The organism is Mycobacterium sp. IS-1496, from assembly GCF_001499995.1.
Lineage (GTDB): Bacteria > Actinomycetota > Actinomycetes > Mycobacteriales > Mycobacteriaceae > Mycobacterium.
The window spans coordinates 1-54,993 of record NZ_LQIU01000030.1 but is presented as its reverse complement, the minus strand read 5'-3'; the positions used below and the strand labels follow the sequence as shown (position 1 = coordinate 54,993).

The 54,993-nt window shown below is 69.5% G+C and carries 45 protein-coding genes and 2 pseudogenes; 33 read left to right on the top strand and 14 right to left on the bottom strand.

The genetic code is table 11. The annotated features are described in order from the left end of the window. Positions 1–76 precede the first annotated feature (76 nt). The 8 genes and pseudogenes from AU195_RS16360 to AU195_RS16330 all read left to right on the top strand — a co-directional run. A pseudogene (locus AU195_RS16360) lies at positions 77–832 on the top strand (MFS transporter); the annotation flags it as partial. 32 nt (positions 833–864) lie between these two features. Then, positions 865–2,583 carry a thiamine pyrophosphate-requiring protein gene (locus AU195_RS16355; RefSeq protein ID WP_059160110.1) on the top strand — a complete coding sequence of 573 codons (1,719 nt, stop codon included), beginning with the start codon at positions 865–867 and terminating at the stop codon, positions 2,581–2,583. A 50-nt stretch (positions 2,584–2,633) separates the two neighbouring features. Then, on the top strand, positions 2,634–3,686 hold the full coding sequence (locus AU195_RS16350) for a YihY/virulence factor BrkB family protein (protein ID WP_059160109.1): 1,053 nt from the start codon (positions 2,634–2,636) through the stop codon (positions 3,684–3,686). Between the two features lie 27 nt (positions 3,687–3,713). Next, positions 3,714–4,451: a precorrin-6A synthase (deacetylating) gene (gene cobF / locus AU195_RS16345; RefSeq protein WP_059160108.1), complete on the top strand. Its 738-nt coding sequence runs from the start codon at positions 3,714–3,716 to the stop codon at positions 4,449–4,451. An 18-nt stretch (positions 4,452–4,469) separates the two neighbouring features. Further along, positions 4,470–4,865, top strand: a complete 396-nt coding sequence (locus AU195_RS16340; protein WP_059160107.1) for a phage holin family protein — start codon at positions 4,470–4,472, stop codon at positions 4,863–4,865. A 16-nt stretch (positions 4,866–4,881) separates the two neighbouring features. Continuing rightward, positions 4,882–5,124 (top strand): annotated as a pseudogene (locus AU195_RS26225) (DNA-formamidopyrimidine glycosylase family protein); the annotation flags it as partial. Between the two features lie 153 nt (positions 5,125–5,277). Next, on the top strand, positions 5,278–5,745 hold the full coding sequence (locus AU195_RS26220; RefSeq protein ID WP_286149291.1) for a zinc finger domain-containing protein: 468 nt from the start codon (positions 5,278–5,280) through the stop codon (positions 5,743–5,745). A 222-nt stretch (positions 5,746–5,967) separates the two neighbouring features. Then, positions 5,968–6,708: an SDR family oxidoreductase gene (locus tag AU195_RS16330; protein ID WP_059160105.1), complete on the top strand. Its 741-nt coding sequence runs from the start codon at positions 5,968–5,970 to the stop codon at positions 6,706–6,708. Positions 6,709–6,757: 49 nt separating this feature from the next. On the opposite strand, the gene pgi is transcribed toward AU195_RS16330, so the two are convergent. Continuing rightward, the gene (gene pgi / locus AU195_RS16325; RefSeq protein WP_059160104.1) at positions 6,758–8,422 is read right to left on the bottom strand and encodes a glucose-6-phosphate isomerase; all 1,665 of its coding nucleotides are present in this window, start codon (positions 8,420–8,422) and stop codon (positions 6,758–6,760) included. A 50-nt stretch (positions 8,423–8,472) separates the two neighbouring features. On the opposite strand from pgi, the gene AU195_RS16320 reads away from it, so the two are divergent. Together AU195_RS16320 and AU195_RS16315 are read left to right on the top strand one after the other, a co-directional pair. Continuing rightward, positions 8,473–9,921, top strand: coding sequence for an NAD-dependent succinate-semialdehyde dehydrogenase (locus AU195_RS16320; RefSeq protein WP_059160103.1), 1,449 nt, complete (start codon positions 8,473–8,475; stop codon positions 9,919–9,921). A gap of 82 nt (positions 9,922–10,003) precedes the next feature. Next, a complete protein-coding gene (locus AU195_RS16315) occupies positions 10,004–12,049 on the top strand; it encodes an SGNH/GDSL hydrolase family protein (protein ID WP_059160112.1) in 2,046 nt (681 codons plus the stop codon). A gap of 88 nt (positions 12,050–12,137) precedes the next feature. On the opposite strand, the gene AU195_RS16310 is transcribed toward AU195_RS16315, so the two are convergent. Next, on the bottom strand, positions 12,138–12,434 hold the full coding sequence (locus AU195_RS16310) for a chorismate mutase (protein ID WP_059160102.1): 297 nt from the start codon (positions 12,432–12,434) through the stop codon (positions 12,138–12,140). Between the two features lie 198 nt (positions 12,435–12,632). Between AU195_RS16310 and pcrA the strand changes: the two genes are divergently transcribed. Continuing rightward, a complete protein-coding gene (gene pcrA, locus AU195_RS16305) occupies positions 12,633–14,981 on the top strand; it encodes a DNA helicase PcrA (RefSeq protein WP_059160101.1) in 2,349 nt (782 codons plus the stop codon). On the opposite strand, the gene AU195_RS16300 is transcribed toward pcrA, so the two are convergent. Both AU195_RS16300 and AU195_RS16295 read right to left on the bottom strand, forming a co-directional pair. Continuing rightward, the gene (locus AU195_RS16300; RefSeq protein WP_059160100.1) at positions 14,978–15,634 is read right to left on the bottom strand and encodes a hypothetical protein; all 657 of its coding nucleotides are present in this window, start codon (positions 15,632–15,634) and stop codon (positions 14,978–14,980) included. The genes pcrA and AU195_RS16300 overlap by 4 nt on opposite strands. After that, entirely contained in the window at positions 15,635–16,717 is a 1,083-nt protein-coding gene (locus tag AU195_RS16295) for a M23 family metallopeptidase (protein ID WP_059160099.1), read from the bottom strand. A 263-nt stretch (positions 16,718–16,980) separates the two neighbouring features. On the opposite strand from AU195_RS16295, the gene sucC reads away from it, so the two are divergent. The 3 genes from sucC (at position 16,981) to AU195_RS16280 (ending at position 20,710) form a co-directional block, all read left to right on the top strand. After that, the gene (gene sucC, locus AU195_RS16290; RefSeq protein ID WP_059160098.1) at positions 16,981–18,144 is read left to right on the top strand and encodes an ADP-forming succinate--CoA ligase subunit beta; all 1,164 of its coding nucleotides are present in this window, start codon (positions 16,981–16,983) and stop codon (positions 18,142–18,144) included. A 12-nt stretch (positions 18,145–18,156) separates the two neighbouring features. Then, positions 18,157–19,059: a succinate--CoA ligase subunit alpha gene (sucD, locus tag AU195_RS16285; RefSeq protein WP_059160097.1), complete on the top strand. Its 903-nt coding sequence runs from the start codon at positions 18,157–18,159 to the stop codon at positions 19,057–19,059. Between the two features lie 121 nt (positions 19,060–19,180). Next, positions 19,181–20,710: an acetyl-CoA acetyltransferase gene (locus AU195_RS16280; protein WP_059160096.1), complete on the top strand. Its 1,530-nt coding sequence runs from the start codon at positions 19,181–19,183 to the stop codon at positions 20,708–20,710. A 104-nt stretch (positions 20,711–20,814) separates the two neighbouring features. Here AU195_RS16280 and AU195_RS16275 read toward each other — a convergent pair whose 3' ends face one another. Beyond that, entirely contained in the window at positions 20,815–21,663 is an 849-nt protein-coding gene (locus AU195_RS16275) for an LLM class F420-dependent oxidoreductase (protein WP_059160095.1), read from the bottom strand. 110 nt (positions 21,664–21,773) lie between these two features. Between AU195_RS16275 and sfnG the strand changes: the two genes are divergently transcribed. From sfnG to purH, 5 genes are all read left to right on the top strand, one after another. Then, positions 21,774–22,904, top strand: coding sequence for a dimethylsulfone monooxygenase SfnG (gene sfnG / locus AU195_RS16270; protein ID WP_059160094.1), 1,131 nt, complete (start codon positions 21,774–21,776; stop codon positions 22,902–22,904). A gap of 145 nt (positions 22,905–23,049) precedes the next feature. After that, complete coding sequence (locus AU195_RS16265; protein WP_059160093.1) at positions 23,050–23,934, top strand: DUF5336 domain-containing protein; 885 nt, start codon at positions 23,050–23,052, stop codon at positions 23,932–23,934. A 56-nt stretch (positions 23,935–23,990) separates the two neighbouring features. Beyond that, positions 23,991–25,406, top strand: coding sequence for a cell division protein PerM (locus AU195_RS16260; protein ID WP_059160092.1), 1,416 nt, complete (start codon positions 23,991–23,993; stop codon positions 25,404–25,406). A gap of 10 nt (positions 25,407–25,416) precedes the next feature. Beyond that, positions 25,417–26,046: a phosphoribosylglycinamide formyltransferase gene (gene purN, locus AU195_RS16255; RefSeq protein ID WP_059160111.1), complete on the top strand. Its 630-nt coding sequence runs from the start codon at positions 25,417–25,419 to the stop codon at positions 26,044–26,046. After that, complete coding sequence (gene purH / locus AU195_RS16250) at positions 26,043–27,614, top strand: bifunctional phosphoribosylaminoimidazolecarboxamide formyltransferase/IMP cyclohydrolase (RefSeq protein WP_059160091.1); 1,572 nt, start codon at positions 26,043–26,045, stop codon at positions 27,612–27,614. The genes purN and purH overlap by 4 nt, the downstream gene beginning before the upstream one ends. A 10-nt stretch (positions 27,615–27,624) precedes the next feature. Here the strand turns inward: purH and AU195_RS16245 are convergent, their stop codons facing one another. Continuing rightward, positions 27,625–28,743 carry a GGDEF domain-containing protein gene (locus AU195_RS16245; protein WP_059160090.1) on the bottom strand — a complete coding sequence of 373 codons (1,119 nt, stop codon included), beginning with the start codon at positions 28,741–28,743 and terminating at the stop codon, positions 27,625–27,627. Positions 28,744–28,844: 101 nt separating this feature from the next. Then, entirely contained in the window at positions 28,845–30,605 is a 1,761-nt protein-coding gene (locus tag AU195_RS16240; protein WP_059160089.1) for an LpqN/LpqT family lipoprotein, read from the bottom strand. A gap of 145 nt (positions 30,606–30,750) precedes the next feature. Between AU195_RS16240 and AU195_RS16235 the strand changes: the two genes are divergently transcribed. The 6 genes from AU195_RS16235 to AU195_RS16210 all read left to right on the top strand — a co-directional run bounded on the left by AU195_RS16235 (position 30,751) and on the right by AU195_RS16210 (position 39,225). Then, entirely contained in the window at positions 30,751–31,128 is a 378-nt protein-coding gene (locus AU195_RS16235; protein WP_059160088.1) for an ArsR/SmtB family transcription factor, read from the top strand. Beyond that, complete coding sequence (locus tag AU195_RS16230; RefSeq protein WP_059160087.1) at positions 31,125–32,762, top strand: SulP family inorganic anion transporter; 1,638 nt, start codon at positions 31,125–31,127, stop codon at positions 32,760–32,762. The genes AU195_RS16235 and AU195_RS16230 overlap by 4 nt, the downstream gene beginning before the upstream one ends. Positions 32,763–32,850: 88 nt before the next feature. Further along, the gene (locus tag AU195_RS16225; protein WP_059160086.1) at positions 32,851–34,233 is read left to right on the top strand and encodes a sigma 54-interacting transcriptional regulator; all 1,383 of its coding nucleotides are present in this window, start codon (positions 32,851–32,853) and stop codon (positions 34,231–34,233) included. After that, on the top strand, positions 34,226–36,214 hold the full coding sequence (locus AU195_RS16220) for a VWA domain-containing protein (protein WP_059160085.1): 1,989 nt from the start codon (positions 34,226–34,228) through the stop codon (positions 36,212–36,214). The genes AU195_RS16225 and AU195_RS16220 overlap by 8 nt, the downstream gene beginning before the upstream one ends. A gap of 102 nt (positions 36,215–36,316) precedes the next feature. After that, positions 36,317–37,645 carry a PE-PPE domain-containing protein gene (locus AU195_RS16215; protein WP_059160084.1) on the top strand — a complete coding sequence of 443 codons (1,329 nt, stop codon included), beginning with the start codon at positions 36,317–36,319 and terminating at the stop codon, positions 37,643–37,645. A 185-nt stretch (positions 37,646–37,830) separates the two neighbouring features. Next, positions 37,831–39,225, top strand: a complete 1,395-nt coding sequence (locus tag AU195_RS16210) for a PE-PPE domain-containing protein (protein ID WP_059160083.1) — start codon at positions 37,831–37,833, stop codon at positions 39,223–39,225. Here the strand turns inward: AU195_RS16210 and AU195_RS16205 are convergent. The 7 genes from AU195_RS16205 to AU195_RS16175 all read right to left on the bottom strand — a co-directional run bounded on the left by AU195_RS16205 (position 39,222) and on the right by AU195_RS16175 (position 48,603). Then, on the bottom strand, positions 39,222–39,815 hold the full coding sequence (locus tag AU195_RS16205) for a DUF1707 SHOCT-like domain-containing protein (RefSeq protein ID WP_059160082.1): 594 nt from the start codon (positions 39,813–39,815) through the stop codon (positions 39,222–39,224). The two genes, AU195_RS16210 and AU195_RS16205, sit on opposite strands and share 4 nt — an antisense overlap. A gap of 252 nt (positions 39,816–40,067) precedes the next feature. Then, positions 40,068–40,835, bottom strand: a complete 768-nt coding sequence (locus tag AU195_RS16200; protein WP_059160081.1) for an enoyl-CoA hydratase family protein — start codon at positions 40,833–40,835, stop codon at positions 40,068–40,070. A 13-nt stretch (positions 40,836–40,848) separates the two neighbouring features. Further along, on the bottom strand, positions 40,849–42,009 hold the full coding sequence (locus AU195_RS16195) for an acyl-CoA dehydrogenase family protein (RefSeq protein ID WP_059160080.1): 1,161 nt from the start codon (positions 42,007–42,009) through the stop codon (positions 40,849–40,851). Next, complete coding sequence (locus AU195_RS16190; protein WP_059160079.1) at positions 42,006–43,973, bottom strand: acetyl/propionyl/methylcrotonyl-CoA carboxylase subunit alpha; 1,968 nt, start codon at positions 43,971–43,973, stop codon at positions 42,006–42,008. The genes AU195_RS16195 and AU195_RS16190 overlap by 4 nt, the downstream gene beginning before the upstream one ends. Before the next feature lie 82 nt (positions 43,974–44,055). Next, positions 44,056–45,648: an acyl-CoA carboxylase subunit beta gene (locus AU195_RS16185; RefSeq protein WP_059160078.1), complete on the bottom strand. Its 1,593-nt coding sequence runs from the start codon at positions 45,646–45,648 to the stop codon at positions 44,056–44,058. 91 nt (positions 45,649–45,739) lie between these two features. Continuing rightward, positions 45,740–46,918: an acyl-CoA dehydrogenase family protein gene (locus tag AU195_RS16180; RefSeq protein WP_059160077.1), complete on the bottom strand. Its 1,179-nt coding sequence runs from the start codon at positions 46,916–46,918 to the stop codon at positions 45,740–45,742. Continuing rightward, a complete protein-coding gene (locus tag AU195_RS16175) occupies positions 46,915–48,603 on the bottom strand; it encodes an acyclic terpene utilization AtuA family protein (protein WP_157531155.1) in 1,689 nt (562 codons plus the stop codon). The genes AU195_RS16180 and AU195_RS16175 overlap by 4 nt, the downstream gene beginning before the upstream one ends. Positions 48,604–48,753: 150 nt before the next feature. Between AU195_RS16175 and AU195_RS16170 the strand changes: the two genes are divergently transcribed. The 8 genes from AU195_RS16170 to mspA all read left to right on the top strand — a co-directional run. Continuing rightward, positions 48,754–49,173: a hypothetical protein gene (locus AU195_RS16170; RefSeq protein WP_059160075.1), complete on the top strand. Its 420-nt coding sequence runs from the start codon at positions 48,754–48,756 to the stop codon at positions 49,171–49,173. 117 nt (positions 49,174–49,290) lie between these two features. Further along, positions 49,291–49,464: a 50S ribosomal protein L32 gene (gene rpmF / locus AU195_RS16165; RefSeq protein ID WP_011561680.1), complete on the top strand. Its 174-nt coding sequence runs from the start codon at positions 49,291–49,293 to the stop codon at positions 49,462–49,464. Between the two features lie 67 nt (positions 49,465–49,531). After that, entirely contained in the window at positions 49,532–50,218 is a 687-nt protein-coding gene (locus tag AU195_RS16160; protein WP_059160074.1) for a response regulator transcription factor, read from the top strand. Continuing rightward, positions 50,218–51,744 carry a HAMP domain-containing sensor histidine kinase gene (locus tag AU195_RS16155; RefSeq protein WP_059160073.1) on the top strand — a complete coding sequence of 509 codons (1,527 nt, stop codon included), beginning with the start codon at positions 50,218–50,220 and terminating at the stop codon, positions 51,742–51,744. Before AU195_RS16160 ends, AU195_RS16155 begins: the two co-directional genes overlap by 1 nt. A 90-nt stretch (positions 51,745–51,834) precedes the next feature. Next, positions 51,835–53,145 carry a S1C family serine protease gene (locus AU195_RS16150; protein WP_059160072.1) on the top strand — a complete coding sequence of 437 codons (1,311 nt, stop codon included), beginning with the start codon at positions 51,835–51,837 and terminating at the stop codon, positions 53,143–53,145. Positions 53,146–53,168: 23 nt separating this feature from the next. Next, the gene (locus AU195_RS16145; protein ID WP_172800610.1) at positions 53,169–53,714 is read left to right on the top strand and encodes a MogA/MoaB family molybdenum cofactor biosynthesis protein; all 546 of its coding nucleotides are present in this window, start codon (positions 53,169–53,171) and stop codon (positions 53,712–53,714) included. Between the two features lie 156 nt (positions 53,715–53,870). After that, entirely contained in the window at positions 53,871–54,029 is a 159-nt protein-coding gene (locus AU195_RS25960; protein ID WP_172800609.1) for a hypothetical protein, read from the top strand. A gap of 386 nt (positions 54,030–54,415) precedes the next feature. Further along, positions 54,416–54,993: porin MspA (gene mspA, locus AU195_RS16140; RefSeq protein ID WP_059160071.1), on the top strand; the 578-nt coding region annotated here is incomplete at its 3' end.

Here is a 54,993-nt window from a genome sequence, read left to right as displayed (position 1 = left end):
CTCGACCGCAACACACGATTCGAACCCACAACACTCCTCAATCAGAAGGGTGTTGCATCGACCGCTTGAAACCGCCGGATTCCACCGCGCCATGGACACACTCGGCGCCGTGGTGGGCCCGTTGCTCGGTCTGGCCGCCTACGAACTGCTCGACCATCAGATCGCACCGCTGCTATGGGTGGCGGTCATCCCCGCGGTGCTGTCCGTCGCGCTGGTGTTCCTGGTGCGTGAACCCGCCCCGCCCGCGGTGGCGGTGGTGCGGCCGTCCCTGTTCTCGCGCGTGCGGGACCTCCCTGGGCGCTACTGGAGAGTGACCGCGCTGCTGGTCGGCTTCGGAGTGGTGAACTTCCCGGATGCGCTGTTGTTGTTGCGGCTCAACGAGATCGGCTTCTCCGTCGTCGAGGTCATCCTGGCCTACGTGGGCTACAACGTCGTGTACGCGGCGGTGAGTTACCCCGCCGGGTCGCTGGCCGACCGCATCGGCACACCCGCGGTGTTCGCGGTCGGGCTCGGGTTCTTCGCGATCGGCTACCTCGGGCTGGGGCTGACCACCGACACCCTCACGGCCTGGCTGCTGATCGGCGTCTACGGCGTGTTCACGGCGTGCACCGACGGGGTGGGCAAGGCATGGATCTCGTCGCTGGTGGGGGCCGACGTCCAGGCCAGTGCGCAGGGTGTGTTCCAGGGCGCCAGCGGTTTCGCGGTGCTGGTGGCCGGGCTGTGGGCCGGCCTGGCGTGGGGTGCCGACGGGACCGTGCCGCTGCTGGTGTCCGGGTCGATGGGAGCCGCGTTCGCGCTCGTCGTCGCCCTGCTCGCCATCCGGCACCGCTGATTGGACACCGCCCCGACGGGTATGCCGCGGCCATGACAGATCTGGTTGCGGATGCATTGGTGGCCCGGTTGCGCGACTGGGGCGCCGACCGGGTGTTCGGCTACGCCGGCGACGGGGTGAACACCCTGCTGGGGGCGTTGCAGCGTTCGGGTGCACCGGAATTCGTCTCGACCAGGCACGAGGAACTCGCGGCGTTCATGGCGTGCGGACACGCCAAGTACACCGGCCGGGTGGGCGTCTGCATGGCCACCCAGGGTCCCGGCGCCATCCATCTGCTGGCCGGCCTCTACGACGCGAAACTCGACCGGCGGCCCGTGGTGGCGATCGTCGGGCAGGTGGTGTCGACCGCGCTGGGGAGCGGCTACCTGCAGGAGGTCGACCTGCACGCGCTGTTCAAGGACGTGTGCGGGCAGTACGTGCAGACGGTGTTCGCGCCCGAGCAGGCGCTGATGGCGCTCGACAACGCGATGCGCACGGCGATCGCGACGTCGACGCCCACCGCGCTGATCATCCCGCACGACGTGCAGCAGGCCGAGATGCCCGAACACCTCGAACACAGCCACGGCGTGGTGCCGTCGACGGCGGTCAGCGTGCAGGCGCGGGTCACCGCCCCCGACGACCAGATCCGCTCTGCCGCAGAGGTTCTCAACGCCGGTCAGCGTGTCGCGCTGCTCGTGGGCCGCGGTGCCGCGGGCGCGGCCGACGAGATCGCCCGCGTCGTCGAGACACTGGGGGCGGGGGTGACGACGTCGCTGCTGGGCAAGCCGGTGCTCGACGAGGGCCAACCGTGGCACACCGGCGTCATGGGTCACCTCGGCACCACCGCCAGCGCCGAGTTGATGGCGAACTGCGACACCCTGCTGATCGTCGGCTCCAACGATCCGTGGACGGAGTTCTATCCGCCGCCCGGGCAGGCGAAAGCCGTGCAGATCGACATCCAGCCGCGGGTGATCGGCGCGAAGTACCCCGTCGACGCCCCCGTCGTCGGGCAAGCGGCCCAGGCACTTTCGACGTTGGCGGAGCTGCTCGACCGGAAGGAGGACCGGGGTTGGCAGGAGCAGGTGCGCCAGTGGCGGCAGCAGTGGCACGACGAGGCCGCGCGCCGGGCCGCCGCCGAGACCGCCGACGCCAATCCCGAGGCCGTGGTGCGGGCCCTGTCCGAGCACCTGCCCGCCGACGCGCGGGTGGCGGTCGACGTCGGCTCGTCGACGTACTGGTACGCCCGGCATCTGCGGTTGCCGCCCGGTGTTCCCGCGCACGTGTCCGGGTACCTCGCCTCGATGGGCTGCGCGCTGCCGTACGGGGTGGCCGCGAAACTCGATGCGCCGCAACGGCCGGTGGTGGCGCTGGTCGGCGACGGCGCGATGCAGATGAGCGGGCTGCTCGAGCTCGTCACGATCGCCGACCGGTGGCGGTCGTGGGCGGATCCGCGGTTCGTGGTGCTGGTGCTGCACAACGCGGACCTCACCGAGGTGTCGTGGGAACAGCGCGAGATGGAGGGCAATCCGCGCTTCGCGGCATCGCAGGACGTGCCGCGGTTCCCGTACGCCGACTACGCCGAACTGCTGGGCCTGCACGGTATCCGGGTGACCGACTCGGCCGCCGCGGACCAGGCGTGGGCGGCGGCGTTCTCGGCCGACCGGCCGACGGTCATCGAGGCGGTGGTCGACCCCGCCACCCCGCTGCTCCCGCCGCTGATGCCCGACAGCAAGGCCGACACGGTGCGCGAGGCGCTGCGGCAGGAGAAGTGACCCACCGATGTCCCGAGTTTGGGACACCGCCGCCCGGGTAGAGACCGGGCATGGCCGAAGAAGTGTCCACCAAAGACCGTGCCCCGCACCCGGACGATCCGCGGAAGCCGGATTCGCCGACCGACCTGACCAAACCGTCGGCCCTGTACGTCCTGCGCAAAACGGCTCGGGAGTTCGGCAAAGACCAGTGCACCGACCTCGCGGCCGCGCTCACCTACTACGCCGTGCTGTCGCTGTTCCCCGCCGTACTGGTGATGGTCTCGCTGCTCGGCGTCGTCGGCCAGGGCAAGCGCACTACCGACGCGCTGCTCGAGGTCGTCTCCGACGTGGCGCCCGCCTCGACGGTGGACACCCTGCGGCCCACCATCGAGCAACTGGTCAACTCGCCGTCCGCGGGCTTCGCGCTGGTGATCGGCATCCTCACCGCGCTGTGGTCGGCGTCCGGATACGTCGGCGCGTTCGGCCGGGCGATGAACCGGATCTACGAGGTCGCCGAGGGCCGGCCGATCTGGAAACTGCGCCCGCTGCAACTCGTGCTCACCTTCGCCGCCCTGCTCGGCGCCGCGCTGGTGGCGTTCATGCTCGCGGTCAGCGGTCCGGTGGCCGAGGCCGTCGGCAACGCGATCGGTCTCGGCGAGGCGGCGGTCACCGCCTGGAGCATCGGCCGATGGCCGGTGATCCTGCTGCTCGTGATCATCGCCGTCGCGGTGCTCTACTACACCACGCCCAACGTGCAGCAGCCCAAGTTCCGGTGGATCAGCCTCGGCGCCGCGCTGGCCATCCTGACCTGGATCGTCGCCTCGGTGGGCTTCGGGTTCTACGTCGCGAACTTCGGCAGCTACAACAAGACCTACGGGACGCTGGCCGGGGTCATCATCTTCCTGCTGTGGATCTGGATCACCAACCTCGCGCTGCTTTTCGGTGCGGAGCTCGACGCCGAACTCGAGCGGGGCCGCCAGTTGCAGGCCGGTCTGCCCGCCGAACGGGAGCTGCAGCTACCGCCGCGCGACACCCGCGTCATCGAGAAAAAGGAAGCCGCCTTCGAAGAGGACGTCGAACGCGCCAAGGCGCTGCGGCGCAGCCGGGGCCGCGACGACGGCTGACGCACTCACCCCGGCATACTCACCTGCGTGACTCGACGGATCCACGTCATCGGCATCGGTGCGGGCGACCCGGACTATGTGACCGCCCAGGCCGTCGCGGCACTCAACGACACCGACGTGTTCTTCGCGATGGACAAGGGTGAGACGAAGGACGACCTGGTCGCGCTGCGGCGCCTGATCTGCGAGCGGTTCATCACCGAACCCGGTTACCGCTTCGTCGAGATGCCGGACCCGGTCCGGGCCAAGACCGGTGACTACCGCAGGGCCGTCGACCAGTGGCACGCCGCGCGGGCCCAGCTGTGGGCCGAGGCGATCGAATCCGAGCTGGGCGCCGACGGGGTCGGCGCCTTCCTCGCCTGGGGTGACCCGTCGCTCTACGACAGCACGCTGCGGATCCTCGACCGGGTGGCCGCCCACGTCGACGTCGACTACGACGTCATCCCCGGCATCACCGCCATCCAGGCGCTCACCGCGCGGCACCGGATCCCGCTCAACGACGTCGGCGAACCCGTGCTCATCACCACCGGCCGCCGGCTACGCGAAGAGGGCCTGACCGGTACGGCGGTCGTCATGCTCGACGGTGACTGCGCGTTCACCGAGACGCCCGCGCAGACCCGGATCTGGTGGGGCGCCTACCTCGGAACCGCCGACGAACTGCTCGTCTCGGGCACCGTCGGCGAGGTGGGGGAACGGATCGTCGCGCTGCGGGCCGACGCGCGCGAGCGGCACGGCTGGATCATGGACACCTACCTGCTTCGCGCCTGAGCGTGCGAAGATCAGGCCGTGGGAAGCTTCCTGCTGCGGGCCGCGGTCACCGGGGTGGCGTTGTGGCTGGTCACGCAGCTGGTCTCGGGTATGGAATTCGTCGGCGGTGAGAACACCCTGCAGCGCGTCGGCATCATCTTCGTCGTGGCGGTGGTGTTCGGGCTGGTCAACGCGATCGTCAAACCGATCGTGCAGATCATGTCGATCCCGCTGTACATCCTCACGCTGGGGCTCTTCCACATCGTCATCAACGCGCTGATGCTGTGGCTGACGGCGTGGATCACCGAGCACACCACGCACTGGGGGCTCTACATCGACGACTTCTGGTGGACGGCGATCTGGGCCGGAATCCTGCTCTCGATCGTGAGCTGGGTGCTGTCTTTGCTCAGCGGCGGTCTGCTTTCCCGGCGCTGACCGGCACACTGGACACATGCCGGAACTGCCCGAGGTCGAAGCACTGGCCGACCACTCGCGGCGCCACGCCGTCGGACTGCCGATCGGACGCGTCGACGTGTCGGCGTTCTCGGTGCTCAAGACCTTCGACCCGCCGATCACCGCGCTGCACGGCCGCGAGGTCACCGACGCCCACCGCTGGGGCAAATACCTCGGGCTGCAGGCCGGTGACCTGTACCTGATCACCCATCTGTCCCGCGCCGGATGGCTGCGCTGGTCGGACAAACTGGCCGCCGCGCCGTTGAAACCGGGGAAGGGCCCGATCGCCCTGCGGGTCCACCTCGGCACCCCCGGCGCCGCGCCCGGTTTCGACCTCACCGAGGCGGGCACCCAGAAGCGCCTTGCGGTCTGGCTCGTCGATGACCCCGCCGACGTGCCCGGCATCGCGACGCTCGGACCGGACGCACTCGAGTTGACCGCCGAGGATCTCGGCGCGCTGCTGGCATCGCAGAGCGGGCGCATCAAGACCGTGATCACCGACCAGAAGGTGATGGCGGGCATCGGCAACGCCTACAGCGACGAGATCCTGCACGTGGCGCGGCTGTCGCCGTTCGCCACCGCCAACAAACTGACCGCCGCGCAACTGGGTTCCCTGCACGACGCGATGATCTCGGTGCTCACCGATGCGGTGTCGCGGTCGGTGGGCCAGCAGGCCGCGACGCTGAAGGGGGAGAAGCGGTCCGGGCTGCGGGTGCATGCGCGGACCGGTCTGCCGTGTCCGGTGTGCGGCGACACCGTGCGCGAGGTGTCGTTCGCCGACAAGTCGTTCCAGTACTGCCCGACGTGCCAGACCGGCGGCCGGGTGCTCGCCGACCGGCGGATGTCGCGGCTGCTGAAGTAGCGCGCGTCGTCCGCCCAACTTGCGTGACGGTGTGGCGGTTTTCCGCACGAGTTCCAGCCATAGCGTTCCTGAACGGCCGGGCTGGTTGGGTGGCATGCGCTGAAGCACATGTCGCCGTGAGAAGTGATATCGCCGGGGATATCGAAAGTCAGAAGGACATGTGCCTTCCGTGCCGGGACGCGTGTGGCCAATGTGAATTCGGGGTCCCGCTACGCTGCCCGCATGACCCGCCAGAAGATCCTGATCACCGGCGCCAGTTCCGGGCTGGGCGCCGGGATGGCCCGCGCGTTCGCCGCCAAGGGCCGCGACCTCGCGCTGTGCGCACGCCGCACCGACCGGCTCGACGCGTTGAAAGCCGAACTGACGCAACGGTATCCGGGAATCAACGTCGCGATCGCCGAACTCGACGTCAACGACCACGAACAGGTGCCGAAGGTGTTCGCCGCGTTGTCCGACGAACTCGGCGGCCTCGACCGGGTGATCGTCAACGCCGGGCTGGGCAAGGGCGCCCCGCTCGGGACGGGCAAGCTGTGGGCCAACAAGGCGACCATCGAGACCAACCTCGTCGCGGCGCTCGTCCAGATCGAGACGGCGCTGGAGATGTTCAAGCGCAGCGGCGGCGGACACCTCGTGCTGATCTCGTCGGTGCTCGGCAACAAGGGCGTGCCGGGGGTGAAGGCGGCCTACGCCGCGAGCAAGGCGGGCATCACGTCGCTCGGCGAGTCGTTGCGTGCCGAGTACGCCAAGGGCCCGATCCGCGTGACGGTCCTCGAACCCGGCTACATCGAATCGGAGATGACTGCGAAGTCCGCGTCGACGATGCTCATGACCGACACCGAGACCGGGGTGAAGGCGATGGTCGGCGTCATCGAGAAGGAGGCGGGCCGCGCCGCCGTCCCGTGGTGGCCGTGGGCGCCGCTGGTGCAGGTGATGAAGGTGCTGCCGGGGCGGTTCTTCGCGTGATTTCGGCGCGCTGATCGACGCTGTGCGCACGTGAGCGCGCCGAAATCGCTCAGGCCGAGCGGCCGCGCTCGGTGCGGTAGCGGCGCACCAGGGCGTCGGTGGAGGTGTCGGCTTGTTCGGCCGGTGAGTCGTCGGCGGTGAGGACCGGCAGCAGGGCCTTGGCCTGGGTCTTGCCGAGCTCGACACCCCACTGGTCGAAGCTGTCGATGCCCCAGATGACGCCCTGGGTGAAGACCTGGTGCTCGTAAAGGGCGATGAGCTGGCCGACCACCGACGGGGTCAGCTGGGTGGCGAGGATGCTGGTGGTGGGCCGGTTGCCGGGCATCACCTTGTGCGGCACGACGTGGGCGGGGGTCTCTTCGGCGGCGATCTCCTCGGCGGTCTTGCCGAATGCCAGCACCTGGGTCTGGGCGAAGAAGTTGCTCATCAGCAGGTCGTGCATGCTGCCGGTGCCGTCGGCGGTGGGCAGGTCGTCGGTGGGTTGGGAGAACCCGAGGAAGTCGGCGGGGACCAGCCGGGTGCCCTGGTGGAGCAGTTGGTAGAAGGCGTGCTGGCCGTTGGTGCCGGGTTCGCCCCAGAAGATCTCGCCGGTGTCGGTGGACACCGGGGTGCCGTCGGCGCGCACGGATTTGCCGTTGGATTCCATGGTCAGCTGCTGCAGGTAGGCGGCGAAGCGGGCCAGGTCGTTCGAGTACGGCAGGACGGCCCGGGATTGGGCGCCGAAGAAGTTGGCGTACCAGACCCCGATCAAGCCCAGCAGGGCCGGGGCGTTGGATTCCAGCGGAGCGGTGCGGAAGTGCTCGTCGACGAGGTGGAAGCCGGCCAGGAATTCGGCGAACCGCTCGCGGCCGATCACCGCCATCACGGCCAGCCCGATCGCACTGTCGACCGAGTAGCGGCCGCCGACCCAGTCCCAGAACCCGAACATGGTTGCGGTGTCGATGCCGAACTCGTCGACCAGCTTCTTGTTCGTCGACACCGCGACGAAATGCTTCGAGACGGCGGCGTCGCCGAGCGCGTCGGTGAGCCAGCGGCGCGCCGCGGTGGCGTTGGTCAGCGTCTCCAGGGTGGTGAAGGTCTTGGAGGCGACGATGAACAGCGTGGTCGCCGGGTCGAGCCCGTCGAGGGTGGCGACCAGATCGGCCGGGTCGACGTTGGACACGAACCGGGCGCTGATGCCGGCGTCGGCGTAGTGGCGCAGCGCCTGATACACCATCACCGGGCCCAGGTCCGAGCCGCCGATGCCGATGTTGACCACCGTGGTGATGCGCTCACCCGTGGCGCCGGTCCACTGGCCGCTGCGCAACCGGTCGGTGAAATCGCCCATCCGCATCAGCACCTCGTGCACGTCGGCGACCACGTCCTGACCGTCGACGGTCAACGACGCGTCGCGGGGCAGGCGCAGCGCGGTGTGCAACACCGCGCGGTCCTCGGAGGTGTTGATGTGCTCTCCGGCCAGCATCGCGTCGCGTTTGGCCTCCAGCCCCGCCGTCCGGGCCAGATCCACCAACAGCCGCAACGTCTCTCGCGTCACCCGGTGCTTGCTGTAGTCGATGTACAGATCGCCCACCGACACCGTCAACTCCGTACCGCGTGAGGGGTCCTCGGCGAACAACTCCCGCAGATGCCTCCCACCGATCTCACCGTGATGCTCGGACAACGCCTGCCAGGCAGGGGACGCGGAGATGTCGGTGAGCTGCGTGTCGGCCGTCATGTTTTCGACCCTAGTGCGGCGACGTTGAATGAGGTGTAAATGATGAAGGTATGGACACCACCGCGCTGCTGAAATCGGTTCCCACCGGACTGTGGATCGGCGGTGAGGAACGGCAGGCCGCGTCGACGTTCAACGTGCTGGACCCCAGCAACGACGAGGTGCTGGTGGCCGTCGCGGACGCGACCGCCGAGGACGCCGTCGCCGCCCTCGACGCGGCGTGCGCGGCGCAGGCCGAATGGGCCGCCACCCCCGCGCGTCAGCGGGGCGAGATCCTGCGCTCGGTGTTCGAGACGATCACCGACCGTGCCGACGACATCGCCGCGCTGATGACCCTCGAGATGGGCAAGGTGCTCGCCGAGAGCAAGGGTGAGGTCACCTACGGCGCCGAGTTCTTCCGCTGGTTCGCCGAGGAGGCCGTCCGCATCGGCGGCCGGTACACGCCCAGCCCGGCGGGCACCGGCCGCATCGTCGTCACCAAACAGCCCGTCGGGCCGTGTTATGCGATCACCCCGTGGAACTTCCCGCTCGCCATGGGCACCCGCAAGATGGGCCCGGCGTTCGCCGCGGGCTGCACGATGATCGTCAAACCCGCGCAGGAAACACCGCTGACGATGCTGTACCTGGCCAAGCTCATGGACGAGGCGGGGCTGCCCAAGGGCGTGCTGTCGGTGCTGCCGACCAGCAACCCCGGACCGGTCACCGAGGCGCTCATCGACGACGGCCGGCTGCGCAAGCTCACGTTCACCGGCTCGACCGGGGTGGGCAAGTCGCTGGTGAAACAGTCGGCGGACAAGCTGCTGCGCACGTCGATGGAACTCGGCGGCAACGCACCCTTCATCGTGTTCGACGACGCCGACATCGACGCCGCCGTCGACGGCGCGATGCTGGCCAAGATGCGCAACGGCGGCGAGGCGTGCACGGCGGCCAACCGCTTCCACGTCGCCAACGCCGTGCGCGAGGAGTTCACCGAGAAGCTGGTCAAGCGGATGAGCGAGGTGACGCTGGGCAACGGTCTCGACGAATCGGCCACGCTCGGGCCGCTGATCAACAACAAGCAGCTGCAGAAGGTGACCGAACTGGTCTCCGACGCGGTCTCGCGCGGCGCGACCGTCGCCGTCGGCGGCGTCGCCCCTGGCGGGCCTGGGAACTTCTACCCGGCCACGGTGCTCGCCGACGTCCCCGCCGACGCCCGCATCCTCAAGGAGGAGGTCTTCGGCCCCGTCGCCCCGATCACCGGATTCGACACCGAGGAGGAGGGCCTCGCCGCGGCCAACGACACCGAATACGGTCTGGCGGCCTACATCTACACCCGGTCGCTGGACCGTGCGCTGCGCGTCGCCGAAGGCATCGAGTCCGGCATGGTCGGCGTCAACCGCGGCGTGATCAGTGACGCCGCCGCACCGTTCGGCGGCATCAAGGAATCGGGCTTCGGCCGCGAGGGCGGCACCGAGGGCATCGAGGAGTACCTCGACACGAAGTACATCGCGTTGACCAAGTAATCCGCAGGCGCGCCTTCGCGATTCGGCGCCGCGCCGCCCATAGAATTCCTTGCTCGGAACAGATATGGGAGGCGCCGGAGACGTGACTGCCGTGACTGCGGCGCCGGTCCGCGTTGGCGCACGCCGCCGCTGGGTCGCGCCGGTGGCGGGCAGGACGCGCCGCGGGACCGCCGGGCGTCGCGAGATCCGGGCGCTCGACGGCATCCGCGCCGTCGCGGTGGCCCTCGTACTCGCCGATCACGGCGGTGTGCCGGGCGTCTCGGGTGGGTTCCTCGGCGTCGACGTCTTCTTCGTCCTCAGCGGATTCCTGATCACCTCACTGCTGCTGGACGAACTCGGCCGCACCGGTCGGATCGACCTGCGCGGCTTCTGGATCCGGCGGGCCCGGCGCCTGCTGCCTGCGCTGCTGGTGATGGTGCTGGCGGTGGTCGCCGCGCGGGTGTTCTTCCCGCCGGACGCCGTCACCACCCTGCGCGACGCCGCCGTCGCCGCCTTCTTCTGGGTGGCCAACTGGGCGTTCGTCGCGCAGCAGACCGACTACTTCTCCCAGGGCAGCCCGCCGTCACCGCTGCAGCACACCTGGTCCCTCGGTGTGGAGGAGCAGTTCTACCTCGTGTGGCCGCTGCTGCTGGTGGCCGTCGTAGGGGTGCTGGCGGTGCGGCGCTCGGCGCCCACGGTGCGCGCGGTTCGCTGGGGTGTGTTCGGGCTGGCCGTGGTGGGCGCGGGGGCGTCGGCCGCGGCCGCGGTGCTGTTCACCTCCGAGGCGACCGCCAACCGCGTCTACTTCGGCACCGACACCCGGGTGCAGGCCCTGCTGATCGGCGCGGCCGCGGCGGCGCTGCTGGTGCGGGACTGGTCGACGGTCACGATGGGCACCCCGATCCGGGCGCGGTGGGGACGTTGGGCGGCGCGCCTGCTGTCGGTGGTCGGGCTGGCCGGCCTGGCGGTGCTCGCCCACCACGCGACGGGGGCGCCCGCCGAGTACCGGATGGGCCTGTTCACCGCGGCCGCGGCGGCGGCCGTCCTCGTCGTGGCCACCGTGGCGCTCGACCAGCGCGGTCCGGTGGCGCGACTGCTGGCCTGCGGTCCGCTGGTGTGGCTGGGCGCGATCTCCTACGGCGTGTACCTGTGGCACTGGCCGATCTTCCTGTTCCTCAACGGCGAACGCACCGGGTGGACGGGCTGGCCGCTGCTGGCCGCCCGCTGTGCGGCGACGCTGGCGGTGGCGGTGTTGAGCTACTGGCTGCTGGAGCGCCCGATCCGTCAGTGGCGTCCCGCGACGGTGCCGCAGCTTCCGCTGGCGCTGGCCACCGCCGCGACGGCCGCGGTCGTGACGATCTCGGTGGTACCCGTCGGTGTGCCGCCCACCGAGGACTCCGGGGCCGCTCTGCTCGACATCAACTCGGCCGCGGCGGTGCTGCCGGAGCGGGCGGTTCCGATCGGCGCCGCGGGTGTGCAGCGCCCGCCGGGCACCCGCAGCGTCGCGGTGTTCGGCGATTCGGTGGCGTGGACGCTGATGCGGTACCTGCCGGAGACACCGGGCCTGCACTTCACGAACTACACGACCATCGGCTGTGGCATCGCGCGCGGCGGCCCCTACAAGACCACCGGGCAGACGCTGACGCAGAAGCCGGAGTGCGACACCTGGCCGAGCCGGTGGGCGCAGCGCGTCGGTCATGACCGCCCCGACGTCGTGCTGCTGATGGTGGGCCGCTGGGAGTTGGTGGACCGGATCAACGAGGGCAGGTGGACCCATGTCGGCGACGACGCCTACGACGGCTATCTGCGCGGTGAGCTGAACCGGGCGCTCGACATCCTGGGTTCGACGGGGGCGCGCGTGGTCGTCACCACCGCGCCGTACAACCGGCGCGCCGAACAGGCCGACGGCAGCCTGTACCCGGAGGACGACCCCGACCGCGCCGACGCGTGGAACGACCTGGTGCGGGAGGTCGCCGCGCCGCGGCGCAACGTGACGGTGCTCGACCTCAACGACAAACTCTCACCGCGCGGCTACTACACCAACTGGGTGGAGGGCATCCAGATGCGCGACGACGGCGTCCATCCGACCAGGGAAGCCGTCGAATGGCTGACGCCATGGCTGACCGAGGCCCTCGCCGCCGCGAAGTGACCGTCTGCGTTGTTTGCGCCCAAACGAACACATGGGCGCGAAAGTGCGGGAGGAACGCGCCAGAACGTCGATCTCGGCGCAGCGAGGACTAGTGGCCGAGGCGGCCGCGGCCCAGGCGCAGCAGCAGCATCGCCAGGTCCTTGCCCTCCGGGCCGAGCACGCTGTAGCGCTCGATCACCTTCATCTCACGGCTGTGCACCAGGCGGGTGCCGCCGGAGGCCATCCGCGCCTTGCCGATGAGCTTGGAGACCTCGGTGCGCCGCTGCACGGCGGCGAGGATGGCGGCGTCGAGCTCGTCGATCTCCTGACGCAGGGCGTCGATGTCGAGCGACTGATCCGTTTCGATGCTCACTTCTGACTCCTCGTGTGGGGTTTCTGGTCTCATCCGGTTTCGGGCCTCACACAAGAGAAGAGCCCCGGATCCGGACGCGGACCGCGGGGCTGAGGGAAGCAGCTAGACCACGGGCACCGCGGGCCGGTACCCGTAAAAAAATCGCCTCTGGTCAAGCACGGTTGTCAGTGTGCCATCCGCGGCCGTGGCAGCGCAAAGAGTGTCACCGCGCGGCGGTAAGTTGGGACAGACATGAGTGTGAACGTGACTGAACCGAGATCCCGGCGTGACGACGGGGCCGAGGACCTCCTCGACGGCCTCAACCCGCAGCAGCGCCAGGCGGTGCTGCATGAGGGGTCGCCGCTGCTGATCGTGGCGGGGGCCGGGTCGGGTAAGACCGCCGTGCTGACCCGGCGCATCGCCTACCTGCTGGCCGCCCGCGACGTCGGCGTCGGCCAGGTGCTGGCCATCACGTTCACCAACAAGGCCGCCGCCGAGATGCGCGAACGCGTCGTCGCGCTGATCGGCCCGCGGGCCCGCAGCATGTGGGTGGCGACGTTCCACTCGACGTGCGTGCGGATCCTGCGCAACCAGGCCTCGCTGCTGCCCGGCCTGAACTCGAACTTCTCGATCTACGACGCCGACGACTCGCGCCGCCTGCTGCTGATGATCGGCAAGGACATGGGGCTCGACACCAAGAAGTACTCGCCCCGCCTGCTGTCCAACGGCATCTCGAACCTGAAGAACGAGCTGATCGGTCCCGAACAGGCCGCGGCCGAGGCGTCGGAGGCCGCCGACGACCTGGCCCGCATCATCGCCGACGTCTACGCCGAGTACCAGCGCCGGCTGCGTGCGGCCAACGCGCTGGACTTCGACGACTTGATCGGCGAGACCGTCGCTGTGCTGCAACACTTCCCGCAGATCGCACAGTATTACCGCCGCCGCTTCCGGCACATCCTGGTCGACGAATACCAGGACACCAACCACGCCCAGTACGTCCTGGTGCGTGAACTGGTCGGCCACGACCTGCCCGAGGACGATGGCGTGCCGCCCGCGGAGTTGTGCGTGGTGGGCGACGCCGACCAGTCGATCTATGCGTTCCGCGGCGCGACGATCCGCAACATCGAGGATTTCGAACGGGACTACCCGAACGCCACGACCATCCTGCTCGAGCAGAACTACCGCTCGACCCAGACGATCCTCAACGCCGCGAACTCGGTGATCGCCCGCAACGCCGGCCGGCGCGAGAAGCGGTTGTGGACCGACTCCGGCGAAGGGGAGCTGATCGTCGGCTACGTCGCCGACAACGAACACGACGAGGCCCGGTTCGTCGCGCAGGAGATCGACGCGCTGGCCGACCGCGGCGACATCTCCTATAACGACGTGACGGTGTTCTACCGCACCAACAACAGCTCCCGCGCCCTGGAAGAGGTGTTCATCCGCGCCGGCATCCCCTACAAGGTGGTCGGCGGGGTCCGGTTCTACGAGCGCCGGGAGATCCGCGACATCGTCGCCTACCTCCGTGTGCTCGACAACCCCGGCGACTCGGTGAGCATGCGCCGCATCCTCAACACCCCGCGCCGCGGTATCGGCGACCGGGCCGAGGCGTGCGTCGCGGTGTACGCCGAGAACACCGGCAGCAGCTTCAACGACGCCCTGCAGGCCGCGGCCGAGGGCAAGGTGCCGATGCTCAACACCCGCTCGGAGAAGTGCATCACGAGTTTCGTGCAGATGCTCGACGAACTGCGCGGCCGCCTCGGCGACGAACTCGGCGAGCTGGTCGAGGCCGTGCTCGACCGCACCGGCTACCGCGCGGAGCTGGAGGCCTCCAACGATCCGCAGGACCTCGCGCGGCTGGACAACCTCAACGAATTGGTCAGCGTCGCACACGAATTCAGCATCGACCGGGCCAACGCCGCGGCGCTGGCCGAGGATCTGGACGAACCGGTCGACGAGGACGTCCCCGACACCGGTGTGCTCGCGCAATTCCTCGAGCGGGTGTCGCTGGTGGCCGACGCCGACGACATCCCCGAACACGGGACCGGGGTGGTGACGATGATGACGCTGCACACCGCCAAGGGCCTGGAGTTCCCGGTCGTGTTCGTCACCGGCTGGGAGGACGGCATGTTCCCGCACATGCGGGCCCTCGGTGACCCCGACGAACTGTCCGAGGAACGCCGGCTGGCCTACGTCGGCATCACCCGCGCGCGCCAGCGCCTCTACCTGAGCCGCGCGAAGGTGCGCTCCTCGTGGGGGCAGCCCATGCTCAACCCGGAGTCGCGGTTCCTGCGGGAGATCCCGCAGGAGCTCATCGACTGGCGGCGCACCGATCCGACGCCGTCGTTCAGCGCACCGGTCGGTGGTGGTGCCGGACGGTTCAGCGCACCCGAGCAGCGCCGGCCCGCCCCCGGACGCTCCGGGATGGGGAAGCGCCCGCTGATCGTGCTGGAACCCGGTGACCGCATCAACCACGACAAGTACGGGCTGGGCCGCGTCGAAGAGGTGTCAGGCGTCGGCGAGTCCGCGATGTCGCTGATCGACTTCGGCAGTGCCGGACGCGTCAAGCTCATGCACAACCACGCGCCGGTGCAGAAGCTCTAACCTGACTGCGCCCACCGTCCAGTGCTGGGCAGCAGGGTCAGCGCGATCGCCGCCAGGGGCAGCACCGGTATCGCGTAGACGATCCACGGGAATTTCGCGCCGGCGACGAACAGGCTGCCGAAGATCAGCAGCCCGATGACACAGCCGACGACGATGAGCAGCCGGCTCATCCGGCGGCGCAGCAGCAGCAGAACGAGCCCGCCGATCGACGCGGCGGCCGAGATGGTCGTGAGGAAGCCGATCGCCACGCAGAACAGCCGGTCGGTGCTCCACCACCCGGTGATGAGGTCGGTGGCGATCACGGCGGTGGCCCATCCGGACAGGATCGCCAGCACCGCCGCGGCGACCGCGGTGCGCGGATGCGCGGTCAGCGCCGTCGGCGGGATCTCCACCGGCCGCGGCCGCGGGATGTAGGACGTCTGCGTCCCGTCTTCGACCGCGGGCGGCTCGATGTAACTGGTCTGCGGTTCGGCGCCTGCCGTCGGCAGCCCGCCGGTCGGGTGACGACGGATGATGCCGGTCGGGGATTCGCTCGGTGGCGCGGGGGACGCCACGGGGATCTCACCGGTCGGATGCCGACGGATGATGTGGGTCTTCGGGTCGTTCTGAGGGGCCGGATCGTCTGGTTGGCCAGTCGAATCAGCAGCGCTCACTCAGCCAACATAGCTGCCGGTGGTGATGCCACGCTTGGCCAGCCATCCCACCGGATCGATACGGTTCGTACCGTCGATCATCACCTCGAAGTGCAGGTGTGGCCCGGTGGAGTTGCCGCGGTTGCCCATCGTCGCGATCTGGTCACCGGCCATGACCTTCTCACCCATGCTCACCGACCACGTGTTCAGGTGGCCGTAGAGCGTGACCGTGCCGTCGGCGTGGCGCAGCTTGACCCACGCGCCGTAACCGGCGGTCGGGCCGACGTCGACGACGACGCCGTCGGCGGCGGCGAGGATCGGCGTGCCGATCGGTCCGGCGATGTCGATACCGGCGTGCAGCACGCCCCAGCGGTAACCGAATCCGGACGTCCAGACGCCCTTCGTGGGCATCACGTAGAGGGGCCGCATCTGGCGCGCCTCGCGCTCGGCGCGTTCCTGGGCGAAGGCGGCGGCCTTCTGGATCTCCTCGGTGTGCACAGCGGCGTTGGCGGTCGAGGCGACCGACACGATCTGCATGCCGTCGACGGATCCGGTGATGGACGCGCCCTCGACGGTCGTCTCACCCGAGGCCAGCACCGTATCGGTGGTGGCCGGAGCGGCGTTCTGCGTCATCGAGTAGGCGCCCGCGGCGGTCGCGCCCGCGGCCATCGCGGCGATCATCAGGCGACTCTTGACCGGGCCTTCGGCCTCCTTGCGGTGCGCGCCGCGGCGGGCACGGAGGTCGATGATGTCGGTGGCGGCGGCGCCGTCGCTGACGTCGGTGTGGCTGTCGCGGTAGGCGCGGGACCGGCGCGGAGCGTCGGCGCCGCCCTCGGCGCGGAACTGCGCGGGGATCGCCAACCGCAGCGGGATCAGGTCGTCGGTGTCGTGCAGGTCGTCCAGTTCGGGGGCGCCGATGACCTGCGACTCGCGATCGAAGGCGGTGCTGTCACGGAAGTCGAGGTCACCAAGGCCGCCGAACTCGTTGAACGGGATGATGTCGGTGACTTCGGCGGCGCGCTCAGCGGGGATCGAAACCGCCTGGCGCTGGCGAGCGTTCGTCGAGGCTCCCTCGCGGGACCGGGACGAACGATGCGCTGCCAACCTGAAGAATCCTTTGTCGTGATCTGACCGTTACCTATCAAGACCAGATGGCACGTTAACCAAATCCCAATGAGCGTGGCAACCCGGGAGCGTGGGTGATCGAGATTTGTGAGGTGTATCACGTTCGCGGCGCGGTGAGATCTCCCACATCCGCGGTGGGCGGTGACGACCGGCTCCGCCGGTGTGGATAAAGTTCCCACGAGCCCCCTGGGTGCAAACCTTCCGAAATATCGTGACCGTCAACGCAGACAGACAGTGAGTCCATGGACCTTTTCGAGTACCAGGCGAAGGAGCTGTTCGCCAAGCACAACGTCCCGACCACGCCTGGCCGGGTGACAGACACGGCCGACGACGCCAAGGCGATCGCCGAGGAGATCGGCAAGCCGGTGATGGTCAAGGCCCAGGTCAAGGTCGGCGGCCGCGGTAAGGCCGGTGGCGTGAAGTACGCCGCCACCGCCGACGACGCCTTCAACCACGCGCAGAACATCCTCGGCCTCGACATCAAGGGTCACGTCGTGAAGAAGCTGCTGGTCGCCGAGGCCAGCGACATCGCCGAGGAGTACTACATCTCCTTCCTCCTCGACCGCGCCAACCGCACCTACCTGGCCATGTGCTCGGTCGAGGGCGGTATGGAGATCGAAGAGGTCGCCGCGACCAAGCCCGACCGCCTGGCCCGCATCCCCGTCGACGCCACCAAGGGTGTCGACGAGGCGTTTGCCCGCGAGATCGCCGAGAAGGGCCATCTGCCCGCCGAGGTGCTCGACGCCGCCGCGGTGACCATCGCCAAGCTGTGGGAGGTGTTCGTCGGCGAGGACGCCACCCTGGTCGAGGTCAACCCGCTGGTGCGCACGCCCGACGACCAGATCCTGGCGCTCGACGGCAAGGTCACCCTCGACGCCAACGCCGACTTCCGGCACCCGGAGCACGCCGAGTTCGAGGACCGCGACGCCACCGACCCGCTGGAGCTCAAGGCCAAGGAGAACGACCTCAACTACGTCAAGCTCGACGGACAGGTCGGCATCATCGGCAACGGCGCGGGCCTGGTCATGTCGACGCTCGACGTGGTCGCCTACGCCGGCGAGAAGCACAACAACGTCAAGCCGGCCAACTTCCTCGACATCGGCGGCGGCGCCTCGGCCGAGGTGATGGCCAACGGTCTGGACGTCATCCTGAACGACAGCCAGGTCAAGAGCGTGTTCGTCAACGTCTTCGGCGGCATCACCGCGTGCGACGCCGTCGCCAACGGCATCGTCAAGGCGCTCGAGATCCTCGGCGAGGAAGCCAACAAGCCGCTCGTGGTGCGCCTCGACGGCAACCGCGTCGAGGAGGGCCGCAAGATCCTCGCCGACGCCAACCACCCGCTGGTGGTGCTCGCGCAGACCATGGACGAAGGCGCCGACAAGGCCGCCGAGCTGGCGAACAAGTAAGGGACCTGCGAAATGTCGATCTTTCTGAACAAGGACTCCAAGGTCATCGTCCAGGGCATCACCGGCGGCGAGGGCACCAAGCACACCGCGCTGATGCTCAAGGCGGGCACCCAGCTGGTCGGCGGCGTCAACTCCCGCAAGGCCGGCACGACGGTCAGCCACGTCGACAAGGACGGCAAGGACGTCGAGTTGCCGGTCTTCGGCAGCGTCGGTGAGGCGATGAAGGAGACCGGCGCCGACGTGTCGGTGGTCTTCGTGCCGCCGAAGTTCGCCAAGGACGCGATCATCGAGGCCATCGACGCCGAGATCCCGCTCCTGGTCGTCATCACCGAGGGCATCCCGGTGCAGGACACCGCTTACGCGTGGGCCTACAACGTGGAGAAGGGGCAGAAGACCCGCATCATCGGCCCCAACTGCCCCGGCATCATCACCCCGGGTGAGGCGCTGGCCGGCATCACACCCGCCAACATCACCGACTCGGGTCCGGTCGGCCTGGTGTCGAAGTCCGGCACCCTGACCTACCAGATGATGTACGAGCTGCGTGATTTCGGGTTCTCCACCGCGATCGGCATCGGCGGTGACCCGGTCATCGGCACGACGCACATCGACGCGATCGAGGCGTTCGAGAAGGATCCCGACACCAAGGTCATCGTGATGATCGGCGAGATCGGCGGCGACGCCGAGGAGCGCGCGGCCGACTACATCAAGGACAACGTCTCCAAGCCGGTCGTCGGCTACGTCGCGGGCTTCACCGCCCCCGAGGGCAAGACGATGGGCCACGCCGGTGCGATCGTGTCCGGTTCGTCGGGCACCGCGTCGGCGAAGAAGGAAGCGCTCGAGGCGGCCGGCGTGAAGGTCGGCAAGACCCCGTCGGAGACCGCGGCGCTCGCCCGCGAGATCCTGCAGAACCAGTAACTGCTTCCGCCGAAACTGCGGCCAGATCGCGATCCCCCGGGATTCGTGATCTGGCCGCAGTTTCGTTTGGGGGCAATGCGTCTATTAGCCTGCCGAAGTAACACTTGCCAGGAGGTTTGTCATGGTCGATCCGCGCACCCCGGTCATCGTCGGGGTCGGGCAGTTCACCGAACGCATCGACGACGACGGCTACCGCGGCATGTCGGCGGTCGACCTGGCCACCGAGGCGACGCGAGCCGCGCTGGCCGACACCGGCGCCGACACCGCCGCCGTCGCGCGGGCGATCGAGGTGTTCGCCGGGCTGCGCCAGTTCGAGATCTGCACCCCCTTCGCCGACCCGCCACTGGGCGCCTCGGACAACTACCTGCGCTCGGTGGCGCAGCGGGTGGGTGCCGATCCGGCGCGGGCGGTCCTCGAACCGATCGGCGGCAACGGCCCGCAGAAGCTGGTGACGGAGTTCGCCGGGGCGATCGCGGCCGGCGAGATCGAGGTGGCGCTCGTCGTCGGCTCCGAACCCGGGTCGACGGCCAAGTTCTTCGCGAACCGCGCTGACAAGCCGGACTTCACCGAGCACGTCGGCGGCCAGCTCGAGGACCGCGGTTACGGGTTCGAGCAGTACATGAGCGACTACACCGTCGCGCACGGCCTGACGGGCGCGCCCGTCCAGTACGGGCTGCTCGACAACGCGCGGCGCGCGGCACGGGGTCTCGGGGTCGCCGAGTACCGCCGCGAGATGGCCGAACTGTTCGCCCCCTTCTCGGCGGTGGCGGCGAAGAACCCGTACTCGTCCTCACCGGTGGAGCGCTCGGTCGACGAGATCGTCACGGTCACCGACGAGAACCGGATGATCTGCGATCCGTACCCGCGCCTGCTCGTCGCCCGCGACACCGTGAACCAGGGCGCGGCCGCGATCGTCATGTCGGTGGCGGCCGCCCGCCGGCTCGGGGTGCCCGAGGAGAACTGGGTGTACCTGCGCGGTCACGCCGACCAGACCGAACAGGCGCTGTTGGACCGCGAGCGCATCGGGGCCAGCATCTCGGCGAAACAGGCTGTGGCCGAAGCGCTTCGAGTGGCGGGCATCGACATCGACGACGTGGCCACCTTCGACCTGTACAGCTGTTTCCCGTTCCCGGTGTTCGCGGTGTGCGACGAGTTCGGGCTCGACGCCGACGATCCGCGCGGGCTGACACTCACCGGTGGGCTGCCGTATTTCGGCGGGCCGGGGAACAGCTATTCGCTGCACGGGATCGCCGAGACGGTGACCGCGATGCGCGACAACCCGGGCGCGTTCGGGCTCGTCGGCGCCAATGGCGGTGTGATGAGCAAGTATTCGGTCGGGGTGTACTCGACCGAACCCGCCGACTGGGCCGCCGACCGGAGCAAGGAGTTACAGGCCGGCATCGCCGCGCTGCCGAAGGTGCCGGTGACCCGCCACGTCGACGGGCGCGGCACTGTCGAGACGTATTCGGTGCGCTACGACTGGCCGGTGCGCACCGGCATCATCATCGGCCGCCTCGACGAGGACGGGTCGCGGTTCATGGCCATTACCGAGGACGACGACCTGGTCGCGCTGATGAGCGACGGAGATCCGCTCGGTGTGGCCATCGAGGTGCGGGCCGACGGGGACAAGAACCGCGCCTCGCTCGCCTGAAGCGTCGCTCGCTTCAAGCGTCGCCGCTTAGGCCTCAACGAGATCGACGTTTTGGCGCGATCTACTCGCACTTTCGCGCCCATGTGTTCGTTTGGGCGCAAAACTCAGACGAGCGCGGAGAGCTTGCCCGCCAACCGCTCGACGTACCCCGCGACCTCCGCCTCGCCCTTGTCGGGCAGGCCGAACAGCACCTCGGTCACCCCGAGCTCACGCCAGCGCGCCAGCTTGTCGGGGTCCGGCTTGAAGTCCAGCGCGACGATCTGCGGTGCGCCGTCCCGACCGGCCGCGGCCCATGTGTCCTGCAGCAGTTTGACCGGGGCGTCGATGTCGAAGTCACGCGGCGTGGTGATCCAGCCGTCCGCGGACTTCGCGATCCACTTGAAGTTCTTCTCCGTCCCCGCCGCGCCGACGAGCACCGGGATGTGCGCCTGCACCGGCTTCGGCCACGCCCAGCTCGGCCCGAAGTTCACGAACTCACCCTCGTAGGACGCCTCCTCCTGCGTCCACAGCGCCCGCATCGCCTCCAGGTACTCCCGCAGCATCGTGCGACGGCGGCCGGGCGGCACCTTGTGGTCGGCGAGTTCGTCGGTGTTCCAACCGAATCCGACACCGAGGCTGACCCGGCCCCCCGACAGATGATCGAGCGTCGCGATCGACTTCGCCAGCGTGATCGGATCGTGTTCGACCGGCAGCGCCACCGCCGTCGACAGCCGCACCCGCGACGTCACCGCGCACGCCGTGCCCAGCGACACCCACGGGTCGAGCGTGCGCATGTAGCGGTCGTCGGGCAGCGTCTCGTCGCCCGTCGTCGGGTGGGCGGCCTCGCGCTTGATCGGAATGTGGGTGTGCTCGGGCACGTAGAAGGTGCGGAAGCCGTGGTCGTCGGCCAGCTTGGCGGCCGTGGCCGGGGCGATGCCGCGGTCACTGGTGAAGAGTACGAGCCCGAAGTCCATGCACGAATTAGAACGTGTTCTAGTAAGAAGGGCAAGCACGAACTCCTCCCTTTCGGATCGCGTCGATCGATATACGTGACGGCGGATGAGGCGATTGCTGCCATGTATCCATGAGCACCGAATGCATCGCCGACCACGTCAAGTTCGCCTACTGGGTGCCCAACGTCAGTGGCGGCCTGGTGACCAGCGACATCGAGCAGCGCACCGACTGGAACTACGAGTACAACCGCAAGCTCGCGCAGACCGCCGAGAACAACGGCTTCGAATACGCGCTGAGCCAGGTCCGGTACGAGGCCAGCTACGGCGCCGAGTACCAGCACGAGTCGACCAGCTTCAGCCTGGCGCTGCTGCTGGCCACCGAGCGGCTCAAGGTCATCGCCGCCGTCCATCCCGGGTTGTGGCAACCCGCGGTGCTGGCCAAGCTCGGCGCCACCGCCGATCAGCTGTCGGGCGGCCGGTTCGCCGTCAACGTCGTCTCCGGCTGGTTCAAGGACGAGTTCACCCATCTGGGCGAGCCGTGGCTCGAACACGACGAGCGCTACCGCCGCAGCGCCGAGTTCCTGCAGGTGCTGCGCAAGATCTGGACCGAGGACGACGTGGACTTCCGCGGCGACTTCTACCGCATCCACGACTTCACGCTCAAGCCGAAACCGGTCAACACCCCGCAGCGGCCCAACCCCGAACTCTTCCAGGGCGGCAACTCCACTGCCGCGCGGCGCAACGGCGGCCGCTACGCCGACTGGTACTTCTCCAACGGCAAGGACTTCGACGGCATCACCGAACAGATCGTCGAGGTGCGCGATCACGCCCGCGAAGCCGGCCGGGAGGTCAAGGTCGGGCTCAACGGTTTCATCATCGCCCGCGACACCGAGCGGGAGGCGAAGGACGTCCTCAAGGAGATCGTCGAGAAGGCGAACAAGCCGGCCGTCGAGGGCTTCCGCAGCGCCGTGCAGCAGGCCGGGAACTCGACGGCCGACAAGAAGGGGATGTGGGCGGATTCGTCATTCGAGGACCTGGTCCAGTACAACGACGGCTTCCGCACACAGCTGATCGGCACCCCCGAGCAGATCGCGGAACGCATTGCGGCATACCGCAAACGCGGCGTCGACCTGATCCTCGGCGGCTTCCTGCACTTCCAGGAGGAGATCGAGTACTTCGGCGAGCGGGTGCTGCCGCTGGTGCGTGAGATCGAGGCATCCGAAGCGTCCTCGGCGGCCACCCCGGTACTCGCGACGGTGTGAGGGGGCGACGGCGGCGGGGTTAGACACCGTCGTGCGCCGGGTACGAGCGTAGGTGCGCTAGCGTGGGAGAGCGAATTGCTCAGGTGGTCCGTGTTCATGCGCACGCGTTGCCCACGTCAGACGCCCGATCAGCACAGGAGAGGTCATGACCTACTCACCCGGTAGCCCCGGATATCCACCGGCCAATCAGCCCACCACCCAGTTCTCGGCGCCGACGCAGCACTTCGGCAAGCTGCCCGAGCCGCCTGCCTCCGGCGAAGGCCCGAACAAGCTGCCGGCCTACCTGCTCATGGTGGTCGCAGCCCTCGGCCTGCTCGTCTACCTCTGCAACTTCGGGCCGATCTTCGAGGTCAGCGCATCGGACTTCCTCGGCCAGGGCGGCACCGTCAGCGGTTCGACGCTCGGCATCGGACTCGCGGTCATCTCGGCGCTCGCCGCCGGCCTGCTCGCCGGGGTGACGCTGTTGTCGAAGGGCCGCACCTACGTCGCCATCGCGGCCGTGCTGTCGGTGCTGGCGTTGCTGCTGGTGATCGCCGAACTGATCAACAAGCCGTCCGAGGCCTCGATCGGCTGGGCGCTCTACGCGCTGATCGTCCTGTCGCTGCTGCAAGCTGGAGCGGCCGTCGCCGCGCTGCTCGTCGACACCGGCGTGCTCACCCCGCCCGCGCCGCGGCCCAAGTACGACCAGCAGCAGCAGTACGGCCAGTACGGCGGCCCCGGTGGGCCGGGCGGCTACTACGGTCAGCCGCACTCCGGAGCGCACCAGCCGCAGCAGCACCTCACCGGTTCGCACCAGCAGGCGCCGCAGCAGCAGCGCCCGGGCTACCCGTCGCAGTACGGCGGCGGCTACCCGGGCGGCGGCGGGCCGTCGACCGGCGGCTTCCAGACCCCGGGACAGCAGAGCGGTCCGCCGACCCCTCCCACCGGGTTCCCCACCTACGGTCAGCCCCAGCAGCAGCCGGGCGGCGGTGCCGGCCAGGGCCAGCAGCAGCCGCCGTCGCAGCAGCAGTCCGGCCAGAACCCCTCGTAACCTGACCGCGCGTGCGTGAACAGCGCGCACGCCAGCCTGTGCGAGGGGCCCAGTTAGTGGACAACCGGCCGGTCGGCACCCGCCAGGCCCGCGAACTGTTGCGGGTCGCGTTCGGGCCGTCCGTCGTGGCGCTCGTCGTCATCGCGGCGGTGACGCTGTTGCAGCTGCTCATCGCGAACAGCGATATGACGGGTGCCTTCGGCGCCATCGCGAGCATGTGGCTGGGCGTGCACCAGGTACCGGTGTCCATCGGGGGCCGTGAACTCGGCGCGATGCCGTTGTTGCCCGTACTGATGATGGTGTGGGGGACCGCCCGCACCACCGCGGCGGCGACGTCGCCGTACGGCTCGTGGTTCGTCACCCGGTGGGTGGTCGCCTCCGCGCTCGGCGGGCCGCTGCTGATCGCGGCGATCGCGCTGGCCGTCATCCACGACGCCGCCTCGGTGCTGACCGAGCTGCAGACCCCGTCGGCGCTGCGCGCGTTCGGCGGGGTGCTGGCCGTCCACCTGATCGGCGCGGCGATCGGGGTGGCGTCGAAGGTGGGACGCCGCACGGTGCAGACCTCACCGCTGCCCGACTGGCTGCCGGACGCGTTCCGCGCGGCCGCGGCCGGTGTGCTCGCGCTGGCCGGTCTGTGCGGTGTCGTCGTCGCCGGATCGCTGGTCGTGCACTGGTCGACCATGCACGAGCTGTTCGCGATCACCGATTCGGTGTTCGGCCAATTCAGTCTGACGGTGCTGTCGCTGCTGTACCTGCCCAACGTCGTGGTGGGTGCGGCCGCGGTCGCGGTCGGGTCGAGCGCGCACATCGGTCTGGCGACGTTCAGCTCGTTCACCGTTCTGGGCGGGGACGTCCCCGCGTTGCCCGTGCTGGCGGCGGTTCCGGAACCGCCGCTGGGGCCGGTCTGGGTGGCGCTGCTGATCATCGGCGCCGCCTCCGCGGTCGCGGTCGGTCAGCAGGTCGCCCGCCGGCCCGCACCCATCCACATCGCGGCGGCGAAGCTCGTCGTCGCGTCGGCTGTCGCCGCCCTGACCATGGCGCTGCTCGGCGCCGCGGGCGGCGGGCGCCTGGGCAACTTCGGTCACGTCGGGGTGGACCAGACCACCTTCGGGCCGGGGGTGTTCCTGTGGTTCACCGTGACTGGCGGGCTGACTGTGGCGATGACCGGCGGCGTCGTCCGTCGGCCGCGCCGCGTCCGGGCGGCTGAACCCGGACCCGCGCCCGATCCCGAGCCGGCGCCCGATCCTGACCCGGCGCCCGAGCGCGACCTCGACGACGCCGAGACCGGACCGATCCTCGACCCGGACACCCCGGAGAACCCATCCGCGCCCGGGCCGGCCGCCGAACCGCCCGATGAACCCGCGGCGGTCTTCGACCCCGAGGAGCACTTCATCGCCGACGACACCGGCACCGGTGGTGCCCATACCGGCCGTGCCCCTACCGACGACGAACCGCGGCGCCGAGCCGACTAGGCTGCTGCGCGTGCAGCAACCGCTTCGTGTGCCTCCGAGCGCACCGGCGCGGCTGGTCGTGCTCGCCTCGGGCACCGGATCGCTGCTCGCCTCGCTGCTCGAGTCCGCCGTCGGCGACTATCCGGCGCGCGTCGTCGCCGTCGGGACGGACCGGAAATGCGCCGCCCTCGACATCGCCGCGGACGCCGGGGTGCCCACGTACACCGTCCGGCTCGGGGACCACCCCGACCGCGCCACGTGGGACGCCGCGATCACCGCCGCGACCGCCGAACACGAACCCGACCTCGTGGTGTCCGCCGGCTTCATGAAGATCCTCGGGCCGCAGTTCCTCAGCCGGTTCCCCGGCCGGGTGGTCAACACCCACCCCGCCCTGCTGCCCGCCTTCCCCGGGGCGCACGCCGTCGCGGACTCCCTCGCCTACGGCGTCCGGGTGACCGGCTGCACCGTGCACCTGGTCGACGCGGGGATGGACACCGGGCCGATCCTCGCGCAGGAGGGTGTCGCGGTGCGCGACGGCGACGACGAGGCGACCCTGCACGAGCGCATCAAGGTGGTCGAACGACGACTGCTGGTGGATGTCCTGGCCGCGATGGCGCAGCGCGGCGTGACCTGGACCGGACGAAAGGCGACCATAGGATGAGCGATGACGGGGCGAAGAAGCCGATCCGGCGCGCACTGATCAGCGTCTACGACAAGAGCGGTCTGACCGAACTGGCCCGCGGGCTGCACGAGGCCGGCGTCGCGATCGTGTCCACCGGTTCGACCGCGAAGACGATCGCGGGCGCCGGGGTGCCGGTCACCCCGGTGGAGCAGGTGACCGGCTTCCCCGAGGTGCTCGACGGCCGCGTCAAGACCCTGCACCCGCACGTGCACGCCGGGCTGTTGGCGGATCTGCGCAAACCCGAACACGTGGCGGCGCTGCAGGAACTCGGCGTCGAGGCGTTCGACCTCGTGGTGGTCAACCTGTACCCGTTCAGCGAGACCGTCGAATCCGGCGCGTCGGTCGACGAGTGCGTCGAGCAGATCGACATCGGCGGCCCGTCGATGGTGCGCGCGGCCGCCAAGAACCACCCCAGCGTGGCGGTGGTCGTCGAGCCGAACGGGTACGACGGGGTGCTGGCCGCGGTGCGGTCCGGCGGATTCACGCTCGCCGAGCGAAAGATCCTGGCGTCGTTGGCGTTCCGTCACACCGCCGAATACGACGTGGCGGTCGCGTCGTGGATGGGTTCGACGTTGGCGCCCGAGGAGCCCGCCCAGCAGCTGCCCGCGTGGGTGGGCGGCACCTGGCGGCGCGCCGCCGTGCTGCGCTACGGCGAGAACCCGCATCAGCAGGCGGCGCTCTACCGCGACGCCACCGCGTGGCCGGGGCTGGCGCAGGCCGAGCAGTTGCACGGCAAGGAGATGTCCTACAACAACTACACCGACGCCGACGCGGCGTGGCGGGCCGCGTTCGACCACGAGGAGATCTGCGTCGCGATCATCAAGCACGCCAACCCGTGCGGTATCGCGATCTCGTCGGTGTCGGTGGCCGACGCGCACCGCAAGGCCCACGAGTGCGACCCGTTGAGCGCGTTCGGTGGCGTGATCGCGACGAACACCGCCGTCAGCGTGGAGATGGCCGAGACCGTCGCCGACATCTTCACCGAGGTCATCATCGCCCCGGCCTATGAGCCCGGCGCGGTGGAGATCCTGTCGCGCAAGAAGAACATCCGCATCCTGGTGGCGTCCGAACCTCCCGCCGCCGGAACCGAACTGCGGCAGATCAGCGGCGGCCTGCTGGTGCAGCAGCGCGATGCGCTCGACGCCGCGGGCGACGATCCGCTCAACTGGACACTGGCGACCGGCGAGCCGGCCGATCCGGAAACCCTGGACAACCTCGCGTTCGCCTGGCGGAGCTGCCGGGCGGTGAAGTCCAACGCCATCGTCGTGGTCGCCGACGGCGCGACCGTGGGCGTCGGCATGGGGCAGGTCAACCGGGTCGATGCGGCCCGGCTGGCGGTGCAGCGGGCCGGCGACCGGGTCCGCGGCGCGGTCGCGGCCTCGGATGCGTTCTTCCCGTTCCCCGACGGGCTGGAGACCCTCACCGAGGCGGGCGTGAAGGCGATCGTCCACCCCGGCGGCTCGATGCGCGACGACGTCGTCACCGATGCGGCGGCCAAGGCCGGTATCGCGCTTTACCTCACGGGCGCGCGGCACTTCGCGCACTGACGGGCGACCGTCACAGCGGCGGTTCGTCGTCCTTGAGCGCCCGCAGCGGTGGGCATTCGATGTGGTGCGCCTGATTGCCCCCGGCGCGGCGGGCCACGACGACGGCCGAGCGGGCGAACTCGAGCAGCTCCTCGAGCACCTGCTCCGGCGGGCGTTCGGCGATCGCCTGCATCGGCGTGCTGACCACCCCGATGCTCGCCGACGTCCGCGGCGGCGTGGTGCGGATCGCGCCGCGCACCCGCTCGACGAGCGCTGAGCTGTCGGTGGTCGGGAAACTGTCGGCGATCAGGAACTCGGTCTCGGGCAGATGGGCGATCACCGCGTTCTGCCGGGTGGTCTCGCGCAGGGTCTGCGCCGCGGCGACGCGGGCCCGTTCGCCGGCCTGCCGGCCCTTGGCCTGGGTCAGCAGCGCGAAGTTGTCCAGGTCCACGACGACGAGCACGAAGAACCGGTCGTCGTCGCGGTTGCGGGAGCTGATATAGGCCGCCGCGGCGCGGTCGAAGGCGTCCCGGTTGTACAGCCCGGTCAGCGGGTCGATGTCGGCGTTGAGCACGTCGATACCCAGCAGGTGCACCAGCGCATGGCACACCGACGGGGTCGCGACGTAGAGGATGACCAGGAAGACCAGCGTCGAGATCGCCAGCGCCGGATCGCCGTCGAGCGCGACCCGCACAGCGAGCACCGACGCGGTGAACACCGCCACGACGAAGTTGAAGGCCATCATCCTCGGCGTGTGGAAGAACGCGATGTACCCCGCGAGGACCGCGAACGTCGCCGCGCCGAACATGCCGTTGAACGGATCGCCCTTGATCAGGCACGCGACGCTGATCCCCAGCGCCGCCGTGATCACGAACCCGGCCGACTGACGTTGGGTGGGCCAGCCCTCGCGCAACCAGCCGATCGCCATGCCGACCAGGGCCACCGAGATGACCACCGCCGCGATGCGTCCGCCCATACCGGCCGGGCCCGCCGGGCTCGCCATCGACACCAGCAACACCAGAGCGAATCCGACGAGCGACCCCGCCACCACCCGGCAGATACCGCGCTGCGCGCCCCGCGCCGCGAGGAATGCGGTGAGCCAGTAGTAGTGGTCGGGTTGGCGCCACCATTCGCGCACTGCGCTCGTCATGAACCCCCTCGAGCCGACAGTCGAACCTCAATCTGTTGATGACGTCGACAACTGCAGCTTGGCCCGGCAAACGCGCCGGCGCAACTGTCGGCCGCGAGCGGTCAGGGTGCGATGCTCGTCTGCCGGTCGACGACCGCGCCCACATCGGTGATGAGCCGGCTCTCGGCCGCCGGCGCGTCGCCGTTGACCTGCAGGACGAACAGCCCGTCGGCCGTGACGACGACGGCGGTCTTCTGCCAGGTCGTCCGCGGCCGGCCGTCGCGCTCGTAGGTGCCCTCGACCTGCACCCCGTCGAATCCTGCGAGGGTGATGGGGGTGGCTGAACCCGTCCTGGCGGCGGGCAGCGTCGTCAGTTCGTTCGGGGCGTACTCGAGGATCCGGGCGGGATCGACGTCGCCGGACAGCTTCGACATCAGGGAGATCACCGTCGGCGGGTCGACGTTGACGGGCAGCCCGTCGAACACCATCGCCGAATATGCCCAGGACGGCGCGCGTGGCCCCGCGTCGGACCAGCCGGGTGGGATCGGCAGTGTGACGACCGGCGCGTCGGGCGTCTCGCGGCGGATGGGCACCTCGACGATGCGGTTGTCGCGGATGTAGTCGGCGATCGTGTAGGCCGATCCGTCCGGACGCGCCGACGTCGCGGTGGGCCGCGCCGTGGTGGTGGCCGGGGGCCGCGTCGTGGTGGTGCGGTTCGGCGCGGCGCCGTCGGAACCGCTCAGCGCGACCACCGAGACCACCGCCGCGACCAGCAGGATGACGGCGAGCGCGGCGCCCGCGGCGATCAGGCCCGTGCGGCGGCGCTTCGGACGCTGTCCCTGCGCCGGCCCGTACTGTGCGCCGGGATGTGGTGTGCCGGTGGGCATCCACGGCGAGACCATCACCGGCGGGCCCGGCGGCCCGGCAGACGGCTGGGCGGGCGGCGCCGAGATCGGTGGGCCCGGATAGGAGACGCCCGGTGGCGGCCCGACCGGGCCCGTCGGCCCCGCCGGCGGGGCGCCCCACGGCGGTGGCCCGGCAGCACCGTCGGCCGCCTGTGCCAGGGCGACGGCGAAATCGTGGCAGGAGTGGAACCGTGCCGCGGGGTCTTTGGCCAGGGCGCGGGCCATCGCCGCGTCGAACGCCCGCAACTCCGGCCGGTTGTCCCCGAGCCGGGGAGGCGGGGTGTTGAGGTGGTGGCTGATGATCACCGCGGGGTTGCTGTGCGGGAACGGCGGGCTGCCCGTGAACAACCGGTAGGCCGTCGCGGCCAGCGAGTACTGATCGGCCCGGCCGTCGATGGGGTGGCCCATCAACTGCTCGGGCGCGCTGTAGCTCATCGAACCGACGGCGATGTTCGACGACGTCAGGCCGGTGTTGTCCTCGGCGTGGCGGGCGATGCCGAAGTCGGCCAGCAGAATCCGGCGGCGCGCCCGGTCGGGGCCGGTGATGAGGATGTTGGCGGGTTTCACGTCGCGGTGCAGCAATTGACGTTGGTGGGCGTAGTCGAGTGCGTCGGCGACGGCGGTGACGATCTCGATGACGTCGGCGGCGGGCATCCCGTTCGGGAACCGGTCGACGAGCAACCGGGCGGCGTCGTGGCCGTCGACGAAATCCATCGAGATCCACAGTCGGCCGTCGTACTCACCGCGGTCGTGCACGCCGACGATGTGCGGATGCCACAGCGCCGCGGCCAGATCGGCCTCGCGGCTGAAGCGGTGCCGGTACTCGTCGTCGGCGGAGAACGAGGCGGGCAGCACCTTGAGCGCGTCCTGCCGCGGCAGTCGGGGATGCTGCGCGAGATACACCTCGCCCATGCCGCCGGTGCCCACCAGCCGAACGATGGTGTACCCCGCGAAGACCTGACCGGTTTCCAACGGCATGGGCGCAGACTACCGGCCCGGTGCGGTTTGCTCGTGACGATGATCACCGCCGCAGGCGGGTGAAGCAGCCGAGACAACCGCTACTCTGAATTGAGTATTCGTGCAATCCATCAATCGATCAACCGCTCCCACCGAAGGCGCCGCAGTGCCCAACCGTTACGTCGATCAGCCCGATCAGCCGCTCTACGAGATCAAGGCGAATCTCTTCAAGGCGCTGGCCCACCCCGCGCGGATCCGCATCCTCGAGGTGCTCAGCGCCGCCGACCGGCCCACCCCGGTCAGCGACATGCTCGCCGAGATCGACATCGAACCCACCGTGCTGTCGCAGCACCTGGCCGTGCTGAAACGCCACCACGTCGTCAGCGCCCACCGCAGCGGCAACGCGGTCTACTACCGGCTCGCCCACCCGAAGATCCGCGAACTGCTGGTGATCGCGCGAACCTTTCTGGCCGACACGCTCGACACCCAGCGGGCCCGGCTCGACACGTTGGCGTCGCTGCCTCCGCTGCGGTCCGACTCGTGAACCCCGCACGGTTGCTGCCCCGCCGATCCGACTACGCCGACCTGCCGCGCTCCTGGCGGCGCGACCTGACGGCGGGGGTCACCGTCGGCGTCGTCGCACTCCCGCTCGCACTGGCCTTCGGCATCAGCTCCGGGGTCGGCGCGGCGGCCGGTCTCATCACCGCCGTCGTCGCCGGGGTGGTGGCCGCGGTGTTCGGGGGTTCCCACGTCCAGGTCTCGGGACCCACCGGCGCGATGGCCGTCGTGCTGGCGCCCATCGTCGCCGCCCACGGCCTCGGCAGTGTCGCGCTCGTGACGGTGGTCGCCGGCGCGCTCGTCGCGGGCTGCGGGATCGCGGGCCTCGGCCGGACGGTCACCTTCATCCCGTGGCCGGTGATCGAGGGGTTCACCCTCGGCATCGCGGTGATCATCTTCGCCCAGCAACTGCCCGCCGCGCTCGGCGTCCCCACCCCCGCCGGTCAGCGCACGATCCCGGCTGCGCTGCACGTGCTGACCCACACCGACTGGTCTGCCGCCGCGCGCACGCTGGCCGTCGTCGGCTTCGTGGCCGTGGTGATGATCGCGCTGCCCCGGCTGCGCCCCGGAGCACCGGCATCGCTGCTCGCGGTCGTCGGCGCGACCATCGCCGTGAGCGCGCTGCACGTGCCCGTCGCGGCGATCGGTGAACTGCCGTCGCAGCTGCCGGCACCGATGCTGCCGACGCTCGACGTGGATTCGCTGCGCACGCTGCTGGGCGCGGCGGTCACCGTCGCCGCACTGGCCGCCATCGAATCGCTGCTGTCGGCGCGTGTCGCGGCGACGATGTCGCCGACCGGCCCGTACCACCCCGACCGTGAACTGCTCGGTCAGGGGCTGGCGTCGGTCGCCTCCGGGGTGTTCGGCGGGATGCCCGCGACCGGCGCTATCGCCAGGACCGCGGTCAACGTCCGTTCGGGTGCGCGGACCCGCGTCGCCGCGATCGTGCACTCCGTCGTCCTGCTCGGGGTGGTCTACCTGCTCAGCGGCCCGGTCTCGCAGATTCCCCTGGCCGCGTTGGCGGGTGTACTCATGGTGACGTCGTTCCGGATGATCTCGGCGGCCACGGTCCGGTCGATACTGCGGTCGGGTCGTTCCGACGCGCTGACATTCGTGGTGACCGCGGTGATCACGGTCAGCTTCGACCTGATCGAGGCGGTGATGATCGGTGTGCTCGCCGCGGCGTTCTTCGCGCTGCGGAACCTGGCCGGCCGCAGCAGCGTCAGCCGCGAGGAGCTGCCCGGTCCGCGCCGCGACGGCGACGAACACATCGCCCTGCTACGTCTGGACGGGGCGATGTTCTTCGGCGCCGCCGAGCGCATCTCCGGGGCGATCACCGAGGTTCTCGGCGGCCGGCCCGACGCGATCCGCGTCGTCATCATCCGGATGTCACAACTCGGCATGCTCGACGCCACCGGCGCCCGGACACTGGCCGAGATCGCCGCCGAACTGGAAGCCCGCGGCATCACGGTGATCATCAAGGGGGTGCGCCCCGAACACCTCACCATGATCACCAGCGTGGGCGTGCTCGACTCGCTGCGGCACGAGAACCACCTCATGGAGTCGCTCGACGATGCGATCGCGCACGCCCGAACCCACGTCGCGGTACCCGCGTCCTAGGTCGACGGACCCGGAGGCGGCCCAGCCGTCATTGTTCGCTCACGGGGGAAGCGGTGCCGCATCCGCCGCGCAGTCGTAGCGTGGAGAGGTGACCCAACCCCATGATCTGCCCCGGACCGTCGGTGAGCTACGCGCCTCCGGTCATCGCGAGCGGGGCGTCAAACAGGAAATCCAGGAGAACCTGCTGGCCGGACTGGCCGAAGGCCGCGATATGTGGCCCGGGATCCTGGGTTTCGAGGACACGGTGATCCCGCAACTCGAGCGGGCGCTGATCGCCGGACACGACATCGTGCTGCTCGGTGAGCGGGGCCAGGGCAAGACCCGGCTGCTGCGCGCGCTGACCGGGCTGCTCGACGAGTGGACGCCCGTCATCGAGGGTTCGGAACTCGGCGAGCACCCGTACAGCCCCATCACCCCGGAGTCGATCCGGCGGGTCGCCGACTCCGGCGACGACCTGAAGGTGGCGTGGCGGCACCGCAGCGAGCGGTACACCGAGAAGCTCGCCACCCCCGACACCAGCGTGGCCGACCTGGTCGGCGACATCGACCCGATCAAGGTGGCCGAGGGCCGCAGCCTCGGCGACCCGGAGACCATCGCCTACGGTCTGATCCCGCGCGCCCACCGCGGCATCGTTGCCGTCAACGAGCTGCCCGACCTCGCCGAGCGGATCCAGGTGTCGATGCTCAACGTGATGGAGGAGCGCGACATCCAGGTCCGCGGCTACACGCTGCGGCTGCCGCTCGACGTGCTCGTCGTCGCCAGCGCGAACCCGGAGGACTACACCAACCGCGGCCGCATCATCACCCCGCTCAAGGACCGGTTCGGCGCGGAGATCCGCACGCACTATCCGCTGCGGCTCGACGCCGAGGTCGGCGTCATCACCCAGGAGGCGCAGCTCGCGGCGTCCGTGCCCGAATACCTGCTGCAGATCCTCGCCCGCTTCGCGCGCAACCTGCGCGAATCGCAGTCGGTCGACCAGCGTTCGGGTGTCTCCGCGCGGTTCGCGATCGCCGCGGCCGAGACCGTCGCGGCGGCCGCGCGACACCGGTCGACGATCCTCGGGGAGCAGGAGCCGGTCGCCCGCGTGGTCGACCTCGGCACCGTCATCGACGTCCTGCGCGGCAAGCTGGAGTTCGAATCCGGTGAGGAGGGCCGCGAGCAGGCGGTGCTCGAACACCTGCTGCGCCGCGCCACCGCCGACACCGCGCAGCGGTTGCTGGGCGGTCTCGACGTGGGACCGCTGGTGGCCGCGGTCGAGGAGGGATCCCCGGTGACGACCGGTGAGCGGGTGTCCGCGAAGGACGTCCTCGCCGCGCTGCCGGACCTTCCCGTCATCGACGCGATCGCGACCCGGCTGGACGCGCAGACCGACGGTGAGCGGGCCGCCGCCGTCGAGTTGGCGCTCGAAGCGCTGTACCTGGCGAAGCGGATCGACAAGGTCTCCGGCGAAGGCGAAACCGTCTATGGCTGAACGCGGCCACGGCCGGTCGTCGAAGTACTCCCGCTACACCGGCGGGCCGGATCCGCTGGCCCCGCCGGTCGATCTGCGCGAGGCGCTCGAGCAGATCGGCGAGGACGTGATGGAGGGCAGCTCACCCCGGCGCGCCCTGTCCGAGCTGTTGCGGCGCGGTACCAAGAACATGCGCGGCGCCGACCGGCTGGCCGCCGAGGCCAACCGGCGCCGTCGGGAACTGTTGGCCCGCAACAACCTCGACGGCACCCTGCAGGAGATCAAGAAGCTGCTCGACGAGGCCGTGCTCGCCGAACGCAAGGAACTCGCCCGCGCCCTCGACGACGACGCGCGATTCTCCGAGATGCAGATCGAGTCGCTGTCCCCGTCGCCCGCCAAGGCCGTCCAGGAGTTGTCCGACTACCAGTGGCGCAGCCCCGAAGCGCGCGAGAAGTACGACCAGATCAAGGATCTGCTCGGCCGCGAGATGCTCGACCAGCGCTTCGCGGGCATGAAGGAGGCGCTGGAGAACGCCACCGACGAGGATCGCCGGCGCGTCAACGACATGCTCGACGACCTCAACGAGCTGCTCGACAAACACGCCCAGGGGAAGGATTCGCAACAAGACTTCGATGACTTCATGGCCAAGCACGGGGAGTTCTTCCCGGAGAACCCGCGCAACGTCGAGGAACTGCTCGACTCGCTGGCCAAACGCGCGGCGGCCGCGCAGCGGTTCCGCAACAGCCTCTCACCCGACCAGCGCGCCGAACTGGATGCGTTGGCGCAGCAGGCGTTCGGATCGCCGTCGCTGATGAACGCGCTCAACCGGCTCGACTCGCACCTGCAGGCCGCGCGGCCGGGAGAGGACTGGACGGGTTCGTCGGAGTTCTCCGGCGACAACCCGCTGGGGATGGGGGAGGGTGCGCAGGCGCTCGCCGACATCGGTGAGCTCGAACAGCTCGCCGAACAGCTGTCGCAGAGCTACGCGGGCGCCTCGATGGACGACGTCGACCTCGACGCCCTGGCCCGTCAGCTCGGCGACCAGGCGGCCGTCGACGCGCGGACGCTGGCCGAACTCGAACGCGCTCTGATGAACCAGGGTTTCCTCGACCGCGGGTCCGACGGCAAATGGCGGCTCTCGCCGAAGGCCATGCGCCAGCTCGGCCAGGCCGCGTTGCGCGATGTGGCCCAACAACTCTCGGGCCGGCACGGCGAACGCGACACCCGGCGGGCCGGGGCCGCGGGCGAGCTGACCGGCGCGACGCGGGCCTGGCAGTTCGGGGACACCGAACCGTGGAACGTCACCCGCACCCTGACCAATGCCGTGCTGCGGCAGAGCGGGACGGGGATGCGGGAGATCCCGGTCGGCATCACCGTCGATGACGTGGAGATCTCCGAAACCGAGACCAGGACGCAGGCGGCGGTGGCGCTGCTCGTGGACACCTCGTTCTCGATGGTGATGGAGAACCGGTGGCTGCCGATGAAGCGGACCGCGCTGGCGCTCAACCACCTGGTGAGCACCCGATTCCGCTCCGACGCACTGCAGATCGTCGCGTTCGGCCGGTACGCCAGGACGGTCAGCGCCGCCGAACTGACCGGGTTGGAGGGCGTCTACGAACAGGGCACCAACCTGCACCACGCGCTGGCCCTGGCCACCCGGCACCTGCGTCGGCATCCGAACGCCCAACCAGTGGTGCTGGTGGTGACCGACGGTGAGCCGACCGCCCACCTCGAGGACTTCGGAGCGGGTGGCAACGGAGCCCAGGTGTTCTTCGACTATCCGCCGCATCCCCGGACCATCGCCCACACCGTGCGCGGTTTCGACGAAGTCGCCCGCCTCGGCGCGCAGGTCACGATCTTCCGCTTGGGCAGCGATCCCGGCCTGGCCCGCTTCATCGACCAGGTGGCCCGGCGGGTGCAGGGCCGGGTGGTGGAGCCCGACCTCGACGGACTCGGTGCCGCCGTGGTCGGCGACTACCTCACCTCACGCCGTCGGCGGTGACTTCTACGCACTTCCGGGCGTTGTGCGCTATTGTTTGCTGACTTTGCAGCGTCCGGTCGGGTGGGGGAAGGCCCGTGGCGGACCGTCTCCTGAGGGGAATCGATGGCGAACCACCGCGTCCGGCCGTGTCGACGGAGCGCTGAGGGCACCCCGCGGGGACGCCTTCGCCGGGCGGCGCTGCCCGCCGCGTTGAGCGGTGTCATCGTCGCGAGCGTCGCCACCGCGGGCGGTGTCGCAGTGGTGAGCCCGGAGACCGTCGCCTCGTCGATGTACGAGCTGTCGGCTCTGATCACCGAGGGCAGTTCGACCAATCCGACCGGGGCCGGGATCGAGGACTTCTACGGCGGCATGTTCGCCGAGGGGCGCGACCAGATCACGGTGAACTTCTTCACCGGGCCGTTCGGGGTCTACGACGCGCTCCGCGCGCGCACCGACGAGGACAACATCGTGATGTCCTCCGGCTGGGGTGCGGCCAACGTCAGCCTGCTGCTCACCTATCTCGACGCGACCGGCGGCGACGACGACGTCGCCACCAACGCCGTCTACGTCCTCGACAACAGCGTGGCACGGCCCAACGGCGGCTTCGGCACCCGTTACCCGGTGTTCGCGGTCATCGGCGTGAACCCGTTGCCGACACCCACATCGCCGGGCGCGCAGGTCGTCGACGTCGGCTACGAGTACGACATCAACGGCAACACCCCGGCCTACGTGCTCAACCCGTTCGCGATGGCGAACTCGTTGGCGACCTATTTCGACAACCGGCTGAACCAGAACGACGTCGACCTGCCGGTCACCGCGGACGGCGAACTCGACCTCACCGACGCCGAGTGCGACAGCATCTGCCGGGCCTCGATCGAGGGCGGTGAGGACACGACGGTGGTGCTCGACTCCGGCGAGACCGTCGTCGTGAAACAGGTCGGCCAGACCACCTACATCAGCTACCGCCGCGACGGCCTGCCGTTGCTCCAGCCGTTGCGCACCTACGGCGGAGAGGCCGGCAAGAGGTTCGCCGACGCCATCGAGGATCCCCTGATCGACATCGTCAATTTCGGCTACCCGGGCAACGACCCGCTGGCCGATCCGGACGTCTACCGGCCCGCCGCGCTGCTGCCCACACCGCGGGAGACCGCGACGTTCCTGCGCAACCTCGCCGATCCGGACAACAACCGCAGGCAGACCGTCACGGCGACTGTGGAGCCGGAGACCGAAGAACTGTCCGCGCCCGTGGAGGAGCTCGACGCGGACACCGACGCCGCGCAGTCCACCGCTCCGCGGACACGGCGGTCGAACCACGTCGGCACCGTCATCAGGAACACGATCAAGCAGTTGACGAATCCGACGTCGAAGAAGGCGAGCACGCGGGACACCGGCTCGAAGGACGAGGCCGAAACGTCCGAACCGGCCGCGGACGCCGACGACACGACGGAGTAGCCACACCCGGTCTGTGGCGTTGCGGCGGCCGGCGATTTATTTGACTTCGCGCACACCGCATTTCCTGTTCGCGTTCACCTCTGTTGATCTTCTGTGGGCTGCGCTACCGTTTGCTCAATTCACGCCGTCCGGTGAGGAAGTGGGGAGCCCGCGGGACGGATCGCCGGTCATTCGAGGGGATTCACATGGCGAAGCACCGCGCCCTGCGCGCAGCATCCGGACGTCGATCATCGGTCGCGCGGCTCATGGCCCCGGGTGGGCTCGCCGCGGCCGCGGTCGGCGCCACCGGCCTGTCGTCGGCGTTGATGACGGGCGCGACGACGGCCGTCGCTCCGTCGGTCGACCTGATCGCGCTGATCACGCCAGCCAATTCGACGTCGCAGATCTTCGCGGGGACGACGTATTACGGCAACGACTACGCCGACGACGGCTACGGCGAACAGCAGATCGTCCCGTTCTTCCTGGGCCCGCAGGGCATCGCGGACGCGATCAGCGCCGCCGACGACGATCCGGACGGCATCGTCGTCCTCTCGTCCGGCTGGGGCGCCGGCCAGACCGGAACGGCGCTGGGAATTCTCGCAGAGAACGACGATCCGGCCCTGAACGACATCGAGCTGGTCATTCTCGACAACAACGCCAACCGCGCAGGCGGTGGCTTCTGGACCACGTATTCACCGTTCGCACCGCTGCTGCTGACCTCGGCCGCGCCCACGCCGACCGATACGGGTGTGCCGGTGCTGGATGTCGCGTACGAGTACAACATCAACTCGAGCGCCCCTGTCGACCCGCTCAACCCGTTCGCCCTCGGCAACAGCCTGGTCGCCTACCTCTACGGCTACGGAGCGCAGCAGACCGCGGTCGTGCCAGATGACATCCTCGCGGAAGCGAAAGACCCCACGGTCCAGCACTACCACTACATTCTGGATGCCAATGGTGAGCCCGTCGGCGACCCGATTCCGGTGGACGGCACCACCACCTACGTGACCTTCGAGTCCGACGGGCTGCCCCTGGTCCGCCCGCTGCGGCTGCTGCCCGGCGGGGATATCGTGGCCGATGCGCTCGAGCCCACCCTGACCGAACTGGTCAACGCCGGCTACGCCGACGGCCTGGGTATGGAGGACAACCCGGCGATACCGGTCGACCCCACCGTCCCGCGGCCCATGCAGCCCGGTTCGTCGCTGCTGGCCCTGGGCGGCGTACCGGATTCGGTCGACGACGGATTGACCGCGGGTGCGAAGACCGCGCAGGAGGACTTCTCCCAGCCGACGAACTTCGTGACCAAACCCGTCGAGGAAGCGGGCACGCTGCCGGTGCTGTCGACGCTCGTCGACCAGCCGACTGAGCCGGCGACGGAGCGGTCGACGGCCGAGCTCGCCGACAAGAGCGCAGAAGAAGACGTCCTGCCCGACGACGAGGGCAATGACGACGGCCAAACGGCGACCGAGACGCCCGCGAAGAACAAGCCCGGACAGCGGTTCACCGACCGGTTGAACGACGTGGTCAAGAAGGTGACCGACGGCGCGTCGGCGGCGACGAAGAACGTCAGCGAGAACGACTCGACCGACTCCGAGACGGATTAACCGGCGGCGGCCTGCTTGCGCTTCTTGCGTTTGACGGCGACGCTGCCCCACAGCGCGAAACCGCCGATCCGCACACACGGTGCGCCGGGCGTGCCGTCACCGGTGACGCGGTGGTCGAACGATCCCATCACCGCGACGCCGCGCAGATCGACGTTCACCTCCGGCGGCACCAGGATCGTCTGACCGCCGAACACCGAGTACGCCCGGATGTCCACCTCGGGTGCGGTGAAGTCCGCGTAGCGCAAGTCGACGACCCCGCCACCGAAGAACGCCAGGGTGGTGAGCCGACACGGGACGTTCCACCGGCCGCGTCGCTCGAATCCGCTCATGATCGCCAGCAGCACCGTCGACGGTGCAGGCCGGCACGGTCCGGTACCGCGCGGTGTGGTCATCGCGCCCGGCAGGTCGGCGCTCAACGAGGCGAGTTCGTCGTAGGTCTGGGCGGCGTAGGCCTTGGTCAGACGGCTCTCGTACTCGGACATCTGCAGGCGTCCCTGCGCCGCGGCATCGGTGAGCAACTGCGCGACCTGAATTCGATCGGTGTCGGCAGCGCGCTTCGAACCGTTCCGCGGCGTTGCAGGTGTGCTCATCAGAGACGAGCCTACGACGAACGCTGGCACATGCAAGAGTGTTGGCTAAACTGTGCCCTCACCCGTGACGGCGAACCCGCTAGACCGTCGAAGTTACTGCTGCCTCACCCCGGCCCGGTCGGAAAGCCATCGTCACACGCTGGGCTTATGGCGTCATTCGGACCCGAATGTGTAACGCGCCTCGACCCTTTCGGATTGCTGCGATTTCAACCACATTGCTCGCGGCGGCCACCGTCGGGTGCCACGCCGGAGTCAACCGAGCCATCTCGGCGGGCGCTTCTCGAGGAACGCCAGCATGCCTTCGCGCGCCTCCTCGGAGACGAACAGCGCGGCGGACTGCTCGACCAGCGCCGCGGCGTCACGGTCGAACGCCTGCAGCAGCGCGGCCGTCGTCAACGCCTTGGACGCCGCCAGTCCCTGGGGTGATCCCCGGCCGATCTGTGCGGCCAACTCCGCGACGGTGGACTCGACGTCGTCGGTCGCCACGGTCGCCAGTCCGACACGCTCGGCCTCCTGAGCGCCGAACGTCTCGCCGGTGACGAAGTACCGGCCCGCGGCCCGCGGCGTCATCTTCGGCAGCAGCGTCATCGAGATGATCGACGGCGCGACGCCGATCCGGGCCTCGGTCAGCGCGAAGGTGCTGGCCGGCCCGGCGACCACGAGGTCGCAGGCGCCGACCAGGCCGAGGCCGCCGGCCCGCACGTGTCCGTCGATCGCCGCGATCACCGGCACCGGCGATTCGAGGATCGCCCGCAGCGTCCCGGTCAGTTCCCGGGCCCGGTCGACCGCGACGTCACCCGGTTCCCGTCCGGCGGCCTCCCGCAGATCGGCGCCCGCGCAGAACGTGCCGCCCGTGTGGCCGAGCACGACGGTCCGCACGCCGGCGTCGGCGGCGGCCCGGCGCAGACCGTCGTGCAACTGGTCGACCAGGGCACCTGACAGGGCGTTGCGGTTGTGCGGTGAGTCCAGCGTCAGCCGGGCGACGCTGCCGTCGACGGCGTAGCGCACCAGATCGGACATCAGCGGGCCCCCATCAGTACGAGCGGGGCAGGCCGAGCGACGTCTGCGCGACGAAGTTGAGGATCATCTCCCGGCTCACCGGGGCGATGCGCGCGAGCCGTGACGCGGTCACCGCCGCCGCCACGCCGTACTCCTTGGTCAGCCCGTTGCCGCCCATCGACTGCACGGCCTGGTCGACCGCGCGCACCGACGCCTCGCCCGCCGCGTACTTCGCCATGTTGGCGGCCTCGGCGGCGCCCGCGTCGTCGCCGCCGTCGTAGAGCGCGGCGGCCTTCTGCATCATCAGCTTGGCCAGTTCGATCTCGATGTGGTTCTGCGCGAGCGGGTGCGACAGACCCTGGTGGGCGCCGATCGGCGTCTTCCACACCTGCCGGGTCTTGACGTAGTCGACCGCGCGGTTGATCGCGAAGCGGCCCATGCCGACGGCGCTCGCCGCGCCCATGATCCGCTCGGGATTCAGGCCCGCGAACAACTGCGCGATCGCGGCGTCCTCCGACCCGACGAGCGCGTCGGCGGGCAGGCGGACGTCGTCGAGGAACACCTGGAACTGGTTCTCGGGGCTGATCAGCTCCATCTCGATCTTGGTCCAGCTGAGCCCCGGCGTATCGGTCGGCACGACGAACAGCGCGGGTTTGAGGTGACCCGTCTTGTGGTCCTCGGTGCGGCCGACCACCAGCACCGCCTGCGCCTGGTCGACGCCGGAGATGTAGACCTTCTGGCCGCCCAGGATCCAGTCGCCGCCGTCGCGGCGCGCGGTGGTGGTGATCCGGTGCGAGTTCGACCCGGCATCGGGTTCGGTGATCGCGAACGCCATCGTGATCGAGCCGTCGGCGATGCCGGGCAGCCAGCGCCGCTTCTGCTCGTCGGTGCCGAACTTGCCGATGATCGTGCCGTTGATGGCGGGGGAGACCACCATCATCAGCAGCGCCGACCCGGCGGCCGCCATCTCCTCCATCACCAGCGACAGCTCGTACATGCCGGCGCCGCCCCCGCCGTACTCCTCGGGCAGGTTCACCCCGATGAACCCGAGCTTGCCCGCCTCGGCCCACAGTTCGTCGGTGTGCTCACCGGCGCGGGCCTTCTCCAGGTAGTAGTCCTGCCCGTAGTTGGCGGCCATCGCGGCCACCGCCTGGCGCAGGGCCTGCTGTTCGTCGGTCTCCACGAAACCGGTCATGGGGTGTCTCCTTCGGTCTGCACGCGGGCAAGGACGGCGCCGACCTCGACCTGCTGGCCGGGTGCGACAGTCAGTTCGGCGAGCACACCGTCGCCGGGGGCGGTCAGCGTGTGCTCCATCTTCATGGCCTCGAGCCACACGAGCGGTTGGCCGGCGGTCACGGTGTCCCCGACGGCGGCGCCCACCCGCACCACCGCACCGGGCATCGGCGCGATCAGCGAACCGTGCGCGACGGCGGACTCCGGGTCGGGGAAACGCGGCAGCGCGACGAACTCCACGGCGCCCAGCGCCGAGTCGACGAACACGGCGTCACCGTGGCGGGCGACGTCGAACGGGAACTCGGCGCCGCCGGCGGCCAGCACCACCCGCTGCGGGGTCGCGGACACCAGGGTCACGTCGTCGTGGTCGGCGAATTCCACACCGCTGCGGGTGAACCGGTAGCGCACCTCGTGCTCGTCGCCTTCGGTATCGCGGTACCGCTTGGTCTGGTAGCCGGAGGCCAGGTTGCGCCAGCCGCTCGGTGCGGCGGCGAACACCGTTGCGTCAGCGCGGTTTCGGGCCGCATCGGAGAGCGCCGCGGCGAGCACGGCCAGTTGGGTGGTGCGGCCGTCGCCGGTGGGCGCGGCGAGTTCGGCGAGGCCGTGGGTGTCGAAGAACGCCGTATCGGTCGCCCCGTCGAGGAAGGCCGGATGCCGCAGCACGTTGACCAGCAGGTCGCGGTTGGTGCGAACCCCGTGCAACCTGGTGCGCACCAGCGCGTCGGCCAGGATCGCCGCGGCCTGCTTGCGGGTCGGCGCGTAGGAGATGACCTTGGCGAGCATCGGATCGTAGAAGATCGAGACCACCGAGCCGTCGACGACGCCGGAGTCCACCCGCACGCCTGTGCGCCTCTGTGGTTCGAAGCGCACTGCGGCGCCCGGCACGTCGAAGCGGTGCACGGTGCCGGCCTGCGGCTGCCAGTTGCGCGACGGATCCTCGGCGTAGAGGCGGACCTCGATCGAATGGCCCTGTGCGGCGGGCGGTTCCGGGTCGAGTGGGTGATCGTCGGCGACCAGCAGCTGCAGTTGGACGAGGTCGAGTCCGGTGGTGGCCTCGGTGACGGGGTGCTCGACCTGCAGCCGGGTGTTCATCTCGAGGAAGTAGAAGTCGCCGTTTCCGTCGGCCATGAACTCGACCGTCCCGGCGCCGGTGTACCCGATCGCCTTCGCGGCGAGGCGGGCCGCGTCGAAGAGCCTGGCCCGCATCCCCGGGGTGCGTTCGACGAGCGGCGACGGCGCCTCCTCGACGATCTTCTGGTGCCTGCGCTGGATCGAGCACTCCCGCTCGCCGACCGCCCACACGGCGCCGTGCGCGTCGGCCATCACCTGCACCTCGACGTGGTGGCCCGCGGCGAGGTAGCGCTCGCAGAACACCGTCGGGTCGCCGAACGCCGACTGTGCCTCGCGCTGCGCGGCGGCCACTTCGTCGGCCAGGGCGTCGAGGTCACGCACCACCCGCATCCCCCGGCCGCCGCCGCCTGCCGAGGCCTTCACCAGCACGGGCAACTGATCGGCCGTCACACTTGCGGGGTCGAGCTCGTCGAGCACCGGGACACCGGCCGCGGCCATCATCTTCTTGGCCTCGATCTTGCTGCCCATCGCCGCGACCGCGGCGACCGGCGGGCCGATCCACGTCAACCCGGCGTCGTGCACCGCTGCGGCGAATTCGGCGTTCTCCGAGAGGAATCCGTATCCGGGATGGACCGCGTCCGCCCCGGCCGCGCGCGCGGCGGCGATGAGCTGGGCGCTGTCGAGGTAACCGTTGTTGCCCTGCAGCCGCACCCGCGCGTCCGCCTCGGCGACGTGCGGTGAGTGGGCGTCGGGGTCGGTGTAGACGGCGACGGTGCCGATACCCAGGCGGCGGCAGGTGGCGAACACCCGGCGGGCGATCTCCCCGCGGTTGGCGACGAGCACTCGGGTGATCACTGTGCCCCCTCTCCTGCGATTTCGGCGCGCTGACGTTCGCCTACCGTCGACAACCGCGCCGAAATCGCTGTCATCGCGGCGCTCACATCCGGAAGACGCCGAAGTTCGACGTCCCCTCGATCGGCCGGTTCGCGATGGCGGACAGGCACATGCCCAGCACGGTGCGGGTGTCGCGGGGGTCGATGACGCCGTCGTCGTAGAGCCGTCCGGACAGGAACATCGGCAGCGACTCGGCCTCGATCTGCGCCTCGATCGCCGCCCGCAGCGCGGCGTCGGCGTCCTCGTCGACGACCTGGCCCCGCGCCTGGGCAGCCGCGCGGCCGACGATCGAGATCACCCCGGCCAACTGCGTACCGCCCATCACCGCCGCCTTGGCGCTCGGCCAGGCGAACAGGAACCGGGGGTCGTAGGCGCGTCCGCACATGCCGTAGTGACCGGCGCCGTAGGAGGCGCCGATCAGCAGCGACAGGTGCGGCACCGTCGAGTTCGACACGGCGTTGATCATCATCGAGCCGTGCTTGATCATCCCGCCCTCCTCGTACTGCTTGCCGACCATGTATCCGGTCGTGTTGTGCAGGAAGAGAAGTGGCGTATCCGACCGGTTCGCCAACTGGATGAACTGCGTGGCCTTCTGCGACTCCTCGCTGAACAGCACACCGCGGGCGTTGGCCAGGATTCCGATCGGGTAGCCGTGCAGCCGTGCCCAGCCGGTCACCAGCGACGAGCCGTACAGCGCCTTGAACTCGTCGAACTCCGAGCCGTCGACGATGCGCGCGATGACGTCGCGCGGATCGAACGGGATCCGAAGGTCGGGCGGGACGATGCCGAGCAGTTCCTCGCTGTCGAACAGCGGCTCTGTCACCGGGGCCGGTGTCGGTCCCAGCTTGCGCCAGTTCAGCCGCGCGACGATGCGCCGACCGATCCGCAGCGCGTCGAGTTCGTCGGAAGCGAAGTAGTCACCGAGACCGGATGTGCGCGAATGCATCTCGGCGCCGCCGAGTGATTCGTCGTCGGATTCCTCGCCGGTGGCCATCTTCACCAGCGGCGGCCCGGCCAGGAACACCTTGGAGCGCTCCTTGATCATCACCACGTGGTCGGACATACCGGGCACGTACGCGCCGCCGGCGGTGGAGTTGCCGAAGACCAGCGCGATGGTGGGTATCCCTGCCGCGGAGAGGCGGGTGAGGTCGCGGAACATCTGCCCGCCGGGGATGAACACCTCTTTCTGCGTGGGCAGGTCGGCTCCGCCCGACTCGACCAGTGAGATCACCGGCAGCCGGTTCTGCAGCGCGATCTGGTTGGCGCGCAGGATCTTTCGCAAGGTCCACGGATTGCTGGTGCCGCCCTTGACCGTCGGGTCGTTGGCGACGAGCAGGCATTCCACCCCGCTGACCGCGCCGATGCCGGTGACCACGCTGGCGCCGACGGTGAACTCGCTGCCCCACGCGGCCAGCGGGCTCAGTTCGAGGAAGGGGGAGTCGGGGTCGAGCAGCAGTTCGATGCGTTCGCGGGCGGTGAGTTTGCCCCGGGCGTGGTGACGTTCGACGTATTTGGCGCCGCCGCCGGCCAGCGCCTTGGCGTGTTCGGACTCGAGTTCGGCGAGTTTGGCGGCCATGGCGTCGGCGGCTGCGATGTAGCCGGGCGAGGACGGGTCGAGGGTGGACTTCAGCGCCATTGCGCCTCCTGCGTCGCCGAGTGTGAGCCTATTGCGAGTATCCGCACGGCTTTTCGCAGTGGGTGCACGCTCGCGGGGACGAGGTGTGAGGTCATGGTTGGTATCCAAGCGTCTTGGCGGCCAGTGCGGTCAGGATTTCGGTAGTCCCGCCGCCGATGCCGAGAATCCGCATGTCACGGTATTGCCTCTCCACCTCGGACTCGGCCATGTAGCCCATCCCGCCGAACAGTTGCACGGCCTGGTTGGCCACCCATTCGCCGGCGTCGACGGCGGTGTTCTTGGCGAAGCACACCTCGGCGATCAGGTTCGTCTCGCCGGGCTCTGATGTCGCCGCCGGAGCGGCTCCCGCGAGTTGCCGCTCCACGACCTGGCGGGTGTACACACGGGCGACGTCGATGCGCCGCGCCATCTCGGCGAGCGTGTTCTGCACGGACTGCCGCGAGATCAGCGGCCGCCCGAACGTCTCGCGGTCGCGACACCACCGCACGGTCAGGTCGAGGCAGCGCTGCGCACTCGAATACGCCTGCGCCGCAAGACCCACCCGCTCGCTGACGAACGCGCCCGCGATCTGCAGGAAGCCGGTGTTCTCGGCGCCGACCAGGTTGGCGGCCGGGACGCGGACGTCGGTGTAGGACAGTTCGGCGGTGTCCGACGACCGCCAGCCCATCTTGTCCAGCTTGCGGGTCACCTCGAATCCAGGTGTGCCCTTGTCGACCACGAGCAGCGACACCCCGCCCGCGCCGGGGCCGCCGGTGCGCACCGCGGTGACGACATAGTCCGCGCGCACCCCGGAGGTGATGAAGGTCTTCGCCCCGTTGACGATGTACGAGTCGCCGTCGCGGTCCGCCCGCGTGGTGAGGTGCCCGACGTCGGAACCCCCGCCCGGTTCGGTGATCGCGAGCGCGCCGATCGACTCGCCCCGCAGCGTCGGCCGGACGTAGGCGTCGATCAACCGTTCGTCGCCGGAGGCGGCCATGTGCGGCGTCGCGATGCCGGAGGTGAACAGCGAGGCGAACACCCCGCCGGGCGCGCCGGCGCAGTGCATCTCCTCGCAGATGATCACCGCGTCGGCGCCGTCACCGCCACCACCGCCGACCGATTCGGGCATGCCGGCCCCGAGCAGGCCCGCCTCACCGGCCTTGCGGTGCAGGTCACGGGGCAACTCGCCGACGCGCTCCCATTCGTCGGCGTGCGGCAGGACCTCGCGTTCGGCGAACGCGCGCACGGACTTGCGCAACGCGTTGCGCTCGGGCGTGTTCCAGATGCTCACCGGGGCAACACCTCCTCGGGGATGTCGAGATGACGGCTGCGCAGCCATTCGCCGAGGCCTTTGGCCTGCGGGTCGAACCGCGCCTGGTAGGCGACCCCGGCGCCGAGGATGCCGTCGACGACGAAGTTCACCGCCCGCAGGTTCGGCAGCAGGTGACGGGTGACCGGCAGGTCGGCGGTCTCGGGCAGCAACTCGCGCAACCGGTCGGCGGTCAGTGTGTGGGCGAGCCAGCGCCACTGTTCCTCGGTGCGCACCCACACCCCGATGTTGGCGCTGCCGCCCTTGTCCCCGCTGCGCGCGCCGGCGATCAGGCCCAGCGGTGCCCGCCGCGTCGGCCCGGGCGGCAGCGGTGCCGGCAGTGCGGGTTCGTCGACCGGTGCCGGCTCGCGGGTGTCCGCGGCGGCGGGGATGTCGGTGCGGGTGCCGTCGGCGTGCACGGCGATGTGGGGCACGTCGGCGGCGTCGACGTGGCCGGCGGTGAACACGCCGTAGACCTGGCCCTCGCCGGGCGGGGCGGTGACGTGGAAGCCGGGATAGCTGGCGAGCGCGAGTTCGACTGCGGCGGAGGAGAACTGGCGTCCGACGGTGCCCGGGTCCCGGTCGCGGACCACGCAGCGCAGCAGTGCGCTGGCCGTCTCCTCGGTGTCGGCGTCGGGGTGGTCGGTGCGCGCGAGTGTCCACTCGAGTTCGGCCGGCCGCGTGGTGAGCCCCGCCTCGAGCTGGGTCCGGACGAGCTCGGCCTTCGCGTCGATGTCGAGGCCGGTGAGCACGAACGTCATCGCGTTGCGGAATCCGCCGATGGTGTTGAGCGATACCTTCAGCGTCGGTGGCGGTGGTTCCCCGACCACCCCGCTGATCCGCACCCGGTCGGGCCCGTCGTGATCCACCCGCAGTGAGTCGACGCGCAGCGTGACGTCGGGGTTCGCGTAACGCGCACCGGAGATCTCGTAGAGAAGTTGTGCAGTGACGGTGTCGACGGTGACGGCGCCGCCGGTGCCCGGGTGTTTGGTGATTACCGAGGAGCCGTCGGCGTGGATTTCGGCGAGCGGGAATCCGGGGTGGACGAGGTCGGGCAGTTCGGTGAAGAACGCATAGTTGCCGCCGGTGGCCTGGACACCGCATTCGATGACGTGCCCCGCGGCGACGGCCCCGGCGAGCGCGTCGTGGTCGGTGGGCTTCCAGCCGAAGTGCGCGGCGGCGGGCCCGAGCGTCACCGAGGCGTCCGTGACGCGGCCCGTCACCACGACGTCGGCGCCGGAGTTCAGGCAGTCGACGATGCCCCACGCGCCCAGGTACGCGTTGGCCGCCAGTGGTGTGCCGAACCCCAGCTCACCGGCGCGGCCGGCCAGGTCGTCGCCCTCGACGTGGGCGACGTTGACGGACAGGCCGAGGCGGTCGGCCAGTCCGCGCACCGCGGCGGCCAACCCGGCCGGATTGAGGCCGCCGGCGTTGGTGACGATGCGGACTCCACGCTCGACGGCGAGGCCGAGGCAGTCCTCCAGTTGTGCCAGAAACGTCTTGGCGTAGCCGCGGTCGGGGTTCTTCGCCCGGTCACGCGCCAGGATGAGCATGGTCAGTTCGGCGAGATAGTCGCCGGTGAGGAAGTCGAGCTCGCCGCCGGTGAGCATCTCGCGCATCGCGGCCAGCCGGTCCCCGTAGAAGCCCGAGCAATTGCCGATGCGCACTGGATCACCCAATCCGTGCTCCCATGCCGGCTCCAATCGTCATCGACCCGCCAACCAACCGGTAGGTTAGCCGGTACTGCCGGTCCCAGGTCAAGGGTTCAGGTGGGATTGGTGTGCTGTGGCCCCGCAGCGCGGACCGATACTTGACCGATGTCGTGGATCGCCCAGGCGCTGTTCGGCGTCGTGTGGACGGTGAGCGGCATCGCGATCGGACTCGGCCCGCCACTGAGCGAGACCGGCAGGGGTGCCTCGTCACCGGCCGCGGGCTGGCTGGTCGCCGCGTTCGGCGTCTACCAGATCGTGGCTGGTTTCCGCCGGTCGGTGAATCCGCCGGTGGACCCCGGCCGCAGGCCGACGCACCGCAGCGGCCGTGCACCCGACCGCTGGACGTCGATCGGATTGCCGCTGAGCTTCGCCGTGTGCGCCTTCGCGGGGTTCGGGGGCATCTGGTGGGGTATCGCCTCCGGCCACCGCACGATCATGTGGTTCGGCGTCGTATTCGCCGGCCTGGTCCTCGCGGCCTACCCGATGTTCTTCGACACCGTGCGCGGCCGTCTCCGGCGGCGCTGAGCGCCCGGGTTTTGGAGGCGGCGCAGCTCACCGGCTATCCTGAAGAGCACTTGCCGGCGCCCCGCCCTGAACCGGGTTTCGCGTGGCACCCATACCCGTCAGAGGAGAAGCTCGATCATGGCTGTGCCCAAGCGCAGAATGTCGCGTTCGAACACTCGTAGCCGTCGCGCGCAGTGGAAGGCCAAGCCCACCGAACTCGTCGGTGTGACCGTCGCCGGCCAGCAGCACAAGGTGCCGCGTCGCCTGCTCAAGGCCGCCCGGCTGGGCCTCATCGACCTCGATCGTCGCTGACACGACTTCGGGGTCGTAGCGGCGCGCCTCTCAGCGCTCTCTCAGGCGTTGAGGTGAAACTGTGCCTGTGCGCATACTTGTCGTCGACGACGATCGTGCGGTGCGAGAATCCCTGCGCCGGTCCCTGTCCTTCAACGGCTACTCGGTCGAGTTGGCCCAGGACGGTGTCGAAGCTCTCGACCTGATCGCCAACGACCGGCCCGATGCCGTCGTGCTCGACGTGATGATGCCCCGGCTCGACGGCCTGGAGGTGTGCCGGCAGCTGCGCAGCACCGGCGACGACCTGCCGATCCTGGTGCTGACCGCCCGTGACTCGGTGTCCGAGCGGGTCGCCGGACTCGATGCCGGCGCCGACGACTACCTGCCCAAACCATTCGCGCTGGAGGAGCTGCTCGCGCGGATGCGGGCCCTGCTGCGCCGCACCTCGCCCGACGAGGGTCTGGATTCGCCCGCGCTGACCTTTCTCGATCTCACCCTGGACCCCGTCACCCGCGAGGTGACCCGGGGATCCCGGCAGATCAGCCTCACCCGCACCGAGTTCGCGTTGCTGGAGATGCTCATCGCCAACCCGCGCCGCGTGCTCACGCGCAGCCGCATCCTCGAGGAAGTGTGGGGCTTCGACTTCCCGACCTCGGGGAACGCGCTCGAGGTGTACATCGGCTATCTGCGCCGCAAGACCGAAGCGTCCGGGGAGCCGCGACTCATCCACACCGTGCGCGGTGTGGGGTACGTGCTCCGCGAGACGCCGCCCTGATGACCCTGCCGCCTCCTCCGGTCCCTCCGCCAGCGCGGCTCAAGCCCGCGCGCAACACCAGTTCCCTGTCGTTGCGGTGGCGCGTGATGCTGCTGGCGATGTCGATGGTGGCGATGGTCGTCGTGCTGATGTCCGTCGCCGTCTACGCCGTCGTCTCCCGGGCGCTCTACGACGACATCGACAACCAGCTGCACAGCCGCGCGCGGCTGCTGATCGAGAGCGGGTCGCTGGCGGCCGACCCCGGTAAGGCGATCGAGGGCACCGCCTACTCCGACGTCAACGCGATGCTGGTCAATCCGGGCCGGTCCATCTATACGGCCAACCAGCAGGGCCAGACGCTCCCGCTCGGTGAGGCGGAGAAGGACGTGATCTCCGGTGAGCTGCTGCTGTCGCTGCGCACCGCGAACCATCAGCGCATCCTGGCGGTACACCTCACCAACGGCAGTTCACTTCTCATCTCCAAGAGCCTCGCGCCCACGGGCCAGGTGCTCGGCCGCCTCGGCACCGTGCTGCTGATCGTCGGCGGGGTCGGGGTGGCCGTCGCGGCCATCGCGGGCGGGATGGTCGCCAGGGCGGGGCTGCGGCCGGTGGGCCGGTTGACCCAGGCGGCCGAACGGGTGGCCCGCACCGACGACCTGCGACCCATCCCGGTGTTCGGCAGCGACGAGCTCGCCCGCCTCACCGAGGCGTTCAACATGATGCTGCGGGCGCTGACGGAGTCGCGCGAACGGCAGGCGCGGCTGGTGTCCGACGCCGGCCACGAACTCCGCACGCCGCTGACGTCCCTGCGCACCAACGTCGAACTCCTGATGGCCTCGCAGGCGCCGGGCGCGCCTCGGCTTCCGGAGGAGGAGATGGCCGGTCTGCGGGCCGACGTGATCGCCCAGATCGAGGAACTGTCCACACTGGTCGGCGATCTCGTCGACCTCACCCGCGACGAAGCGGGCGGTGTGGTCTACGAGACCGTCGACATGGCCGACGTGGTCGACCGCAGCCTGGAGCGAGTCCGGCGGCGGCGCAACGACATCGAGTTCGACGTCGACATCGTCGGCTGGCAGGTCTACGGCGATGCCGCGGGTCTGGCGCGCGCCGTGCTCAATCTCCTCGACAACGCGGCGAAGTGGAGCCCGCCCGGCGGTCGCGTGGGAGTGCGCCTGACACAGACGGATCCGGTGCACGCCGAACTCGTCGTCTCCGATCAGGGCCCGGGCATCCCGGAGGCCGAGCGCCGGCTGGTGTTCGAGCGCTTCTATCGGTCGACCGCCGCGCGCGCGATGCCGGGCTCGGGCCTCGGACTGGCGATCGTCAAACAGGTCGTGCTCAAACACGGTGGCGCACTGCGGGTCGAGGACACCGTGCCGGGTGGCAACCCGCCGGGCACGTCGTTCTACGTGATGCTGCCGGGCCGTCCGATCCCTGCGCACGGCGGCAACGGAACCGGCCCGGTGTCGCAGGGAATCCACGACACATCGCCGATCGGGAAGTCGGCCAACGGCAGGTCTCGGTCCGCTTCCAAGGAACTCTAAGTGGATTCTCAGTCCAGCTGGGCACTGTGGGAGCAAGTCCTTCGTTGAACGAACTGTCGGATCACATACGAGGAAGAGCATCGACGCGACATGACGAACCACCCGAGGTATTCGCCGCCGCCGCAACAGCAGCCGGATACGGGATATCCGCATGCCCAGAGGCCGGACGCGTATCCCCAGCAACAGCCGTATGACTGGCGGTACGCGGCCCAACCGCAGCAGCAGTTCCGGGCGCCGTACGACCCCTATCGCGGCGCCGCCCAGCCGACCGCGGTGGTCCCGCAGCCGCGTCCTGCCCAAAAGCGTTCACGCGCAGGGGCGTTGACGGTCGGCGCGCTCGCCGTGGCGGTGGTGTCCGCCGGTATCGGTGGCGGTGTGGCGACGATGGTCCATCAGGACCGGCCCTCGTTCGGCAGCTCGATCACGGGCGCGGCGCCGAGCGTGCCCGCCGCCGCCCTGCCCGCCGGGTCGGTGGAGCAGGTGGCCGCCAAGGTGGTGCCGAGTGTGGTGAAACTCGAGACGAGTCTGGGCCGGGCCTCGGAGGAGGGTTCGGGCATCATCCTCACGTCGGACGGTCTGATCCTGACGAACAACCACGTGGTGGCCGCGGCCGCCGACCGGCCCGGTGCACCGGGCGGCGCCCAGACCAAGGTGATCTTCTCCGACGGCCGCAGCACGTCGTTCACCGTCGTCGGCACCGATCCCAGCAGCGACATCGCGGTGGTCCGCGCGGAGAACGTCTCGGGCCTGACACCGATCACGCTGGGGTCGTCGAGCGATCTGCGCGTGGGTCAGGACGTCGTCGCCATCGGTTCGCCGCTCGGCCTCGAGGGCACGGTCACCACCGGCATCATCAGCGCGCTGAACCGGCCGGTCGCCGCAGGCGGCGACACGCGCAACCAGAACACGGTCCTCGACGCCATCCAGACCGACGCCGCGATCAATCCCGGCAACTCGGGCGGCGCACTGGTGAACATGAACGGTGAACTGGTCGGCGTCAACTCGGCGATCGCCACCATGGGCGGCGACTCGGCGCAGGCGCAGAGCGGTTCGATCGGGCTGGGCTTCGCGATCCCGGTGGATCAGGCGAAGCGCATCGCCGACGAGTTGATCCAGAACGGCAGCGCCTCGCACGCCTCGCTCGGCGTGCAGGTCAGCAACGACGCGGCCACCGACGGCGCGAAGATCGTCGAGGTGAACGACGGAGGCGCCGCGGCAGCCGCGGGTCTGCCCAGCGGCGTGGTGGTGACCAAGGTCGACGATCGAGTGATCAACAGTGCCGACGCGCTGGTGGCGGCGGTGCGGTCGAAGGCGCCGGGTGAGAAGGTGACGCTGACGTACCTCGACCCGTCGGGTAAGCCGCAGAGCGTGCAGGTGACGCTCGGGAAGATGCAGCAGTGACCACCGGCACCGGACCCGGAACACTGCGAGTGGCTGCGCCACTGTCCGTGCCCACATATACGGTTGAGGTCATGGAACAGCCAGGGGAGTTGGTGGGCCGCGCGCTCGTCGTCGTCGTCGATGACCGCACCGCCCATGGCGACGAAGAGGATCACAGCGGTCCGCTGGTCACCGAGCTTCTCGGTGAGGCGGGCTTCGTCGTCGACGGTGTCGTCGTGGTGTCCGCCGACGAGGTGGAGATCCGCAACGCGTTGAACACCGCCGTGATCGGCGGCGTGGACCTCGTCGTGTCGGTCGGCGGCACGGGTGTGACGCCGCGCGACGTGACTCCGGAAGCCACCCGGGACATCCTCGACCGTGAGCTGCTCGGCATCTCCGAGGCGCTGCGCGCATCCGGGCTGTCCGCCGGCATCGTCGACGCGGGGGTGTCCCGCGGGCTGGCCGGTATCTCGGGCAGCACCCTGGTGGTCAACATCGCCGGGTCCCGCGCGGCGGTGCGCGACGGCATGGCCACCCTGAGCCCGCTGGCCGTGCAAATCATCGGACAGCTATCCAGCCTGGAAATCTGACGTCGATTCGTCCTGCCAAGACGCCGCGACGACGCCTCCTGAGCGTCGTCCGGCGTCTTTTTGGTTCGCCTCGTTACGGCAACTGTCTGCAGCGTTACGGGCAGGTGAACACAAATCCCATACCATTTGTGATCTTGATCACAGAGAAGGATTCTCGTGACTGAGCGTGCGAAGCCCTCCCGGGATTCAGTTAACAAGATCTTCGGCGAGACGCTGCCCGAGACGTCGTCCGACGAACGCGATGACCGGGCCGGCGAGGACGAGGCGCAGCACGATCGCTGGCTGCGCGACAACATTCCGCCTCACCATGATTGAAGGCCGTGTTCGTACGATTCGGCTGAATTTGCCTGGTGAAAGAACTTCCCACCAGGGACTCCACGGTGCGTCGTTGCGAATGCACGGGTTCCGGGACGCCGGCCCCGTTCGTGTGCGGGGCGGCGATCGGCGACGCTGGCTGCGGATACTCAGCAAATCCTGATCTTCGTGCGGCCCGAGTCGAGGCCGCGAACCGCCCGCGTTGCCGCCCCATAGGCTCACCTATATGTTTCTCGTGTCAACGATGAGCTAGGCGTAAGAGCAATCTGTGGGGTCTCTAATTTTCCCTACAAGTTGCGCTTGCAAGGTGTGTGGTGGAGCGGTAGGGCCAGGCACCCAACAACAACTCGGTGAGCACGTCACCGTCCATAACAGCTAGGGAGAACATGAAGGCAATCAGTCGGGTGCTGATCGCGTTGGTTGCGGCCATCGCGGCTCTGTTCACGAGCACGGGCACCTCCAACGCAGGTCTGGACAACGAGCTCAGCCTGGTCGACGGGCAGGGCCGGACGCTGACGATTCAGCAGTGGGACACGTTCCTCAACGGGGTGTTCCCGCTCGACCGCAACCGGCTGACCCGTGAGTGGTTCCACTCGGGCCGGGCCAAGTACATCGTGGCCGGTGAGGGTGCCGAGGACTTCGAGGGTTCGCTCGAGCTGGGTTACCAGATCGGCTTCCCCTGGTCGCTGGGTGTGGGCATCAACTTCAGCTACACCACCCCGAACATCGCCTTCGACGGCCTCGAGGGCGCCGGCTTCATCGACACCACCCTGGGCAATGAGTTCACCGGCATCGTGACCCCGCCGCTGTTCCCGGGTGTGTCGATCAGCGCCGATCTCGGTAACGGCCCGGGCATCCAGGAAGTGGCGACCTTCGCGGTCGACGTCGAGGGTGCCGAGGGTGCTGTGGCGGTCTCCAACGCCCACGGCACGGTGACCGGTGCGGCCGGCGGTGTGCTGCTGCG

Bases quoted from the DNA above. Each gene is read 5' to 3' on its own strand.
- AU195_RS16355 (WP_059160110.1), top strand. From the start codon at position 865: ATGACAGATCTGGTTGCGGATGCATTGGTGGCCCGGTTGCGCGACTGG.
- AU195_RS16350 (WP_059160109.1), top strand. From the start codon at position 2,634: ATGGCCGAAGAAGTGTCCACCAAAGACCGTGCCCCGCACCCGGACGAT.
- AU195_RS16330 (WP_059160105.1), top strand. From the start codon at position 5,968: ATGACCCGCCAGAAGATCCTGATCACCGGCGCCAGTTCCGGGCTGGGC.
- pgi (WP_059160104.1), bottom strand. From the start codon at position 8,422: ATGACGGCCGACACGCAGCTCACCGACATCTCCGCGTCCCCTGCCTGG.
- AU195_RS16320 (WP_059160103.1), top strand. From the start codon at position 8,473: ATGGACACCACCGCGCTGCTGAAATCGGTTCCCACCGGACTGTGGATC.
- AU195_RS16310 (WP_059160102.1), bottom strand. From the start codon at position 12,434: ATGAGACCAGAAACCCCACACGAGGAGTCAGAAGTGAGCATCGAAACG.
- pcrA (WP_059160101.1), top strand. From the start codon at position 12,633: ATGAGTGTGAACGTGACTGAACCGAGATCCCGGCGTGACGACGGGGCC.
- sucC (WP_059160098.1), top strand. From the start codon at position 16,981: ATGGACCTTTTCGAGTACCAGGCGAAGGAGCTGTTCGCCAAGCACAAC.
- sucD (WP_059160097.1), top strand. From the start codon at position 18,157: ATGTCGATCTTTCTGAACAAGGACTCCAAGGTCATCGTCCAGGGCATC.
- AU195_RS16280 (WP_059160096.1), top strand. From the start codon at position 19,181: ATGGTCGATCCGCGCACCCCGGTCATCGTCGGGGTCGGGCAGTTCACC.
- AU195_RS16275 (WP_059160095.1), bottom strand. From the start codon at position 21,663: ATGGACTTCGGGCTCGTACTCTTCACCAGTGACCGCGGCATCGCCCCG.
- sfnG (WP_059160094.1), top strand. From the start codon at position 21,774: ATGAGCACCGAATGCATCGCCGACCACGTCAAGTTCGCCTACTGGGTG.
- AU195_RS16265 (WP_059160093.1), top strand. From the start codon at position 23,050: ATGACCTACTCACCCGGTAGCCCCGGATATCCACCGGCCAATCAGCCC.
- purH (WP_059160091.1), top strand. From the start codon at position 26,043: ATGAGCGATGACGGGGCGAAGAAGCCGATCCGGCGCGCACTGATCAGC.
- AU195_RS16245 (WP_059160090.1), bottom strand. From the start codon at position 28,743: ATGACGAGCGCAGTGCGCGAATGGTGGCGCCAACCCGACCACTACTAC.
- AU195_RS16240 (WP_059160089.1), bottom strand. From the start codon at position 30,605: ATGCCGTTGGAAACCGGTCAGGTCTTCGCGGGGTACACCATCGTTCGG.
- AU195_RS16220 (WP_059160085.1), top strand. From the start codon at position 34,226: ATGGCTGAACGCGGCCACGGCCGGTCGTCGAAGTACTCCCGCTACACC.
- AU195_RS16215 (WP_059160084.1), top strand. From the start codon at position 36,317: ATGGCGAACCACCGCGTCCGGCCGTGTCGACGGAGCGCTGAGGGCACC.
- AU195_RS16210 (WP_059160083.1), top strand. From the start codon at position 37,831: ATGGCGAAGCACCGCGCCCTGCGCGCAGCATCCGGACGTCGATCATCG.
- AU195_RS16205 (WP_059160082.1), bottom strand. From the start codon at position 39,815: ATGAGCACACCTGCAACGCCGCGGAACGGTTCGAAGCGCGCTGCCGAC.
- AU195_RS16200 (WP_059160081.1), bottom strand. From the start codon at position 40,835: ATGTCCGATCTGGTGCGCTACGCCGTCGACGGCAGCGTCGCCCGGCTG.
- AU195_RS16195 (WP_059160080.1), bottom strand. From the start codon at position 42,009: ATGACCGGTTTCGTGGAGACCGACGAACAGCAGGCCCTGCGCCAGGCG.
- AU195_RS16185 (WP_059160078.1), bottom strand. From the start codon at position 45,648: ATGGCGCTGAAGTCCACCCTCGACCCGTCCTCGCCCGGCTACATCGCA.
- AU195_RS16170 (WP_059160075.1), top strand. From the start codon at position 48,754: ATGTCGTGGATCGCCCAGGCGCTGTTCGGCGTCGTGTGGACGGTGAGC.
- rpmF (WP_011561680.1), top strand. From the start codon at position 49,291: ATGGCTGTGCCCAAGCGCAGAATGTCGCGTTCGAACACTCGTAGCCGT.
- AU195_RS16155 (WP_059160073.1), top strand. From the start codon at position 50,218: ATGACCCTGCCGCCTCCTCCGGTCCCTCCGCCAGCGCGGCTCAAGCCC.
- AU195_RS16150 (WP_059160072.1), top strand. From the start codon at position 51,835: ATGACGAACCACCCGAGGTATTCGCCGCCGCCGCAACAGCAGCCGGAT.